The following is a 57,671-nucleotide window of genomic DNA, read 5'->3' on the forward strand; positions in this document are numbered from 1 at the left end:
AACACGTCGAGGCTCCGGCAACTTGGCTTTCCCGATGAGTCCATCTTGGCTTTGCGGGAGTTGTACAAGCTGCTCTACCGGGCGAAGATCGGGGTCCGGCAGGCGGCCGCGGGGCTCCGCGAACGAGGCCGACTCACCCCCGAACTCCTCTACCTGATCGACTTCGTCGAGGCACAGAACGAAGGCCGGAACGGCCGGGCCCGAGACCGGGTGATCGCCGACGGCCCCCGCCCCTTCCGGGTCGCGGGGGCACCCTGGCCGGGGGCCAATAAGGGCGAGCCTGGCCCTTTCGAGGGGACCGAGGCCCAGGTCGGGGTCTGATCGCCCGGGCCTCGATCACGGTCCGGGGTCCTGGCCTTTCGCGGCGAACGACCCGACCCGTCGTCCCGGAAACCCGCCCTCGCCGACCAGGACGGGCTTCGAGCCCCCGCGTCAGTGGCCTTTGGCCAGATAGCCGTGGTAGACCCCGATCCAGTAGGCGAGGGCCCAAGCGGCCCCGTCGTCCTCGGTCCGGCCGTCGTTGCCGCCGTCCGGAGTCCAGGGGTTGCCGTTCCAGCGCGACAGCCTACGCTCCGACGCCGGGAGGACGCGGTCGATCTCGAGCTTGGTGCGGTAGATCCCCGAGCTCGTCCTGATCTGGACGTCGTGCCGATGGCTGTTCTTCACGGCCCACTCGACCATGTCCCAGGGCCAGTCCTGGAGCGTGCGGACGGATTCCTCGACGTCGCACGGTTTGCCCGTCGTCGCGCCGTAGATGAAGTTATACAGCGGGCTGTGCTCGCCCCGGAGCCCTTGCTCGCCCGGCGCGCCTTCCCAGGTCCGGGTGATGCTCTGCACCAGGATGCGCCGCCGGCCCGGATCCTTCTCGAGGAGGAGCAGGGGGTAATAGACGAGGTACAACAGCTCGTCGTCCGAGTGGTTGATCGACATCCAGGTTCCGGACCGCCCGCGCCGTTCGAGGAGGGAATTTAACAAATAGTGATGGTTTGTGATCAGGTCGTTGTAGGCCTTCGTGTATTTCGGATCTCCGGTGATGTGCGCGGCGACCTTGAGGTAGCAAAGGATCTCGATCGAGTTGAGCTCCCTCTGCTCGTAGTAGAAGGGCGAGCGGTTGATCAATTCGGGGGCCCAGATCCCCCAGCGTGTCTTCCGGCCGGTGTGGTCGACCAGGGTGTAGCCGTGGTCGAGGATGTGGTCGGTGACGCGTCGGACGACGGCGGCGACCTTCGCCTTCTCGGCCGTGTCGGCGACGAGGTCGTGGTAGACGTACCAGGCGAAGTAGTGGCCGTCGATCTCGTCGCTGCTGGTGTCACCCTTGCACCAGACCGTCGGGTCGACGGGCGATCGGTACCAGACCTTGGCCGTCTCGCCCGGGGCGTGGACCCGGTCCTCGAAATTCACTCCGGTGGCCCCGTCCTTCAGGTCCTGGTCGGTCACGACGGCGCGGGCGGGGAAGCCGGGGATCCCCGAGAGTCGCTCGAGATCGAGCAGGGCGTCCATCGATTTTTTCGCCTGCGCGCGGGCGGCGGGGTCGCCGGTCGCCCCGTGTCGGAAGGCCATCGCGCCGAGGTAGATCGCCGTCCAGAGCCCGTCGTTGTCGCTGATGTGGAGCTTCGTCGCGCCGGTCGGGTCGCCGGGGATCGTGAGGTTGGTCTCCTGGATGAACCCACGTCGGTCGTGGCGCGACTGCGTCAACTGGTCGAAGTGCTCGGCCTTCGCCGCGAGCGTGATGGGGAGCTCTTCGATCCGCGCGAGCCCTCCATCGGTGTCGATCCAGGCCCGGCCCTTGGCGTCGGTCCAGATCGCTCGGACGACGTTTCCGGGCAGCCAGCGCTTGCCCCAGAAGTAGCGGAACTCGCCGTCGCGGAGTCGCCAGGCCCCTTCCCGAGTCCCTCCCCAGACGTCGCCGTTGGGGGCGAGGTGCAGGCAGGTCATGGCCTCGTAAGGGACGCCGTCCTGCTTCGTGATCCCCTGCCACCATTGGGCGCCGTCGGTCGCGAACAGGCCTCGCGTGGTCGCCGCCCAGATGTGCCCGACCCGGTCCGAGTCGACCTGGACGACCTTCGCGCTCCCCGGGACCTCGGGCTGGCCCGGTTCGGGCTCTCGAGGGCCGACCTCGAGCGGGACGAAGCCCTTTGGTGACGATCGAAAGACGCCACGGTCCGTCACGACCCAGACGTTGCCATTGGCGGCCTTCGCGGCCGAGAGCACCTTCGCGCCCTCGGGCAGCTTCGCCCGTTCGACGAAGTCGTAACTTGGGTTCGGCTTGTCCGCATCCGCGGGAGCTTCCTTCAGACCCTTGGCGCCCGTGGAGACGAGTTGGGGATAAGTCCCGGCGTGGGTCGTCGTGGCGAAGAACAAGGTCGTCGCGAGCAAAATCTCGGCGGGTCGCACTCGACGCATGGCGATTGGCTCCCCTCGGGGGTGGGCCGGCCTTCGTCCTCAGGGATGATGGAAGGCACGGAGGTGGATGCGAGTGGGACGCAAGGCGGCGCGGCAGGGAGGCACCGTCGCCTCGTCCGGTGGGATGTTCCAAGACCTGAACATGGTAGGTGAATCGACGGGCCGCGTCCAGGGCGTCGCCGAGATTCTCGGGTGAATTTATGGTTGAATAGGATAATGGGATTGATTTAAATAATTGGTCGATATGGTTTGATGATTTGAATTTCTAATTTTTTTGATCCCTGCTATCTTTTTCTCTTGGCTTGTGAAAGAACAGTCGCTCGTTTGCGCGGTCCACGTGGGAACGAGGCATGAATCTCCGGCCATGGATGAGGCTCGAGTACGGAGCGATTGTCGCATCCCGTCAGCCTTTGGCCTTCTCCTGCTCGAGCAGGTCTTCGGCCTCGAGCCGGCGGTATCGGGCGTCCATGATCGAGAGCGGTTCGACCTCGTCCACCTTGCTGAGTTGGTCGAGGATGGTCTCGAGCCGCTTCATCTCCTCCACGTGCTCTTCAATGGCCGCGAGGCGGGCGGTCTTCGACGTGCTCAACGCGAGCCTGGCCTCCATCCGGCGCCTTGACCAGATCACGATCGGGTCTCGGCTCGCGGGGTTGATGTTACCCCGGTCGATATTCACGCGGACGGCCTCGATGGCCTTCTGGGCAAGCTTGAGCCGGGCCTCGGCCAGGGCGGTGTTCCGACGGTCCTCGCCGGAGGCCGCCACGGCGACCTGGCCGCTGGCGAGCAGGCCGCCGACGGCCAGGAGTGTGCGGCGCGTCGTCACCGAGGTTGGGCCTGTGGGCATCGCCGACATCTCGGGCGTCGGTCGGGATTCGCGGCCATCACCGGGTTGATCGTTGGGTGTTTCCACGGCGGATCTCGCCTCCGGGCGGAAGAATTGGGACTGGGTCGGATGGTCCTTCGGTGAACGCAAACATCGTCGTGAGGGGACAGCTCTCGACTCATCTGGAGCGTACCGGACCCCGGGCGCGTGGACAAGAGCCGCGGACGACCGGTTCGTGGCTGGGTTGCCTCGGCGGTTTCCTCGGTTGAATGCGGGCGGGGCGCCCTTGCCCCGTTTTTGATTCGGGCTCAGGGGACGATCGACACTCGGGCTCCGCCTGCGCCGGGGCTCGGCGACTGGCCGGGGAATTCGGGGGCGGCTTCGAGGAGGTTGAAGGTCTCGTCGTGGTTGCCGGTCAGGAGGGTGCGACCGTCGGGGGAGAACGCGATGGGGGCGGTCTTTCCCGGGAACGTGGCCCGGACGTGGCCGGTGACGGCGTCCCAGAGCTTAACCTCCCCCACGGCGTTCGGCCCCGAGTTCCCGGTGGTCGAGGCCATCGTCCGGCCGTCGGGGGAAAAGATGATCGACCTGACCCCATAGTTGTGGCCCCAGAGTATGGTTCTCGTCTTCCCCGAGGCCCGATCCCAGAGGCAGATCATCCGATCTTTCCCCCCGCTCGCGAGGGCCTTCCCGTCGGGGTGAAACGCGAGGCTGAAGACCCCCTGTTTGTGCCCCTTGAGCTCCGCAAGCGGTCGGGCCGATGTGGGGTCCCAGAGTCGGACGACCCAATCCTCGCCGCCCGAGGCGAGGATCTTGCCGTCGGGGGAGAACGCGAGAGCGTCGACCCCTCCGGCATGGGCCTTGACGGTCGCGCGGCAGGTCCGGGTGGCGACGTCCCAGAGTCGGGCGGTGGCGTCGACCCCTCCGGAGGCGAGCGTCCCGCCGTCGGGGGAGAACGCGAGGGCGGTGACCTTACCTTCGTGCCCCGGGAGCTCGATCGACTCGTGGCGACCGCCCACGTTCCGGAGGCGGATCCGGCCGTCGGCGCCCCCGGAGGCGAGGACCTGGCCGCCGGGCTCGAGGGCGACGCAGACCTCCGAGCCTTCGCCGGGGAGCGTCTCGCGGACTCGGCATCCGGCCGTGTCCCAGAGCCGGATGGTGTCGTCCCGGCTTGCGGTGATGAGAGTGTCGCCGTCGGGCGTGAACAGGGCGGCGGTGACCTTCGCCGAGTGTCCGCGCAACGGGGGGTGTTGGCGACCGGCGACGAGGTCCCAAACCTTCGCCGTCTGGTCGACGCTGCCGGTGGCGAAGATGTCGTCGGCGGGGGCGAAGGCGAGCGCCGAGACCGGGCCGTCGTGGATATTCAGGGCGGCTTCTTCGTGGCCGTCCTCGGTGCGCCAGAGCCGGACGATGCAATCTTCCCCGCCGGTGATCAGGGTCGCGCCGTCGAGCGAGAAGGCCAGGGTCAGCACCGAGGCCAGGTGGCCTCGGAGGACGACCCGAGGGCGGAGCTCCGCGGGGCCCCAGAGGATCGCGGCCTTGTCCGCCCCCGCGCTGGCGAGGGTCGCGCCGTCGGGGGCGAAGGCGACGGCGTTGACCGGGGCCGTGTGGCCTCTCAGGAGGCGACGCTGGCGGAACGTCGTCACGTCCCAGCAGCGGACCGTGCCGTCCACTCCCCCGGTCGCCAGGGTCCTCCCGTCGGGGGCGAAGGCGAGCCCTCGCACCGTCCCCTGGTGGCCGATCAACTCGCCCCGAGGGACGCCCGAGCGAGGATCCCGAAGCGTGACGACCCCGTCTCCACCCGCCGTGGCCAGGGTCTTGCCGTCGGGCGAGAACACCACACGGTAGATCGCCTCGGGTCCTCCGTCGATCAGGCAGGGATCCGACCCGTCGGCCATGTTCCAGAGTCGCAAGGTGCCGGCCTTCACGCCAGGGCCGACGCTCCGCACGCCGCCGGTTGCGAGGGTCTTGCCGTCGGGGGCGAAGGCCAGCGACTGGATCGGGCCGAGGTGGTCGACGAGGGTCCCGAGCTCAACGATCTCGGACGAGGGGTCGAGCAGCTTGACCTGGCCCGGTGCCCCCTCACGGTCGGGGGGGCCCCCCGATACGGCCATCACCCGGCCATCGGGGGAGAACGCGAGGTCGCTCACCGCGCCGAGATCGTGCTTGCGGTAGTCGCCTCGTTTGCGCTTGCTGATCCGCAGGAAGTAGCCCCAGGTGAAGTCGCGGAGCTCGGGCGGGCAATACTGCGCGTCCTCGAGGAGCATCCGCGCGAGCCCGGGATTGCTATCGATCGACTTCTCGACATGGGTGAGCTGGAGGGCGTAAAGGCTTCGGCGCGAGAACTCGAGCTGGTCATGGAGCAGAATCGACCGCTGCTCGGCCTCGGCCCGATGCCGCTCGGTGCGGAGGGCCAGGACGCGGAGCCTCGCGTTGTACCAGATGCTGCCGACGAGCAGGCAGAGGAGGGCCAGTGCGCAGGCTCCGGCCAGGGCCGCCGTCGCGGGCCTCCGCCTCGCCCATTTCCAGGCCCATTCCCCGGTCCCGACCGCCCGGGCGTTGACCGGCTCGCCCGCGAGGTAGCGGCGGAGGTCGTCGGCCAGCAGGCCGGCGTCGAGGTAGCGCCCGGCCGGGTCGGCGTGCAGGCACTTCATGCAGATCGCGTCGAGGTCGCGCGGCAGGCCGGGGCGGAGCGTCGATGGAGGGGCCGGCTCGGGCCGAACCCCGCGCGCGAGGTCGTCCAGGTGCGACGACTCGACGAACGGTCGACGCCCGGTCAGGAGCTCGTACAGGATCGCGCCCAGCGAATAGACGTCGGCCGGGAGCCCGTCGTGGACGAGCGTCCCCCCGAACTGCTCGGGGGCCATGTAGCCGAACGTCCCCGCGATCGAGGCGAGGGGTTGTGGAGGTCCGCCCGCCGCGTCGACTTCGGCGTTCGGGCGGTCGCGCACGACCTGCCGGGCCAGTCCGAAGTCGACGACCTTGGGGACGCCGTCGGTGGTCAGGAGCACGTTGGCGGGCTTGAGGTCGAGATGGACGACGCCTCGCCCATGGGCGTACGCGATCGCCCTGGCGATGACCTCGAGCAGCCTCGCCGCGTCTCGATCCGGCCTCGGCCCTCCGCGGATCACCTGCTCCAGGCTCCCCCCCTCGATGAACTCGAACGAGATGAACGACCGGCCGTTGTCATCGAAGATCTCGTGGATCTGGACGATGTTCGGATGTTGGAGCCGAGCGACCGCCTCGGCCTCCGCGCGGAAGCGCCCCGGGTCGGCGTCGGCCTTGGCCTCCGGCCGGATCATCTTCAATGCCACGAGGCGCCCGAGATTCAGGTCCCGCGCTTTGTAAACGATCGCCATCCCCCCTCGGCCGACCGCCTCGAGGATCTCGAAGCGGCCCAGTCGTTGCGAAGGACCGCCGCCGATCGCCCCGAACGGATCGGCGTGGAGTTCGCCTTCGGGATCACCTCGTTCCGGGAAACGATCGTCGAGACTCTCCTTCATCAATTCATGGATGCGAAGCAGGTCTCTGAGCTCGTCCCTCCATGCGGGGAATCGTGCACACAAGGCCTCGGGGTCCGTCGGATTTCCCGAGTCGCCGCGTGCGACATACTCGGCATAGATCAATTCGATGGCCGTATCGGAGTCGGCGGCGAGGGCCGGGTCGGCTTTAAAATACCCTTCGGCGCAAGCATCTTCGCCTCGTCCGAGGCGGTCTTCGAGGTCGGCCCGCGCGCGGGCCAACCGGGCCCGGAGGCCGGCGCCGTCACTGTCCGGGGGCATGAAAATCCTCCAATGCGAAAGGAGTCGGGCCCGACCTGGCCCAGGTGTCGCAATTCATTAATATCAGATAGCGAGGCTGCTCAAAAGGATGACCGGTCGGCACGGCGCCCCTCCTCGAAGGATCGCCGGCCCTTCTCGTGCGCGGAAACCGATGATCATCTCAAGCGAGATCGACGGCGAAGGACGGCCGATGTCGGACGCCTCGGATGTCATGGCCGGCCTCCTCGCGCGGGTCCGCGAGGGGGATGAGGACGCGCTGGCGGATTTGCTTCGGCATTATGAGCCGAAGATCCGTCTTACGGCCCACTATTTAATCCGTCCGATCCTCAGGCGATATCTCGATTCGATCGACGTGGCGCAATCGGTGCAGTTCGACCTGATGCGCGGGCTGCGGGTGGGGAGTTTTCACCTTTCCGATTCGGACACGTTCGTGGCCTTGGCCGTGACGGTGGTCCGGCGCAAGGTGGCCCGGCACTGGAGGCACCTCCAGCGAGAGCACCGGCTCAGGTTCGGCGACCCGGACGGGCAGGTGACCCCGGAGAGTCGCCCGGCCCCCGCCGAGGCGTCGAGCGATCCGGCCAGCGCCGTCCAGCAGGACGACCAGCTCGAGGCGTTGTGGCGCAGGCTCGATCCGACGGAGCGCCGATTGATGGAGCTCCGGCTCCAGGGCTATTCGACCGAGGAAGCCGCCGCCGAGATGGGTTGCGCCGCCAACGTGCTCCGCGTCCGGCTGAGCCGATTGCGCAAGCGACTCCGGGAGCAGGGGCAGCCGACGGATTGGGCCTGAATTCGGCGGACATCGGCCCCGATTTCTTGTTGCGAATTCCCGAGGTCGCGCAAGTAAAGGTCTGAGTCCAATCCTCTAGATCGTTCGATCCATCCGCCCTTCTCGAGACAAGGCCAGTCGTTCGGGCCGCGCGGCTCCACGCGCCGCCCTGCTTGACCTCGTCGGTCGAAGGGATGGAGATGTCGACCCGCCGCGCGGGTCGCCGAGGGTTCGTATCTCAGGGTCGTCGGTTGCCATCGACGCACGTTTCTTTATCTCTTCTTCCGCGAAGCCGGCCCTCGCCGCGTTCGCCCATGAAAGGATGGTTTCCCATGCGCAGGAAATCGGAGCTCGGCTTCACGCTGATCGAGCTCTTGGTCGTGATCGCCATCATCGCCGTCCTGATCGCGCTCCTGCTGCCCGCCGTCCAGGCGGCACGCGAGGCGGCCCGCCGGGCCCAGTGCACGAACAACCTGAAGCAGATCGGGCTCGCGATGCACAATTATCTGGATGTGAACAGCGTCTTCCCGATGGGGGCGATCTCGGTGGCCGACTCCCCCTGGACGGGCAACGGGATCAGTTGGCGCGGGGCGATCCTGCCGCAGATCGAGGGCGGCCCGTTGTACAACGCGGTGAACATCTCGCTGCCCACGTATGACAGCCCGGCGATGTACACGGCCTGGATGACGATCCCCACCGCGTTCCTCTGCCCCTCCGACGGGAAGAATGGCGGCGGCAAGCTCCCCGTGGGCACGCCGACCGGTCAGTGGAGCGGCTCGACGTCCAACTCGACGCCCATCAACCCGACGACGGGGACGCCCGCCGGCGTCGTGCCGGTCTCGAACTACAGCGGCAGCTTCGGCGACAACTACTCGAGCCACTACGTCGCCCTCCCCTGGGAGACGCCGTTCTCGGCGAATCCCCCCGCGGGACAAACTCGGATCGGCTGGCCCGGCCCCTGGGGCGTGAACCAGAATTCCCCGGGCTGCACCGCCGCCATCGGGCTCCGCGGGATGTTCGACTACTTCGGCGCCCAGAAGGTCGGCCTCGAGTCGATCACCGACGGCACGAGCAACACCATCCTCGTCGGCGAGGTGCTCCCGTATCAGACCGCCGACAACAACTTCTGGAACTTCAACGGGGCCGTCGCGGGCACGACCATCCCCATCAACTGGAACTCCAACAAGATCAACCCGAGCGATGCCACGTGCTACAACAAGTGGCAGGATTCCCCCATCGGTTGCCGATTTAATTATGACTCGACCGGATTCAAGAGCGAGCATCCCGGGGGCGCCAATTTCCTCTTCGGCGACGGCTCGGTCCACTTCCTGAAGGCGAGCCTCAGCATGCCGACGTACTGTGCCCTGGGCAGCCGCTCCGGCGGCGAGGTCCTCAGCGCGGACAGCTACTAAGTCATCCCGACGTCGCCCGGTTCCGGCCGACGCGCCGCGGGGACTCCCCGCCCGGCGCGTCGGCGCCCACCATGTTCGGGGGGCTTCGGCCCCCGAGGGGACGCATTCGATGATGGGACGTTCTGTGAAAATGAATGGATGGCGCCTCGGCGGCCCGTGCCTCATCCTGACCGCCGGCCTGATCGCCGGTTGCGGCGGAGACGGACTCGCCCCTCGTTACCACGTCTCGGGGACCGTCACCCGGCAAGGCAAGCCCCTCGAGAAGGGGACCATCACCTTCCTGCCCGTCGACGCTTCCAAAGGGAGGAGCGCCTCCGGCGAGATCCAGCCCGACGGTAGTTACACCCTGACTTGCAGCGACCCTGGCGACGGTGCGATGGAGGGCGATTATTGCGTCATCGTCAACGTGGTCAACGTTGATACCTCCAAGCTCGGCCTGATGCCCAGCGGCAAACCGATGCTCAACCAACCCCACAAAGTTAAAGTCAAGAACCTGATCCCCTCCAGCTTCAGCGACCCCAGCAAGTCACAGCTCAGGGCGAAGGTCGAGGCCCATTCCAACTCCATCCCCATCGACCTGAATGGCTGAGCTCGACGGTCGCCGGATCACCGTCCCACCCCGGTCCTCGCCCTCGCCCGTGACGGATCGCGACCGTCGCGACGGGCGGGGTGCCGGCGCCGGCGCCCCGGTCCTTGAGGGACGCCGGCAAACCGCCTCGGGCCCGGCCCGGCCGATGGACCGCACGTCCGTCGTGATGCTCAGAGTCCTCATGCTCACCATGGTGGGCCCTCGATGACGCCGGGCTTCCCCAAATTCGGGGAGCTCCGGCGTTTTCTTGTTGCGACTTCATTCCCTCGCGCAAGTCTATCTCCGAATGGTGGCATGAGGGCGTGGAGTCGAGGCCTGGTCTCCCTATACAGAGGCGAGGAAATCGGTGCTGAGGATCGTGATTTGGTTGCCACGGGTTGGTACTCCACCCCGTGAGCGTCCGCCGAGTCACCTAGCTCACGGGGTGGGGTACCAACCCGTGGCAACCACAACCTCCGTCAGACCATCGATTTCGCGGTTTGAGCCAAGATAATTCTCTCCGCTCCTGACCCGTGCCGGGCCGCCTTACCTTCCGACCGAAGACTTCCGCCTGTCGCCGTCGACGCCGAGAAATCGCTCGGCCGCCTACGGTCCAGGCTGGATTGAACGGGAGATCCTCATGCGTCGAAACCCGGTCGTGTTCGTACTCGGCCTGATCGCGCAAACGACGGCGGCCCTCGCCGGTCCGGAGGCTCTTGGCCCGACGTCCTCGGCGCGTTTGAAGGTCGCACCGGGCGAAGTCCGGCTGGTGGGCCGCGACGCCGAGCAGCGCCTGCTCGTCCTGGGGGCCAGGGGAGACCGGTGGGTCGATGTCGGTCGCGAGGCGCGTTACGAGACGCTCGACCCGAGCGTGGTGGCGGTCTCCTCCGACGGCCTCATCACTCCTCGAGGAGACGGCATTGCGACGGTGCGGGTCGCTTCGGGCGGGGCGACGTTCGATGTTCCGGTGGTGGTCGAAGGTCACGGTATCGAGCTCGAGGTCAGCTTCCGCAACCAAGTCGAACCGATCCTGGCCAGGACGGGGTGTAATGCGGGGGGCTGCCACGGCAAGGCCTCGGGGCAGAATGGGTTCAAGCTCTCGCTCCTGGGTGCGGACGCCCCGTTCGACTTTGATGCGATCGTCAACGAGGCCCGCGGCCGCCGCGTCTTCCCGGCCCAACCTGAGCAGAGCCTCTTGCTCCGGAAAGCCGTCGCCGCCGTGCCGCACGGGGGAGGCCGGCGCATCCAGGAAGGGTCCCGGGAATACGAGATCCTCCGACGTTGGATCGCCCAGGGGATGCCCCAAGGGTCGTCGGCCGACCCGTCGCTCGTCCGGCTCGAGTGCTCGCCTGGGGTGACGACCGTCGACCCTGGTGCCGAGCACCAGGTGATCGTGACGGCCCACTTCAGCGACGGTCTGCGCCGCGACGTGACCCGAGAGGCCCAGTACAAGAGCAACGAGCCCGACCTCGCCCGGGTGGATGACGGGGGGCTTGTCCATGTCGGCACGGGCATCGGCGAGACCGCGATCATGGTCCGCTACCTGGGGCGCGTGGACGTCTGCCGGTTCCGAATCCCTCAGCACATTGCCAACGGAGGAACCTCGCCCTGGCCCGAGCTCCCCCGCGGCAATCTCGTCGACGAACATGCCCGGGCCAAGTGGGCGAGCCTGAACCTCACGCCGAGTCCATTGGCCGACGACGCGACGTTCCTGCGTCGCTCGACCCTCGATGCCGTGGGCACCTTGCCGACCCCGGACGAGGTCCGCAGGTTCCTCGACGACCCATCGCCAAACAAGCGGGCCGCTTGGATCGACGCGCTCCTGGAACGCCGCGAGTACGCGGACTTCTGGGCGGTCAAGTGGGGCGACCTCCTGCGAAATCAGCGCAAGGGGCAGCGAGACCAGCAGCGTGGGACCTATGCGTTTCACGCCTGGATCCGCGACGCCTTCGCGACGAATATGGCTTACGACCGGTTCGTCCGAGGGGTCGTCGCCGCGCAGGGGACGGTCGACCAGCATCCGCCGGTGATCTGGTATCGGACGGTCCGCAACCTCACGCACCAGACGAACGATACCGCCCAACTCTTCCTCGGCACTCGGATCGCGTGCGCCCAGTGCCACAACCATCCTTATGAGAAGTGGACACAGGACGATTACTACAAGCTTCAGGCCTTCTTCGCAAGGGTCGGGCGGAAGTCGGGGGCGACGTCGCAGGAGCCGGCGATCTTCGTGCGAGAGGACGGCGACGTGCGGAACCCCGCGACCGGCCAGGTCATGGCCCCGCACGGGCTCGACGGCCCGGAGTGCCAATCGGGTGAAGGGGAAGACCCTCGCCTCGGGCTGGTCGGCTGGATGGCGGGGCCCGAGAACCCATATTTCGCCCCCGCGATCGTCAACCGGCTCTGGGGCCACTTCCTGGGGCGAGGCCTGGTCGAGCCGGTCGACGACCTCCGAGTGACGAATCCTCCCAGCAACCCCGAGCTACTCGACGCCCTGTCTCGCGACTTCATCGCCCATCGTTTTGATATCAAGCACCTGGCCCGGACGATCATGAATTCGACGGCGTACCAGTTGTCGTCGGAGCCGACCCCGGGAAATCAACAAGACAGTCAGAACTACGCCCGAGCCTACCCTCGCAGGCTCCTCGCCGAGGTGATGCTCGACGCGATCTGTCAGGTGACCGGCGTCCCCGAGACGTTTGCGGGGATGCCCAAGGGGACCCGGACGATCCAGTTGCCCGACGAGTCGATCCCCTCGTACTTCCTCGACGTCTTCGGCAGGCCGATGCGCGAGACGCCCTGCGAGTGCGAGCGTCCCCGCGAGGCCAACCTCGCGCAGGCGCTCCAACTCCTGAACTCGGGCGATCTCCAGGACAAGGTCGGGGCTTCTCGAGGACGCCTCTCGGACCTGCTCGCCGGGCCCAGGCCCGACGCCGAGGTCGTCGACGAACTCTACCTCGCCGCATTCGGCCGCCACCCCAAGGCCACCGAGTCCGGGGCGATCTTGGACTACGTCGCGGCGAGCGGCGACCGGCGCGAGGGTTTCGAAGACGTGGTCTGGGCCTTGTTGAATACGAAGGAATTCTTGTTCAACCACTGACGTTCGCTCGTTTCGCGGTCGCGTGCGATCGGTGGGCGATGCCCACCCTACGAAGAATAGTATGAAATCGTGATGACGATATAACCCGAGGGTCGACGCCCATGCTGGATTTGACGGGAGATGGGGCACGCGGTCGCGTCGAGATCTCCAGGCGTGGCGTGCTTCGGACCGGGATGCTCGGCCTGGCGGGGCTCGCGCTGGGCGACCTCCTGCGTTCCCGAGCCCTGGCCGGCTCGGGGACTGCGACGCGGGACACCTCGGTCATCCTGGTCTGGAAAGGGGGTGGGCCGAGCCACATCGACCTCTGGGACCTGAAGCCGGAGGCCCCCGCCGAGTACCGCGGCGAGTTCAAGCCGATCGCGACCAGCCTCGAGGGGATCTCCATCGGCGAACTCCTGCCCCTCTCGGCGAGGCAGATGGAGCACTTCAGTATTGTCCGATCGGTGACGCACCCCGACTCGGGCCACGAGTCGGCCAGCCACTACCTCCTGACGGGCTATCGTCCCACGAACGACATCCCCGCGCAGGAGATGCCGAGCTATGGATCGATCGCCGCGAGGGTCCGGGGGCCGAGACGGCCGGGATTGCCCGCGTACGTCACCTTGCCGAAGACGCCGAGGAGCGCGGAGGCCGGATACCTCGGCGTTGCGTACAACCCTTTCGACCTCGGCGGCGACCCGAATTCCGGGAAGTTCTCGGTCCGGAACCTGACCTTGCCCCGAGGGGTCGACCTCGGCCGGCTCGGCGACCGCCGACGCCTGCTCGGCGCAATCGACACCTTCCGCCGCGACTCCGACCGCTCGGGGCTGATGGACGGCCTCGACGCCTTCACGCTCAAGGCGTTCGAGATGGTCACCGGCCCCTCGGCCCGCAAGGCCTGCGCGATCGGCGAAGAGGACCCGGCCACTCGCGACCTCTACGGCCGCAACCCGCTCGGCCAGGCGATCCTCCTCGCCCGTCGGCTGGTCGAGGCGGGCGTCACGTTCGTCACCGTCGACGCGGGGGGCTGGGACACGCATGCCAATAACTTCGAACGTCTCAAATCAAAGAACGTCCCCCCCTTCGACCAGGCCTGGGCCGCCTTGATGCAGGACATGCACCGGCGCGGGCTGTTCGAGGACACCCTCGTCCTCGTCTGGGGCGAGTTCGGCCGGACCCCTCGCATCAACCCGGGCGCCGGCCGTGACCACTGGCCCGGTGCCCAGTCGGTCGTTGTTGCCGGCGGAGGGTTCCGGATGGGCCAGGTCATCGGCGCCACCGACGCCAAGGCCGAGGCCCCGAGGGACCGCCCGATCACCCCCGAGGACGTCCTCGCCACGATGTACCATCACCTCGGGATCGACATCGAGCAGGAATTCGACAACGAGGCCAAACGCCCGCTCCGCATCCTCAACGGCGGCGCACCCATCCGAGAATTGCTCACCTAACACGTATCGAAACCCGGCTTTTCCTTAAAGCCCGGGTTTCGGGGCAGACACGAAACCCGACTGGTAAATCCATGCGACCCTTGCCCTGGACCCTGGCGATCGTCGTCCTCGTCCCAGCCTCTCCTCACCCGGCCTTGGCCCAACTCCCCGAGGCCCGTCTCACGAGCCTTTATCCCTGCGGGGCGCGCCAGGGCACAAAGATCTGCTGCACCGTCGCCGGGGCCGACCTCGAAGGCTTGAGCGGCCTCCACTTCAGCCATCGGGGGATCACCGCCCGGCACCTGGACGCCAACCGGTTCGAGGTCACGGTGGCCCCCGACGTCCCCATCGGCCCCTTCGACGTCCGGGCGATCACGTCACGGGGGCTCTCGAACTTCCGCGCGTTCACGGTCGGCGACTGGCCCGAGGCCTCGGAAGCCAACGAGCCCGAGGCTTCGTCGGAAAGGCCCCAACCCCTGACCTTGCCCGTCGTCGTAAACGGTCGCATCGATCGGCCAACGGATGTCGATGCCTACGTCTTTTCGGCGAAGAAAGGCCGGCGCGTCCTGATCGACGCCTGGGCCGAGCGGGTCGACAGCGCCCTCGACGCCACAATCAAGGTCGTCGACCCATCGGGAAAAGAGCTTGCCTATTCGGGCGACTCTTTCGGTAAAGATCCTTTCCTCGACTTCACCGTCCCCGAGGATGGTGACTATACGATCTCCGTCTGGGACTTCGTCTACGACGGCGGGCCCGACTCGGTCTACCGCCTCCAGGTCGGCTCGCTCCCGCACCTTGATGCGGTCGTGCCGCTCGCCGTGCGACCGGGCGAATCGACGAAACTAACGCTCCTCGGGCGGAACATCCCTGGGGGCACGCCGACATCGACTGAGGCTCGTCCGGGGCAGGGGGGGATGCTCGAGTCACTCGACCTCGAAGATACGTTTCCGACCGGCGCTCCAGCGAGCCCGACGCTCCGGGGGGGACAATCCATCCGTCCCCCGCAGTCGACCCTCGACGGCTTTGTCTATCGCCTGAAGACGTCGTCGGGGAGCTCGAACCCGATCTTCCTCGGCGTCACCGAGCTGCCCGTCGCGATCGAGCGGGAACCGAATGGCGACCGGGCGAAGGCCCAGACGCTCGAGGTCCCGAGCGAGGTCTCGGGTACGTTCGCCCCCGTGGGTGATTCCGACTTCTACACCTTCCGCACCATCAAAGGGCAGGAGGTTGTGGTCGAGGTCTTCGGCGAGCGGCAGTCGGGGCTGATCGACCCATTCCTGGCGGGGTACGACCCCTCGGGCCGCCGGATCTTCTCGGCCGACGACGGGGCTTTGCGCGAGATCGGCCAACTCCGCTTCCCGATCACGACCCAAGACGTGCGCTGGGCGTTCCGGGCCTCGACCGAGGGGCTCTATACGGTCCAGGTCCGCGACCTCTACTTCCAGCAGCGGGGCGAGGCGCGGTTCGGTTATCGGCTCCGGGTCGGTCCCCCTCGACTCGACTTTCGCCTGTTCGCGGTGCCGAGCCACGACATCCACCCCGACGCCACCACGGTCGGCCGGGGCGGCCGCACCTGGCTCGACGTGCTCGCCTTGCGGATCGACAACTTCGACGGGCCGATCCGGGTCGAGGTGCACGACCTCCCCGAAGGCGTCTCGTGCGATCCCGTCGTGATCGGCCGGGGCAAGACGTCGGTCCCCCTCGTCTTTCGCGCCGGCGTCGACGCCCCGATCGGCCATGCCTCGGTCCGGATCACGGGGACCGCCACCATCGATGGTAAGGATGTGACGCGAGAGGCCCGGGGCGGAGGCCTGGTCTGGCCGACCGTGAACACTCCCGGCGTCGCCCGGATGGCCGACAGCGTCGCCGTTGCCGTGCGAGACTCACCGCCATTCACGCTCGCGGCGACCCCAGCGTCGGCCGAGGTTCGCGCCGGGGGAACCTTGCCCATCGCCGTGACCCTCGCCCGCGCATCCGACTGGGCCGGCCCCGTGCAAATTTCCGGCCTGGATCTCCCGCCGGGCGCGAGCGTGGCCCTCGTGAGCGTGGCCTCGGGCACCACAGAGGCAAAGGCCGAGCTGGTCCTGCCCTCGAAGCTATCGCCCGGCCCATATTCCTTCGCCATCCAGGGGGCCGGCCAGGTCCCCCGCGATTACATCGTCCAGCGCGACCCCAATAAGACTCGGGGTAATAGCGTCCGCGCCGTCTTCCCTTCTAATCCGATCACGATCACGATCACCGTCGTCGCCGGGGTCCCCTCAGCCGAATCCGGAAGATGAGGAGAGCGTTGACTCTCTTCCGATCTCACGGATCCCTTCCGAGAGTCGAAGAAACCTCCCGGCCGACTTGAGGCCCACGGCCCGAGGCGTTACCGTTGAACACAGCCGCGTCCCCTTCGCGGCTCCGACGTCTTCGGAGAGGACCGGGTCTCCCGCGATTCCGCGAGGCCCGGAAATTGTGGTCACGCCGGGTCCCGAGATCGGTGCCGAGCACCTTCTCGAGAAGCTCTCGGCGATCCCATCGCCATGGCAACGACCTACGCCGGGATCGGCCCGGAGTTGGCTTTCTTTGAGGATGGGCCTCGTGACGCCTTGTCACCCAGGATGCAGGTTTTCCCGACGGGGTCGTTGAGTCGGCCCGGTAAGGAGCGACGTGATGCTCTCGCAGATCGACGAGCGTCCCTCGGCTTCGCTTCACGACGTCTCGGAAGCACTCGCGGAGCTGCGACGTCGGATGCAACGGCCGCAGCGGCATCGCCTGCTGCACGGCTATCCGCTGGCCGCGGCCATGCCGCCGGGGTCTCGAACCGTTGGTGAGCGCCTCGGCCACGACCCTCGCCGAGGGCTCCTCGTTGGCGTCCTGCCCCACCCGTATTGCAACCCGGCCGTCGCGGGATGCGGCTTCTGCACCTTCCCGCACGAGAGCTTCAGCCGAGGCAAGGCGACGGCCGTCATGGGGGCCGTGGAGCGGGAAATCGAGCAACGGATGTGGGCGGAGCCCGAGCTCGTCGGTCGCCCGGTCGCCGGCCTCTATTTCGGCGGCGGCACGGCGAACCTGAGCCCGCCCGAGCCCTTCCGAAAGCTCTGCCGGGCCCTGGCCAAGGCCTTCGACCTCTCCTCCGCCGAGGTGACCCTGGAGGGCATCCCGGACGCCTTCCTCAGCCGAAAGCCCTGGCTCGTGGATATCCTCCGCGAAGAGCTCCCCGCCCGCCACTTCCGCCTCAGTATGGGCATCCAGACCTTCGACGAAGCCTGGCTGCGCCGGATGGGTCGGCTCGGCTTCGGCGACGCCGAGACCTTCCGCGAGGTCGTCCGCCTCGGCCATGCGCGGGGGTTCACCGTCTCTGGCGACTTCCTCTTCAACCTCCCCGGCCAGCCCTTGTCGGCGATGCAAGACGACCTCGACCGGGCGATCGAGATCGGTCTCGACCATCTCGGCCTCTACCACCTCGTGATGTTCCCCGGCCTCGGGACGGAATGGTCCCGGCAACCCGACCTCCTGGCGTCCTTGCCGACGAACGCCGTCGCCTCGGAGAACTGGCAAGAGCTCCGGGGACGGCTCTTCGATCGAGGCTTCTACCAATCGACACTGACGAATTTCGAGAAGAATGAATTCCTCGGACATGAGCGGCGTTTCGTTTACGAAGAGCTGAGCTTCGAGCCCGATCGCTTCGACATGGTCGGCTTCGGGCCTTCGGGGATCTCGTTCGCCGGCGCCGAGCACTCCGCAGTCAAGGTGATGAACCCCGACGGGGCGGACGCCTACGCCGATTCCGTGGCGCGAGGCTCGACTTGGGATCGCGAGTTCGTGTACGGGCCCCGTGAACTCCGGATCCTCCACCTGACCCGTCGCCTCGCCGCCCTGCAAATCCGCAGGGCCGACTACCTCGAGTCGTTCGAGAGCGACCCCATCGACGACTTCCCGACGGAACTCGAGGCCCTCGAACACGAAGGGCTCGTCCGGATGACTGGCGAGACGATCGAGCCTACCCCTCGTGGCATGTTCTATGCGGACTCGATCGCGGCCCTATTGGCCTGGAGGCAGGTCCGGACCCGCGGGAACTGTCGAAGCGAGGCCGGTCGTCCGCCGATTGCGCCGGCCAACCCGAAACCCAAGCCGAAGCCCGACCCCAACGACAGCGGCCGCAGTCATATGGGATGAATCGAATCGTTCGGGGTAGATCGCCGGGCCTCTAACCGTAGAGCGAAAGGATCCGATGATCGGACGACGTTGGCTTATTGCACTCGTGACATTTCCCACGATCCTGGCTCCGGCCGCTCTCGAGGCCGACGGGTTGGCGGAGTGGCAGCTCAACAGGCCCAAACTCCCGGGCATGCTCCGGCTCCAACTCCGCGAGCGCAAGGTCGAGGGGGGCGAGGCCCGAGTGACCGGGCGTACCGTCGACTGGACGGCCTCCGAGACCGCGATCATCATCTGTGACATGTGGGACGACATCTACTGTCGGTCCTCGGCGCAGCGGATCGGCGTCATGGTCCCCAAGATGAACGCGGTCCTCACCGCGGCCCGCGACCACGGCGTCATGATCATCCACGCCCCGAGCGAGACGATGACCATGTACGCCGACACCCCCCACCGACAGCGGATGCAGCGGGCCGAGCCCGTCGAGCCCCCGGTCCCGATCGAGCGCACCTGCACCCTCGACACCGGCCGCGAGCCACCCCTGCCGATCGACACCAGCGTCTCCCCCTGCGACGACCCCATCACCGGCGCGGTCGTCCGGCGCTACTCTCGCCAGCATCCCGGCCTCGACATCACCGGCTTCGACGGCATCAGCGACGACGGCCGCGAGATCTTCAACTACTGCCGCCGCCAGGGCATCAAGAACATCGCCGTCATGGGCGTCCACACAAATATGTGCATCCTCGGCCGCTCCTTCGGCATCCGCCAACTCACCCGCCTCGGCTTCAACGTCGCCCTCGTCCGCGACCTGACCGACGCCATGTACGACCCCCGCCAACCCCCTTTTGTCAGCCACAACCGCGGCACCGAGCTGGTCGTCGAGCACATCGAAGCCTACTGGTGCCCGTCGATCGAGAGTATCGACCTCACGAGGACCGTGTCTGGATCCTCCGGACCGACGCAGAACACCAATCAAGCAGCTCGCCACTGAGGACAACTCAGGGCCGGTCGGGGTGTGCGTGGGAGCGCCCGAAGATAGAATGAGGCAGGGCGCGATTCCCAGGGAGTTTCATGGGGACTGAGCATGGGAACCACCGAACGTACCAAGACCAGTGAACTTGCAATGGCCGCGACGGCATCGGCTCGGATCGAGCGGAATCTCGACATGACGCCCGAGGCGGAACGGTTTCTTTCCTCTCTCTCGCAGCGCATCGGGAAGAGCGAAGGTGACGTGATCCGCCTCGCGCTCGGCATGTTGAAAACCGCCATCGATGCTAAGGACGCAGGTCAGCACGTGGGCGTCGCCGCGTCGTCTGATTCGCTGGATATCGAATTGGTCGGCTTTTGAGGGACATTCATGACGGCTCCCCGGAAGCCGCAGACGGTAGATCTGCTCGCTCAGCTCAGTGAGCAGATGAAAATCGAAGTCAGGTCGGCGGAGACAACCGAGGAGCGTCAATCGAGGCTGAGGCGCGAAGAAGCCGAGGATCTTCACAAGCAACGGATCAGCCTCATCGTTCATGTCTTCGTCATGGTCATGGTGACGATCGGCTTTGCCGTCAGCGCCTATATTGCGATCACTCGCGATCCAAAAACCGGGCTTCCCGACAAGGCGTTGGGGATCATCACCGCGATCGTTGCCGCCGCTTTCGGCTACATGACGGGCAAATCGAGCAAGTGAGTACCTTGTCCAGACTCATCTCGAAACCAAGGCGAGCCTTCCACTCCGGACAACTTCAAGGAGCCTTGGTAGCCGCGTTTGTTGAGGATTTGGGCCGATCCGGGACTTCGGGTGTCTTGTCGAGGAACGCGACGTCGACGTAGCCAATCATCATTTCCTCAAACGTCTGCTCGCCCCAGATGACTTTTTTCGATGGGTCGGGGTTGGCCGGGTTCTTGGACGAGTTGTCGAAGTGCGCCAGGCAATCGATCCGCGTCCCCTTGGGGAGGTGCCGGGGCTTGGTGAGGCGGTAAACGCTCTGCCACGCGAAGTCGTAGCCGGGGACCGACAGGAGGACTTCGCTGTGGCCGTCGGGGAAGGTCGCCGTGTAGCGGAAGCTCTTGCCTCGTAGGTGCATGTGGGGCATGAGACTGTAGAGCTCGCCATCGGTCTCGAAGACGTAGCTCGACCGGACGGCGTGGTTGTCGGCGCCCGGGGGGATCTCGAACCCCGGGTCGAGGATGCCCAAGGTGTGGGCCTCGCGACGCGGAGGCGCCTCGGCGAAGATCAGCGCGATCGACGAGCGATCGGGCCGGACGGTGCCCACCGGCGTGTAGTGCATCTGGATGATGAAGTCGGACCCGGCGGGGATCCGCTTGGCGGTCCCGGCCGGCAGGACCAGCGGCAGGTCGCCGGGCGCGTAGGCGACGAGGTGCGACGCCGGCAGCCGACGATTCTCCGCCTCGCTCCTCGCCTTGTGGTCATCGATCGCCACCAGGACGTGGTGGACGACCGAAGGATCGCCGGGGCGAGCCTCCGCGGCCTGGATCCACTTATCCTCGGTGAATCCGGAAGGGACCCGGAAATACTGATAGGGGACGGCCCCTTGCGCCGGTACGGGATACGACTCGGGCATCTCGATGACGAGGTCGGGCTTGCCGATGGTCCACCCCTCGGGGAACGTCCGAGCGGCCGGGAGGGCCTTCGCGTCGCCGAGCGGGCAACCCTGGTCGACCCAGGCCAGGAGCTCGGCCCGCTGCCGGCCGGTGAGGCTCCGGTCGTTCTCGAAGTTGCCGTGACGCGGGTCGGCGTGCCAAGGGGGCATCCGGCGGTCGTCGACGACTTCGCGGATCATCGCGGCGTGACTTTGTGCGTCGTCATAGGTCAAGAGCGAGAACGGGCCGACCTGACCGTGGCGGTGGCACGACTGACACTTCTGCTGGAGGATCGTCGCGACGGCCGACGCATACGTCACCGCGCCGACCTCGATCGGCTCCCGCGACGCCCGTTCGTCGTGGGCCGCGGCAATCTCCTCGGCGACCGCCCGGACCCTGGGCGTCGACTTCGTGATCACCTCCGGCTTGACCCGATCGAGCGGGCTGCCGACAACCTTCGTGACCGGCATCGCGACCTTACGCCCGGCCAGGACGGCGTCGAGGGCATCAGCCAAATATCGTCGGGCCGGTGCGTCCTTGCTCTCCTCGCGACCGACCTGATCGTCGATCGCCCCCCGGTAGCGAATCTCACGCATCCCCGAGATCACCAGCACCTCGCCCGTCCGCTCGACGAGGTCCAGGTCGGCCAACACATTTCCGGGGTCCTTCAACACCGGGAAAGAGACCCCAAGACGACGGGCATGCTCGGCAACTTGCTCGGCGGTGTCGTGGGCGTTGGAATTGATCGCAAGGACGTTGACGCCCTTGCCCTTGTACGTCTCGGCTAACTGTCCGAGACGTGACAAGGCCTGTTCGTCGGCCGGGTTCGAGACGCCGGTGAACGCCAGGACGACGACATTCTTCGTCGGCTTCTCCGGATTGAAACTATCCGAGAGCTTGACGATGCGACCGGAGCGGACGTCGCGCAGCTCGAAGTCGCCCGCGGTCCGGTAGCTCCCGAAGTCGGGCGGGAACTGCCCCCAGGCCGAGTCTGCACCGCCCGTCACCCCGAGGAACAAACCGCACACCGCGAACCGCCATCGGCGTTGATGAGCCATCAACCCTCTCCCACTTTCGAACGAGAATCCGCGCCGTTCGTGAAAGGACATCCCGCCTTTACTTCGTCGCCCGGGCACCGGATATTGACCCGACAGGATGTCCCTCGATGGGACGCGTCGACTCGCAGTCTTGGCTCGCCCATTCCTGGGAGGAGAAAGCGGTCTGTTTTCACGGCGGTAGGCCGCATCGGTCTCGTTCAGAAGGCCCTCCAGGCATCGGGGTGCGAACATGAACTCTTTTCCTTCCCGCGACTTGGTCCGGCTTCGGCTCGCGGTCTTGCTGGCGGCTTTCTTCGGGACCGCGGCCTGGGCCGAGGAGCTTGCGCCGATCCAATTCCTGGCGGAATGGGGTTCCAAGGGGGCGGGACCAGGCCAGTTTCATTTTCCGATCGGCATCGCCATCAATGCCTCCGACGAGGTCCTCGTCAGCGATTTCTACAACGACCGCGTCCAGAAATTCTCGGTAGAAGGCAAGCTCCTGGGCGTCATGTCCGTTCTGCCCAATCCCGGCGGGATCGCGATCAGTCGTTCGGGCGAAATCTACCTCTCCCATTTCGCCGAGAAGAAGCGGGCGGAACGGACCACGGATCGGATCTCGGTCTATGAGCCGTCGGGCAAGTTGTTGCGGCAGTGGGGCCGGACTGGTAGCGGCGACGGCGAGTTCGACTGCCCGGGCGGGATCGCGCTGGGGAAGGACGGCCGGGTCTACGTCGCCGATCAGACCAACCGTCGCGTTCAGGTCTTCGACCCGGGAGGCAAGGCTCTCTCCAAGTGGGGGGAGTATGGTAGCAAGCCGGGCCAGTTCGGGGGGAAGGTCTCGCGGCTCTCCAGGGTCGGCGGGCCCCAATTCGTGGCGATTGACGCCGAAGGCCATGTCTTCACGACCGAGGGGTCCGAGTGTCGGGTCCAGCAGTTCACCCCGGAAGGAAAGCTCCTCGGGGTCTGGGGCGAAGATTCGGACAAACCGGGCGGCTTCGCCGGCGGCTGGTTGGGCGGCAAGCTGAAAGGGCCCGTGGGCCTCTGTGTGGACGGCGAAACGCTGTGGGTGACCTCCGTCAACGGGCGGGTGCAGCAGTTTACCTTGGGAGGGAAATACCTGAGGGGGCTGACCGAGGAGCCCGGTAGCGAGCCCGGGCAGTTCATGGCCCCGCACGGGGTCGCCCTGGATCGAGAGGGGAATCTCTACGTGGTCGACGCCTTCAACCACCGGGTCCAGAAGTTCGCGACGAGATGATTTGGAATGCGAGGGGACACCATGCCTGGCGGCGTCACGTCGCGGCGTGGTCACTGATTATCAAAGAAATGATTGATTGTGTGTTTCGAGACGAGGTCTTGCCCGCCGGATGACTCAGTCGCCGGATGGATTCTTTCCTTTCCACGCATACATAAACGCCCCCATACCGAACAGGACGAGGATCGCGCCAATCGTGACGGCCAAAGGGCCCTCAATCGGAACCTGACCGGTGCGGCTCATGAGAGTCCGCGTGAACATGACATAGAGGCCAAAACCGAACGGGTAGAGCGAGAGGACCATGAGCATCCGGCGTTCGCCCGGTCCGAGTTTTTTGGGCATGGAGACTCTCGGGTTGCGATGCTCATATCTCTCGAAGGATCGATCCGGCAGGCGGAGTCGGACGTGGGACTCGTCCTAGCTCGTTTCGCAGTTGGCTTGCTCGCGGGCTTGGCGTATTGGGAACGCGCCCTTCTATTTCATTCCGGCGGGGCAAGAGTGCCCCGCATACCAAGCGAATTTCGCAAACCGCCGGTAGGCGGGGCACTCTTGCCCCGCATTTGTGGGCGGTGCATCTGGGAACCGCTCCAGCCGTCGAGCCATCTCATTGGATCAATCGGTGAGTGGCATTTCAACGGTTGCCATCCTGGCACCCTCCCATCCGTTCATTCTACCAGGACATGAGGCTGGGAAGAACGTCAAGCAACGTGTTCGCATAGCGAACGCCCATCATGAAGTGGGCCTCGCCGGCCGATCTCACGATGGCAGGCGAGGCCTTATGGATCACTCTCGTATCAATACAAATTCGGTCGTTGCCGGAAACGATTACACTTCCGAGAGGGGCTTATTCGCGTCGCCGAAGGCGTCGAGGTGGATGTTCATCTTGTCCATCATCGAGAGGTAGAGGCGGCACATCTGGCGGTCGGGCTTGCCGGTGTAGTCGAGGATGCGGCCGGTCTGGATCTTGCCGCCGCCTTTGCCGACCATGACGACGGGGAGCTGGGAGTTGTCGTGGCTGCCGGTCATCATGCTCGAGCAGTACATGAGCATGGAGTTGTCGAGGGCGGTGCGCTCGCCTTCCTGGATGCCGTCGAGCTTGCGGGCGATGTAGGCGAGCTGCTCGACGAAGAACTGGTTCACCTTGAGCCAGTCGGCGGTGTCGGAGTGCGACAACAGGTGGTGGATCATGTAGTCCACCCCGAGGTGCGGGAAGCGGAGCGACGAGTGGTCGTTGTTCAGCTTCAAGGTGGTGATCCGCGTCGTGTCGGTCTGGAATCCGAGCACGAGGATGTCGCACATCAGCCGCATGTGGTCGGCGATGTTCTGGGGGATCCCTTCGGGGGGGCGGGGCATGTTGGGCTTGTCGAGGGTCGGCCGCCACCCCTGGAACTCGCCTTTTTTGCCGGCGTCTTCGATGCGGGTCTCGACGTCGCGGACGGAGTCGAGGTACTCGTCGAGCTTGCGCTGGTCGGTCGTGCTGATCTGCCGGCGGAGGTCCTTGGCGTCGGACAGGACGGCGTCGAGGACGCTCTTGTCGCCGCGCTGGACTTCGTCCTTGAAGAGCCGATCGAAGGCGAGGGCGGGATATTGCTCGAGGGGCGTGGGGGTCGTCGGCGAGCTCCACGAGATGTGGGAGCTATAAAGCATCGAGTAGTTCTTGTGGACCGACGGGTTTGATTTTTCGCATCCGAGGACCAGGCTGGGCACCTTGGTCGAGCGGCCGTAGCGCTGGGCGATGACCTGGTCGACGCTGGTGCCGGAGCGGATCTCGCCGCCGGAGGCGAGCGGGGCGCCGGAGAGGAGGTTGCCGGTCTGCGAGCTGTGGATGTTCCCCTTCTGGGCCTGCTCGTTGTAGAGGCCCTTGATGAAGAGCATCTTGTCGCGGAAGTCGTTGAGCGGGGCCAGGACCTGGCCGAGCTCCATCGACTTGCCCTCGCCCTTGGCCCACCACTCCTTGCCGTGGAAGCCGTTGCCCGAGAAGAGCACCGCCAGGCGGACGGGGGCCTCGCTGGCCTTGGCGTTGCCGAGGGGCTCGTCCCCCCACACGTTGAGCGACTCGAACCAGGGGAGCGCCATCGTGACGCCGATCCCTCGCAGCATGGCGCGTCGGGAGAAACTGTGTGTCGACATAGTCAGCTCCGGTCGGTGGAGGGAGGGCTCAGGACCAATCTTGAAACCGGATCTCTTCTCGAAGAACCAGTTAGTCTGTAGGAGTCTACGACGACACCGCGGGAGGGTTCGGCGAAGTCGAGTGGGCCAGAAACCCGTCTTTTAAGAAAAAAACGGGTTTCGAGACCAGGGCTCATCGTTATTCGTCATCATACGCCGAGTCACGGCCGCGGATCTCGCGGAATTGCCGGCTGCGGAGGATCGTCATGACGGCGGAGACGACGCGGTGGTCGTTCGCCTTGAGGTCGGACTGCATCTCGGCCAGCAGCGGCTCGTCGGACAACTGCACGGCGCGGCCGAGCGAGTAGCCGAGGAGCTTGCGGCAGAACTGCCGGACGAAGGCCTCGCGACGCTCCGAGAGGAGGTAGTTGCGGAGGCCTTCCAGGCCCTCGAACTTGGCGCCGTCCATCGCGACGACGCGGGTGTCGATGGGGCGGTCTCCCAGGTCCTTCTCGCGTCTCCGGCCGATCGCGTCGTAGCGCTCGAGCGAGAACCCGAACGGGTCGATGCGGCGGTGGCAGACGACACACTTGGGGTCGCTGCTGTGCTTCTCGACGAGCTGGCGGACGGTTAGCCCGGCGGTCGCCGACTCGTCGTCGGGGAGGACCGGCACGCCCTTCGGCGGCCTGGGCAGGCGCTCGCCGAGCAGGACTTCGCTGATCCAGTTGCCCCGGAGGATCGGGCTGGTCCGCGACGCCCCCGACTGGGTCGCGAGCGTCGTCGCCTGGCCGAGGATCCCGCCTCGCCCGAACGCTTTCACCCCGTCGACGCGCCGCCATTCGGCGGCCGACTTCGGGGCCTTGTCCAGCGGGATGCCGTAGTGCTTCGCCAAGGGCTCGTTCAGGAACGTGTAGTCCGCGTCCAGGACGTCGAGGACCGACCCGTCGTTCTGGAAGAGGTCGGTGAAGAACCGGATCGACTCCTCGTACATCGAGCCTCGGAGCTCGGCGAACGTGGGGAAGTGCCGCTCGCTCTTCTCATCGAGCCGGTCGAAGTCGACGATGTGGATCCAGCGGCAGGCGAACTCGGTCGCCAGCCGACGCGTCCTGGGGTCGCGGAGCATCCGCTTCGCCTGGGCCTCGAGGGCGTCCGAGTCGTGGAGTCGCCCGGCCGAGGCGGCCTGGTACAGCTCCGCATCGGGCTGCGACGACCAGAGGAAGTAGCTGAGCCGGCTCGCCTGCTCCCAGTCGGAAACCGGCCCTTGCTTCGTGCCCGGGACCGGCTTTTCGGCCCGGTACAGGAATGCGGGCGAGACGAGGATCCGCGCCAGCGTGAGGCGCACCGCCTCGGCGTGCGGGATCTCCTGGCTCCTCATCTTGCGATAGAGAGACTTGAGCTCCTCGGACTCGGCCGTGGTGAGCGGCCGACGGTAGGCCCGCCCGGCGAACTCGAGCAAGGCCTCGAGGTGCTTCGGCTCGGAGGCGGCCAGGGTTCGGCGGAACGCATCCGCCCGGTCGTTGATCGGCTTCCTCATCGGCTCGAAGATCTTCGGGTCGCCGTCCTGAGAGGCGTACTCGAGCAATTGGGCGAAGGCGTCGACCAGCGTCAGCGCGTCCTGGCTCACGTAGTGCAGTTCGTCCCAGAGGCCGTCGAGATAGGCCTTCTGCTTGTCGTCGAGCATCAGGCGGACGAGCTGGTCGTCTTCACGGTAGAAGAGGGTCAGGGTGACGACCTCGTCGACCGGCACGATCTTGGTGTAGCAGAGGACGGCGGGGAAGAGCCGGCGGAAGTCGTCGAAGCCGGAGACGACCCGCTGGCTCGCGCCGCTCCCCTCGTTGGTGAGGACCGGCAAGCCCGGTTGCAGGGCAGGGGGGACCCCGGCCTTGCCGGCGATCGCCTGGACCTGCACGGTCCCTTCGGCGGCGGTGCCGGGTGCGAGGGTGGCGGTCGTGACGAGCTCGCAGCCGGCGGCGAGGTCGGCGGGGAGCCGGATTTCGACGACCGACGGGGCGCGGACGCAAAGACTCGCGGGGTCGACGGCCGAGCCGTCGGGATGCTTGCCGAACGAGGACGGGTCGAGGCACCACCCTTCGGCGTCCTCGTTCGCGGGCATGGGCGTCTCGCCCGGCTGGGCGACCGCCCCGAACGGCTTCACGGGGGCCCCGCTGAAGAGGGGGCCGCCGAGCGAGGTGAGCTGCCGGTAGAGCACGACATCGGGGCCGTCCTTCGCCGGTGCGGAGCCGGCTGAAAGGAGCGATTGGACCTCGAGGGCGAGCTTGTGCCGCTCGTCCTTGTCTTTCGCCGCTTGCCAGCGGGCGAGCGCCGAGCCGGCCGGGATGACGGGTCCGGCCTCGCTGCCTCCCTTGTCGGGCTCGGAGTAGAAGCTCCAGACCTCGCCGTTGCCGAAGCGGTCGGCGTGCGGGTTGCCGGCCAGGACGTCGCCCGAGACATCCGTGGCGAGATCCCAGGTCTTGCCCCCTTCGCCCTCGCCCTTGAGGCGGAGCGAGATCGCGGTGAGGTCGCAGGCGTGGTTGCCGTCGCGAGGGCCGATCAGGAGCGAGACGAGGTCGCCGGCCTGGACGGGGAGATGCTCGATCGGGCCGACCTTGACGGGGGTGGCCCCGTGGGAGACCCCGGCGGCGAGCCGCCTCCGCGTCACTCCACGTCGGAGTTCCAGCGACCAGGTCACTCCGTTACCGCATTCGGGATGGGCATGTGTCACCACGGCGTCGACGCTCAACGCGGTCGTGACCGGGCTCCGCCAGCCGACGGCGGCCTGGAGCGTGGGCGAGGGGTGGACTGCGACGCCATGGGGCGCCATGTTGCCGGGGATGCGGACGTGCTGGTCGGACGCATTAGTCAGCAACTGGGGTAGCTCGTTGGTCCCCCAGCCGTTGATGAACGCATAGCCTCCCACGCCCGCGACCTTGTTCGTGAAGTGTCCCCGGAGCACGACCGTGCCCCCCGACCCGATCCCGAGGTAATCGAGCCAGGCCCGCAAGGCGTCGGCCTCGACCCCGTTGGACTTTGCGAGCGCGTCGACGTCGGCCTGGCCCTGGCCTTCGGCCGCCACCTCGGCGGCTTCGAGGTACTTCGCCGTGAGCGGGAACATGCGCTCCCGGCGTGCGGTTAGCTCGCGGGCGACGCCGCGGACATCGCGCAGGAGGAGGTCGGGCCGGCCGGGCGCGACGAGCCTGGGCCGGTTCCAGACGACGAAGTCGCGGTCATTGCCGTCGCCCGCGTCGGACGCGACGAGCGAGAGGATGACTTCCTTGCCATCCGCCGATGCGGGGACCTTGAGCCGGACTTCTTGCGCCGGGATGACCGGAGTGACCGGCTCCTGCCACGCCTTCGGCCCGCCGACCTTGCCGATGTGGCCGACGGTGGTGAACTTCCAGAGGACCTTCTGCCAGGCGGCGACATCCGCGGCGAGGGATGTCGCGTCGTCGGGCTTCGCCGTCCGCCATCGGGCGCGGAGGCCGTCGAGCAGGAGCGAGGGCTCGGTGCCCGTCAGGCTCGCCCAGAGCGTACCCAGGTACTTGGCATTCAGGCCGTGGGCCCGGGCCACCTCGTCAACGCTCTTGCGGCCCGAGGCGAGGGCTTCGCGGTCGGCCAGGGTCGCGGCGAGGTATTTCTCGAGCGGCAGGCGTCCCCCGCCGTTGGTGTCGAAGACGATCCCCTGGAGGTTCACCTTGTCGCCGCCACCGGACTCGGAGAACTCGGCGTAGAACCCTCGGATCTTCGCGAGGGCCTCTTCGGTCCAGTCCCGGGGCGTGGTGCTCGGCGAGAAGTGGATCCCGTCCGAGAGGAGGACCGCATGGGCCGCGACCTGCTTCGCGGCGTCGAGATACTTGGTGATGAGCGAGGGAGACATCACGAGCGCGTTGCCCGTGTTCGTGAAGCCTTCGCCCGCCGCGCCATCACCGGGGAATTCCCTCGCGGGATCGAGCGAGTCGACCCCCGTCAGGTCGTGGAGCGTATACGTGTACTCGGCGTTGTTGAGCCGGCGGAGCACCACGCGGCCGGGGTCGCCCGCATTGGCCCTGGCCTCGACGGTCAGGTACTCCTTGACCCATTTCTGCAAGCGGACCCGTTCGGCCTCGGTCGGCTGGGGGGCCTTCTTGGGCGGCATCTGGCCGCCGTCGAGCATCTCGCCGACCTTCTGCCAGGTCTTCGCGTGCTTCCGCACCTCGGCCCACGTGGTGAACGCGGTGAGGTCGACGTCGGCCTCCGCCCGGTCCTCGCGGTGGCATTCGTAGCAGTAGCGTTGGACCAACGGCCGGATCTCCGGCCCGTAGGCACCCTCGAGTGCCTTGAGCTCGGTCGCGTCCGCCGCCGGTATCGCCGCCGCGGCTTCCGCCCCGGCACCCGTCGCCCGGCGTGCCGGGAACAGCAGGGACGCGGCGATGGTCGCCGTCAGGAGCATGCCCATGAGGGCTGCCATCCGTATCCGCAAGGACCCGATTCTCATGCCCTCGCCCCCATGCGATCCTCGTGACTCTCGATGTGCCGTCGGAGTTCGTCGCTCGCCTTCGCCACGTCCTGGTCGCGGAGCGCGTCGATGATCCGTTGATGGCCTTCGATCCCGCACTGCCATTCGGCAGTCTTCACGCTATCATGAAACTTCTTGAAGAAGATTTGCAGCAAGTCGTTGAAGGCCACCAGAGGCGCCAGGCCGCTGGCGTCGAGCAAGGCGCGGTGGAAGGCGATGTCCAGCGCGATCCGCTCGTCCAGGTCGTTCGTCGTGGTGAACCGCCCGGCGAGCTGCCGGAGCGACTCGTACACGGCCGGGTTCTCGGCCATCCGCCTCGCGGTGTAGGGCAGGGCGCCGGTCTCGACGACGATCCTCGTGTCGATGAGCTGCCTCGGCGACCCGCTCAAGAGCGCGGGGTGGAACCCGAGGTGCCCCGTGACACGCTCCAGGTTGACCTCGCCGACGGTCAGCCCGACGCCCGTCTTCGACTCGACGATCCCGAACAGCTCGAGCCCCTTCGTCGCCTCGCGGAGCGAGAGCCGGCTGACCCCGAACGTCGCCGCCAGCTCCGACTCGTTCGGCAAACGATCGCCGGGCTTGAGCCCGCCGCTCGTGATATAGCTTTTGAGCCGCTCGACGACGACGTCGCGGATCTTCTGCCGGGGGATCGTGTTCAGCACGTCTTTGCCTCGCCTCCTACGCCGGCCTTGACTCCAGACCGTTAAATTATCAGACAATCTGATCCTGTCAAGCAATTGTTGAGCGTGAGGCGGTCTCTGCGGCCGTCCCATTTAGGACACGCATCCCGAGGCTTTCGTCGAGTCGGGGCGTCCGGTCTCCCTGCTCAATTCTGCCCTGCCTATCTTTCCCCCCGGTACGAGGGGCACTCTTGCCCCGCACTCCAGGCCGAATTGTGACGACCACGCATTTAGAGGATTGCTCCAACGAGGTAACAGCCAGGGCTGTGTCTATGGCCTCGACGTGGCGTCCCGTGACGGACCACCCCGTGATGACTCCCCTATCCGAAAATGGCGCAGTTCTCCTATAATCGGAAAGATGAGGCCGAACAGGAGGACGGATGATCAGCAGTAGTTATAATCTGACCCATTTGAAGATCCTCGAGGCGGAGAGTATCCACATCATCCGCGAGGTCGCCGCCGAGTTCGATCGGCCGGTGATGCTCTACTCGATCGGGAAGGATTCCGCCGTCATGCTGCGCCTGGCGCAGAAGGCATTCCACCCCGGCCGGCTCCCCTTCCCGCTGCTGCACGTCGACACGACCTGGAAGTTCCGGGCGATGATTGACTTCCGCGATGAGTACTGTCGCGAGCAGGGCCTCGACTTGAAGGTCTGGGTCAACCCGGAAGGGAAAGCCCAGAACATCAACCCGTTCGACCACGGGTCGAAGAAGCATACCGACATCATGAAGACGGCGGGGCTGAAGCAGGCGCTGAACCACTACGAGTTCAACGCGGCCTTCGGCGGGGCCCGTCGCGACGAAGAGAAGAGCCGGGCCAAAGAACGCGTCTACAGCTTCCGCGACCGACTGCACCAGTGGGACCCGAAGAACCAGCGGCCCGAGCTCTGGAACCTGTACAACGGCAAGGTCAACAAGGGCGAGAGCATCCGCGTCTTCCCGCTGAGCAACTGGACCGAGCTGGACGTCTGGCAGTACATCCACCTGGAGAAGATCCCGATCGTCCCGCTCTACTTCGCCGACGTCCGGCCCGTCGTCGAGCGCGACGGCACGCTCATCATGGTGGACGACGAGCGGATGCGCTCGCGGTTGTTGCCCGGCGAGGAGCCGATGATGAAGCGGGTGCGGTTCCGCACGCTGGGGTGCTACCCGCTGACGGGGGCGATCGAGAGCAGCGCGACGACGCTGCCGGAGATCATCGAGGAGATGCTGCTCGCGAAGAACTCCGAGCGGCAGGGCCGGGTGATCGACCACGACGAGACCGGTTCGATGGAGCAGAAGAAGCGCGAGGGGTACTTCTGAGATGCAAGCCGTTGACCTGAGTCAGGAAGACATCCACTCGTACCTCGCCCGCCACCAGAAGAAGGAACTGCTGCGCTTGCTCACCTGTGGCAGCGTCGACGACGGCAAGAGCACGCTCATCGGCCGACTGCTGCACGACACGAAGATGATCTACGAGGACCAGCTCGCCGCGGTGAAGCGCGACAGCGAGAAGGTCGGGACCACCGGCGCCGGCGAGATCGACCTCGCCCTGCTGACCGACGGCCTGAAGGCCGAGCGCGAGCAGGGCATCACCATCGACGTCGCCTACCGCTATTTCTCGACCGACCGCCGCAAGTTCATCATCGCCGACACGCCGGGCCACGAGCAGTACACCCGCAACATGGCCACGGGCGCCTCGACGTGCCAGTTGGCCGTCATCCTCATCGACGCCCGCCACGGCGTCATGACCCAGACGCGTCGGCACTCGTTCATCGTCTCGCTCCTCGGCATTCGCCACGTCGTCGTCGCCGTGAACAAGATGGACCTCGTCGAGTATTCGCGTGAGGTCTTCGAGCGGATCAAGGACGAGTACACCGGCTTCGTCGCCAAACTGAATCTGCGCGACATCACCTTCATCCCGATGTCGGCGCTGAGGGGCGACAACGTCGCGTCCAAGAGCGACGCGATGCCCTGGTACAACGGCCCGCCGCTTTTGGATCACCTGGAGACGGTCCACATCGCCAGCGACCGGAACCTGACCGACCTGCGGTTCCCGGTGCAGTACGTCATCCGCCCCAACCTCGACTTCCGCGGCTTCGCCGGTACGGTCGCCTCGGGCATCCTGCACAAGGGCGACGAGGTGATGGTGCTGCCGTCGGGCAAGCGCAGCCGGGTGAAGTCCCTTGTGACATACGACGGCGAGTTGGAAGAGGCGTTCGCGCCCCAGGCGGTGACGGTCACGCTGACGGACGAGGTGGACGTCAGCCGGGGCGACATGCTGGTGCGGCCGGATAGCCTGCCATACGTCGGCAGCGAGATCGAGGCGATGGTCGTGTGGATGGCCGAGCAGCCGCTCGTGCCCGGCCGCTCCTACACCCTGAAGCAGACCACGCGGCAGGTGTCGGCGGAAGTCGCGTCGTTCCGATACGGCGTCGACGTGAATACCCTGGAGCACCGGGCGATCGCCCGGCTGGGTCTGAACGAGGTCGCGCACGTGCAGCTCAGCCTGACGCAGGCGCTGGCGTTCGACCCGTATCCGTCCAACGCCGCGACCGGTGCGTTTATCCTGATCGATCGGCTGTCGAACAATACGGTCGGCGCCGGCATGATCATGGAGGCCGGCAGCGGCCGGGTGCCGGGCGACGTCTGGGCGGCGGAGCCGGCGGAGCGACTCAAGTCGCGCGAGAGCCTCGTCACGCCCGCCGAGCGCGAGCAGCGTTTCGGCCAGGTGCCGGTGACGGTGCTGCTGGTCGGCCTGACCGGCAGCGGCAAGAGTCGGATCGCGTACGGCTTGGAACGTCGCCTGTGGGACGAAGGCCGGGCGGTGACGGTCCTCTACGGCCAGAACATGCGCCAAGGGCTGAACCGCGACCTCGGGTTCACCGCCGACGACCGCTCCGAAAACCTCCGGCGCTCCGCCGAGGTGGCCAAGCTGGTGAACGACGCCGGGGTCATCACCATCGCGGCGTTCGTGGCCCCGCACGAGGCGGTGCGCGAGAAGGCCAAGCAGTTGATCGGCAAGGATCACGTCCTCGAGGTCTACTGCACCGCGCCGATGGAGATCCTCCGGGCCCGCGACCAGAGCGGTGCCTATCGGCTCGCCGACGAAGGCAAGATCGCCCAGATGCCGGGCGTGACCGCCGCGTTCGAAGAGCCGACCTCCCCCGACCTCATCCTCCAGACCGACCAGGTCGGCGTCGAGGAGAGCGTCGAGAGGATCATCGCCCTGATGAAGTCCAAGGGCTTCCTTCGCTAAGCATCCGTCCCGGAACCCGGTTTTTTCTTGAAAACCGGGTTGGCTCATGGGACGAAATCGGATCTGATGATCTGTATATGGGTGCCACGGGTTCCGTCTTCGGGCCCCGTGCGGACCAGGCCCGGCCCAACGCCTCGATCCTCGGAGGGGGCTCCGATGGCCGGCCGTATCAAAGCCGACGGCGACTAGGAGAAGAAGGCCCTGACGGGCTTGATGACTTGCCCATCATGCCATCGCCCGGCTCACGGAATCTCCGTCCGATGACCTTGGTTGACGGTCGGAAGCCCCGAATCGACGAGCCGTGCGTGCCTGCCCGATGTCGCCGGCCGGGCCTGGCCCGCACGGGGTCCGAAGACGGATCCCGAGGCACCCTTGACCTCCGTTCCTCCACCGATTTCGCTACACGAGCCAACCGGGTTTCTGAGGCAGTAGGCGGCGAGATCCCAGGAGGGAACGCTGGCGAGATCCCGAGAGGGGCGTCGGCGTTGACGGTGTCAGAAACCCGGTTTTGAAGAAAATACCGGGTTTCGGAGAACCGGGCTGAGGTCGTGGGCGACGAGGCCCTGGCGGCCGACGAGGTAAGCGCCCCCGGTCTTCAGGCGGAGATTCCAGACCGGGGACGCCGGGCCTGGGGTGATCACCTCGATGCGGGCCTGGCCGTGCTGAGTGAGGACGACGCTGCCCGGTCTCAGGTCCCCCGCGCAGGTCCAGCCGAGGGCGGGGTCATAGAAGGGGTGGCCGGCGGTGGTCACGATGGATTCATCCACCAGGGTGAGCCGGAGCGTCGCCACGGAGGGATTCTCGGAGACGGCCTCGACGATGTCGGTGGAGCTGGGGCCGTCGAGTTCGGCCCTGCTGAGCAACGCATCGCCGGGGCGGAGCGTCTCGATAGGGCGAGGCCCTCGGGGCGTCAGGACGATCGTGCCGGCGGCGAAGCATTGTCCCGTATTCGGTTTCTTGTCCTTCTGCTTCTCGTAGACCAGGCACCACTTGAAACCACCACCGCCACCCCCGGCGTCTGGGACGAACTGCCTCGGCCCGCCCTGCGGTACGTAAGGGAGCGGGACCTGCACGTCGACGACTTTCTTGGGCTCCTTCTGGGGAGGGACGTATTCGTAACCTCGGCGTTCCGTCCACCACTTCAGCCAGTCCTCGCGATCGGGCCCGAATTTCTTGCCGGAAATGCGCCGGAGGGCGGTGACGAGGCGATCGTTCCGCTCCCGGATCGTCGTGTTCGTGTTCTCGATCGTGGCGATGTCGTGCTCGAGCTGGGCCTGGGCCCCGGCGGCCATCTTCTCCGCTTCCTCGAGCTCGAAGTTGAGGTTCTCCTGCGTCTGGAGCTGCCTCATCTCGGCGACCTGGTAGAGGGGTGAAGGATCCGGCCCCTGCTTGGGAGGGGAAGGGAGGGCCCAGTGATAGTCGTAGATGTAAAGGGCGGTTCCATCCATTGCGCCGATGCAACGCGAACCGGGCGGAGGTCCTGGGGGGGTGGAGTCGAGCTGGATGCCGATCACGAACTTCGCCTCGGGCAGGTCGACCCATCCCCCCTGAATCTGATCCACGGACGGGGGAGAATAGAGCCTCCGGACGTTGACGCGCTCGCCTTCGACGAACAGGACCCCCGGCGACCCTGGGCCGCCGACGCGCCGGACTTCGTAACCGAGCGGCTTTTCGAGCTCGCCGATCCAGAGCATGAAGGGGTCGTCGGCCTTGCGATGGGTCAGGGTTTCGACCGCGGCGCGGCGGACCTGGGGGCTCCTGCCGTAGATGGCCAGGCCGGCCAGGGCGCGTGAGGATCGTTCGCCGTCGATATGGCCGAGGATGTCGATGGCCCGTTCCTGGTCCTCCGCGTTCCCCTGGACGAAGACCCGCCAGAGGCTCGGCACCGCGAGCGGGTCGGTGACTTCGGCCAGGGCTTTCTCGGCCTCGTCTCGCTTGGCCTTTTGCGACAGCCACCCTTTCCACCTTTGCAGGCGAGGCCGCCAGGTGCTCTCGGCCTTGCGAAGGGCCTGGATCTCGGCGCGCTCGGCGGCCAACAGCTGGGCGGACATCCATCGCCCGTTCGATTTCTCATATCCAAGTTTCTTCCAGGCCGCATCGCGCCTGGGGTCGAGCTCGACGACGGCGAGGAACTCGATCGTCGCTTCCCCCTTCAGCCCGTTCTGCTCGCACCAGAGCCCCAGCTTCCAGTGGGCCTCCGCCGTTTTCGGTGTCTTGTCGCGCCTCGCGTTGTACTCCGCGAGGTTCGCAGGTTCGGCGTCGGTCGCGGGAGTCGGGGGCGCCGCGGCCAGGAGTGCCGTGCCGACGATCATGTGGATCAGCATGCGTCACTACCTCACTCGGGGGTCCGGGCCTTTTCGCGTCGAGGCGTCGGCCGGCGCGTCGAAGGGGGCCGGCACGGGGTACACGTTCCCCTCGTCGTGGCAGACGAGCCCCGGCTTGCCGACGAAGATCCCCAGGCCGTCCCGGACCTGGACTTGATACACCGGCTGCTCTTCGGCGGGCCCGCAGAGGGCGAGGTGCGTCGTGCCCCTGAGGAGCCGGAGTTGGTCGCCGCGCTTCAGGTCGCGGACACGCACCCAACCCTGTGCGGGACGCCAGAACGACTGGAGGTCGGTGGCGACGATCGTCTCGCGATCCTCCAACGTGAGCGTCCGGGTCGGGGCGGAGACGCCGTGCCGGATCGTCAGGACGGTCGTGTACCCCAGGACGCCTGAGACGGGATCCTGCGAGAGGACGTGGTCACCCGCCCTGAGCGTTTCGATCGCGCAAGGGCCGGTGCGGGTCCACACCGTCGTCCCCGCTCCAAGGCCGGCGACGTACGCGGAGCGGTCGGTCCGGTCCCCGTCGACGTCGGTCGTCCCCTGGGCAGCCAGGTGGCGGAGGGCGGGGGCGGCCGACGTGGACTCTCCGCGCGACGACCACCACGTCACCCACGCCGCTCGAGTCGAGCCGAGGTCCTGACCCGCCAAGGTCCGGATCGCCAGCATCGCGCGATCGTTCGATTGGATGACCTTGCGGTTATAGTCCTCGAGCCAGACGACGTCGGCCTCGAGCTGTCTCCGCGAATTTGCGGCATGTTGCTCGGCCTGGGCCATCATCCGCCCGATCGGGATCGGAGCGACGAGCGGACGCATGTAGGTCCCGCCGGTCTGGCTGGAAATGGAGCCGGCGATGCCGCTGGTCTGGTTCTGCTGATTCACCGCCTGCTGTCCGATCCGTGCGCCGAGCTGCCCCAACCCGGCACGACCGGCGAGGAACTGCGGCAGGCCGGTGAGGTCCGGCGCCCCATTGGCGAGCGGGTCCAGCGCCGTGTAGACGCTCTCCGTCGTGTATCCGACGACCCGATTCGCGATCGGCAGGCCGTCGTCGTCGAAGCCGATGACCGCCGAGGCGTCGAAGGGGATGGTCGGCGCGGGGGCGGAGTAGAACCGCCGGTCATTGGCGTTCTCGCCCTTGATGTACAGCTCCCCCGGCGACCCGGGACCGCCGACCGGGCGGACCTCGTAGGCGATCTCGTCCTGGATCTGGTCGATCAGGGGGTCGACGAAGTCCCGAGGGTCGCGCGAGACCAGGGTCTCGACCGCCAGCCGACGGACCTCGGCCGAAGGACTCTGAACCGCCAAGCCCGCGAGGACGCTCGAGGCCGGCGGCCCCTCGATCTGAGCCAGGAGGCGGACGGCCCGTTGCTGATCGACCGGATTGCTCGCCGCGAAGACTGCGGTGATGGCGGGGACGGCCGCGGGATCGACGACATCGCCGAGGTTGGCCTCGGCCACTCGGCGTTTGGTGCGTTGGGTCAGCCAGGTCTTCCATTTCGAGAGCCGGGGCCGCCAGTAGGCGTCGGCCTTGCGCCTGGCGTCGACCTCGGCACGAACGGCGGCTTCCCGCGCATCGCTCGTCCATCGCCCGTTCTGCTTTCGCAGGCCGAGCGCTTTCCAGGCGTCCTCACGCGTGGGGGCGAGTTTGACGACCGCCGCGAAATGGACCTGGGCTTCCTCCGTCAGCCCGTTCTCCACGCACCAACGCGCGATCTGCCAGTGCCCGTTCGCCGTGTCGGCAAGGGTCGTCCGGCGGGTGCGGTAGCGTTCGAGGATGGCCATCAACTCGGCGTCCTGCCGGACGTGTTCGGCGACCGCTTCGGGCGATTGCCAGGCCCCGTTCTCGAGGACATGACCGAGAAGGCGATGGGCGACCGGATGGCGAGGGGCGATCGAGAGGGCGCGATTGAGATGCGCGTCTCGCTCCTCCACTCGCCCGCCCGCCTCACACTGAAGGGCGAGCTGCACTTCGGCGTCCGCACCCGCGTCGGTCTTTGCCCTCTCGGGAGGAGCGACGGTGAGGATCAGCCCGACCAGGCCAAGCGTGAGCATCCACTTGCCTTCCTTTCAGGCCGCTCGAGGTGGGGAAGAGTCACCACAAAGGTATAAAGAAAACAAAGGAAATTTAAAAATTGATAGTTTCTTGTTTGTGTTCTTCGTGTCCTTCGCGCCTTTGTGGCGAATCCTCCCCGCCTCGATTTCTCCAATCCGAATGCGAACTGCTGTCACCTCGTTTATAACCGAGTGTGTCCCCGCGGAGTGTGAGTATCATTCACAATCGCAAGGTGTGGTGAGGACGGTCCCGCCGCAAAATCGTCCGGGGCGATGGGCTCGAACAGGAAATGGTGGTCCGAGTTTTCGTCCCGGGCCGGGAAAATGGTTGGGGATTTCGACGGTGGCTTGAGGGTAGACTGGAGCCGTCAGGTGAGGTCCTTCCGTCCCTGGGTTCGTGACGCTTCCGCCGCCGACACCGACGTCGTCGAAGTCGTTCCCCGCCGTTGAGGTGACAAGAGTGATGATCTCGCTGCTGATCCTCGTCGCCACGACCGTCGCCGAGCTGCCGCCCCCCGCGCCTCGGCTCGTCGACTTCGAGAAGGATGTCCGGCCGATCCTGGCGGCGTCCTGCCTCAAGTGCCACGGTCCGGACAAGCAACGCGGGGGTTTGCGGCTCGACGTCAAGGCTTCGGCGTTCAAGGGGGGCGACGATGAAATCCCCGCGATCGTGGCGGGGAAGGGGGCCGACAGCCCACTGATCCAGCTCGTCGCGGGCCTGGACCCCGACCAGAAGATGCCGCCGGAAGGCCCTTCACTGACCCCAGAGCAGGTCGGGATCCTCCGCGCGTGGATCGACCAGGGGGCAACCTGGCCGGAGAGCGCAAGCGTCAGGCCTGAAGACGCGGCCAAGTCCCACTGGGCCTTCCAGCCGATCCGACGCCCGGCGTCGCCCGAGGTCTCCACGGAGACGGAGTCCCACGCCCGCAACCCGATCGATACATTCATCGGCGCGAAGCTCGACGCGGTGGGGCTGGCGATGTCGCCCGAGGCGGACCGGCGGACCTTGATCCGGCGGCTTGCCTTCGTCCTCCACGGGATCCCGCCCACGCCCGAGGAGATCGCCGCGTTCGTCGTCGACGAGCGGCCCGACGCCTTCGAGCGGCTTGTGGACCGCTACCTCGCCTCGCCCCGATACGGCGAGCGCTGGGGGAGGCACTGGCTCGACATCATCGCGTTCGGCGAGACGCACGGGTTCGAGGTGAACACCCCGCGCGAGAACGCCTGGCCCTATCGCGACTACGTGATCGAGGCCTTCAACAAGGACACACCCTACCCGCGGTTCATCCTCGAGCAGCTCGCCGGCGACCAGGTCGGCGAGGACCGCGCCACGGGGTTCTTGGTCGCCAGCGCCGCGCTCCTGCCGGGGCAGATCGGCCGGGACGAGGAGTCTCGGCTCAGGGCGAGGCAGGACGAGCTCAGCGACATGGTCGCCGGGGCGGGGAGCGCCTTCCTCGGCTTGACACTCCACTGCGCCCGATGCCACGACCACAAGTTCGACCCGATTTTGCAGTCGGACTTCTACGCCATGCAGGCGGTCTTCGCCGGGACGCGGCACGGCGACCGGGAGCTCCACCCGGCGGATTGGGCCGAGCGGCAGAAGCGGGTTCCCGAGCTCCGCGGGCGCGTCCTCGACGTCCTGCGCCGGTTGCTCGACTTCGAGCCGGTGGCGGGCCTCGAGCCGAGTTCCCAGGGAGTCCCGAAGCGCCCGTCGATCGATCCTCGGATGAACGTCGAGCGATTCTCGCCCGTCCTCGCCGCCAAGGTCCGCTTCACGGTGCATCGCACGACCTACAAGAATCGCTTCGAGCCCTGCGTGGACGAGCTCGAGGTCTACACCGCCGGCCCCGACCGCCGCAATGTCGCCCTCGCCGCGTCGGGGGCGAAGGCGACCGCCTCGGGGACGATCCCCGACTCGTCGATCCACCGACTTGAACACATCAACGACGGGCGATTCGGCAACGAGCGGAGTTGGATCAGCTCGGAGGTCGGCAAGGGGTGGGTGACGATCGAGCTGGCTCGGCCGGAAGTCATCGACGTCGTCGTCTGGGGACGCGACCGAAACCAGAAATACAGCGACCGCCTCGCCGAAGGCTACACGCTCGAGGTCGCCGACCCTGCGGGGCACTGGAAGGTCGTGGCGACGTCGGGCGACCGTGAGGCGATCTCCTACGAGGGGATGCCGAATCAAGACTCGGCGACGAAGCAGGGGACTTCCTCGGCCGCCTTGCGGTCCGAACTGGCGGACCTTGAGGCGGAGTTGCGTGCGACCTCGACGCTGCCTCGGGTCTATGGGGGCCGGTTCGTCGAGGCCGCTCCGACGTATCGGCTCCATCGCGGCGAGGCGACGCAGCCTCGCGAACAGGTTTCCCCCGCCGCGGTGGCCTCGCTCCAGCCTCGGCTCGAGCTCCCGGCCGACACGCCCGAGCACGAGCGTCGCCTGGCGCTTGCCCGATGGCTCGGCGACCCGTCCAACCCGCTCCCGGCTCGCGTGATCGCGAACCGAATCTGGCAGCATCACTTCGCCGAGGGGCTCGTCCGCACCCCGAGCGACTTCGGCCGCAACGGCGTCCCCCCGTCCCACCCGGAGCTCCTCGACTGGCTCGCGAGCGAGCTCATCGCGCAAGGGTGGAGCCTCAAGTCGCTCCATCGGGCCATCCTCACGAGCGCGACCTGGCGGCAATCGAGCCGGCCTCGCCCCGAAGCCCTCGCGAAGGACGCCGGTAGCCGCCTGCTGTGGCGGTTCCCGCCCCGCCGGCTCGAGGCCGAGGCGATCCGCGACTCGATGGTCGCCGTCGCCGGGGCGCTCGACTCGAGGATGGGGGGGCCGGGCTTCCTCGGATTCGCGCCGAACGACAATTACGTCCGCGTCTACGACCCCAAGCTCGAGTACGGCCCGGCCGACTGGCGGCGGATGATCTACCAGACCAAGGTGCGCATGGCGCAGGACTCGACCTTCGGGGCCTTCGACTGCCCCGACGCCGGCCAGAAGCAGCCCCAGCGTGCCCGCTCGACGACGCCCCTCCAGGCGCTCAACCTGTTCAACAGCCACTTCGTCTTGCAGCAGGCCGGCGTCCTCGCCGAGCGACTTCGCGCCGAGGCCGGCGAGGACTCCCGGGCGCAGGTCCGCCTCGCCTACCAACTGGCCTTCGGCCGCAATCCGACCGATGACGAGGCCCGGCTCTGCGTCGGGCTGGTCCACGAGGCCGGCTTGGCGGGCCTCGGTCGTGTGCTGTTCAACGCGAATGAGTTCCTGTTCATCCCCTGATAGCCTTCCAGTCGCGATCGGTCATCGCGGCCCGGACCGAGGCGGGAGTTCCCCCAAGATGAGCGAGCCCACCCTCTCCCACGCCGGCCGGCGGATGCTGAGCCGTCGGCAGTTCCTCGAGCACGCGGGCAACGGGCTCGGGGGGATCGCCCTCGCGAGCCTGTTGGCGAACCAGGGAGCACTCGGTGCGGTGGACGATCGGGGGCCGATCCGCCCCGCGATCCGCCCGGAGAACCCGCTCGGTGCTCGCCCTCCGCACTTCCCGGCGAGGGCCAAACGGGTCCTGCTGATTTTCTGCTCGGGTGCGTGCAGCCAGCTCGAGTCGTGGGATTACAAGCCGGGCCTGATCAAGATGGACGGCAAGCCCTTGCCCGGCTCCAAGGAGAACTTCCTGACCTTCCAGGGCGAGAACGGCAACCTCGTCCGGCCGCTCTACGACTTCAAGCCGCGCGGGGAGACCGGCAAGATGGTCTCGGACCTCTTCCCGCACCTCGCCGAGCTCACCGACGATTTCTGCTTCATCCACTCGATGACCGCGAAGAGCAACACGCACGGCCCGGCCGAGAACCAGATGAGCACGGGCTTCACGCTCGACGGGTTCCCGAGCATGGGCTCCTGGGTCTCTTATGCGCTCGGCTCCGAGGCCGACGACCTGCCGGCCTATGTTGCGATCCCCGACCCCCGAGGCGTCCCGCAGGCCGGCGTGAACAACTGGGCCAACGGGTTCCTGCCCGCGGTCTTCCAGGGGACGGCGTTCAACGCCCAGAAGCCGATCTACAACCTCGCGACCCCTTCGGGCGTCGCCCCGTCGAACGACCGCGCGGCCCGCGACCTGCTCAAGGTGCTCAACGAGAAGCACCTCGAAGAGTTCCCCGGCGACTTCGAGCTCTCGGCGCGGATCGCCAGCTACGAGCTGGCCGCCAAGATGCAGCTCTCCGTCCCCGAGGTCGGCAACCTCGCGAACGAGTCCCCCTCAACCCTCCGCGCCTACGGCACCGACGACCCCGACCCGGTCCGCAGCGGCTTCGCCCGGAACTGCCTGCTCGCGAGGCGGCTCCTCGAGCGCGGAGTCCGGTTCGTCCAGCTCTTCAACGGCTCCTACGCCATGGGCGAGGGTGTCGGCAACTGGGACGGCCACCGCAAGCTCAAGGAACAGTACGACATCCACGCCCCGATCTTCGACCGCCCCGCCGCCGCACTCCTCCGCGACCTCAAGCAACGCGGCCTGCTCGAAGACACCCTCGTCGTCTGGACCACCGAGTTCGGCCGGATGCCCACCTTCCAGAAAGGGGCGAGCGGCCGCGACCACAACCCGAATGGGTTCACCGTCTGGCTCGCCGGCGCGGGCGTCAAACGCGCCTTCAGCTTCGGCGCCACCGACGAGCTCGGCCACAAGGCCGTCGAGGGGGTTACCACCATCTACGACCTCCACGCCACGATCCTCCACCTCCTCGGCCTCGATCACGAGCGCCTCAGCTTCTATCACAACGGCATCGAGCGCCGCCTGACGGACGTCCACGGCCGGGTTGTGCGGGAAATCTTGGCTTGAACGGTTTGAGCAAGATATTGAAAAGCCTGATTGGTGTTTGAAATGGGTAGCCCCGGTTGGAACAACCGGGGTCGCGCAGCGACGAGAGGTTCACCGCATGGGAATGCCCGAGACCGGCTCCTGTGTCAACGGGAACACACGCGGTGATCCCTCCCTCATCTCATCGCTCGATCCTTCTGCGAGTACGACGCGCTGACCTCAGCCTCTTTTCGCTGCGCGACCCCAGTTTTCCGATCAGATCTATCTATTGTTAAATGAAAGTATATCGTAAAGTTTGCGTACTTTGATTTGAATGTCGTGAAGGGAGCCTCGATCCTTCGGATTCTTGGACAGACACTGTCGGCAGACGGCGTCGAGGGCGAGCGGCAAGTCGGGCCGAAAAGTGAGGGCAGGGGGGACAGGAACGCCGCTGACGACATCGGCGATGACATCCGGAAGTCGTCGGCCGATCCAGGGAGGCCGTCCGGTCAAGAGGGTATAAAGCACGGCTCCGATGCCGTAGAGGTCGGTCCAGGGGCCGATGGGACCCCAGGCCCGGGACGCTTGCTCTGGGGCCATGAAGGGCGCGGTCCCCTCGATGTCGGCCGTCAGGCTCGAGCGGCCGAGCGTTCGGGCCAGGCCGAAATCGGTGACGCGGATGTCTCCGGATGGGGCGAGGAGGATGTTGGCGGGCTTGAGGTCGCAGTGGATGACCCCGTTGGCGTGCGCATGGGCGACGGCGTCGCAGAGCTGGATCGCCCATCGGATCGCCTCGGCCACCGTGATCTCTCTCGACGCACCGAGCCGGGCCAGGTTCGGTCCGTCGACCAGGTCCACGACGAGGAAGTAGGCCCCGCCGATGGTCCGACCAAGGCCGTGGATCCCGACGATGTGGGGATGGCCTAGCCGGGCGATCGTCCTCGCCTCGTCCAGGAACCGACGGATCGCGGAGGGCTGTGTGAGGTACATCTTCCGAAGGAATTTGACCGCGACCTCGCGCCCCTCGCTGTGGTGCCGGGCCTGGTAGACCTTCCCCATCCTCCCCGCGCCGATCATGCGTCGGAGTTGGAGGTCCTTATCGGAGACGATCGGGACGCCGATCGCCAGGTCCGGGACGTCGTCGGTCGGAGGCGTCGGCCCGCGAGGTGAAGCGGTGAGGTCGAGTCGCGCCGGCGTCTCTTCCGCCTCAAGCTCGCGGTCGATGCACTCGAGCTCCGCGGCGACTTCGGCGCGTCCCGCCGAGAATCGTTCGAGGAACGTGGTGTGGGACGGCCGATCACCCCAACGCCGGCGGACCCGATACTCCTCGCCGATGAGCTCGACGGGCCACCGTTCGGGAGGCCCGAGCTCGGGGTATCGTGCGGCGTAGTCTTCGAGAAGACAGGACCTGTCATTCCGCCAGCGGAATTCCAGGTCGACGCAGATGAGCTCGAGCAGCAACCGACGCCGGCGTTCGGGGGTCTGAAGGGACGTTTTTTCCAGGAGTTCCGCGATGTCGGGCGGAGCGTCGTCTCGCCAGGCCCGCTCGAAGCGGAGGATCCGCGACTCGAAGTCAGGATCGTTCATCGTCGAACCGCCCGGCCATGAGGGCCCGGATCCGGGCGAGGGTGCGTCGGACGGTCCGCTCGGATCGGCCGGTGTCCGCGCCGATCTCCGAGAGCTGGGCCCCTTGCAGACGGAGCTCGAGCACGCGGCGGCCGAAGGCATCCAAACGCGAGGCGACCCACTCGAGCTCGTCGGCCAGTCCCACCGCCTCTTCGGGCGTTGGATCCCGGCTCGGTACGACGATCTCGGCCCCGCCGACTGAGGTCGGCGACCTCTCAGACGCCACAGACCTTCGGTCCGCCGTATGGTGCCGGACCTGCCTGAAGAGTTTGTGCCGGGTCATGGCCGCCAGGAGCCGCCAGAGGTCTCCGCCTCGGGCCAGTGCAAATCGCCCGGCGCGGGCCTCGAGGAAGAAGCTCCGATAGGCCGACATCACGATATCCTCGGGGTCCGTCCGGCTCGCCAGGCGCGCCGAGAGTCGGCTCCGGGCCAGCAGGGTCAGCCGCTCGAAGTATCGCGCGAAGATCTCGTCTGCGGCCCCGTCCTCCCCGCCTTGATATCGCTGGAGCAAGGCGAGTGACGACCAGTCGGCCGGCGTCGGATTGATCTCCATCGGGCCGAGTCCCTCTTGTTCCGGAGTCATTGCCAATCCCTCGACCTCTCTCGGCTGGGTCTCCGGCCCCATTCTAAAGGATCCGACTCGGCGAGGAGCCTTCTGGGTTCACAATCGCTCGCCCAAATCATTTTCGGTCAAGGCGTGGCCGGTCCGGACCGCGAAAGGGCATCACCAGGGGCGAAGCTTGGTGACATGCCACAAACGCTTGGGGGAGAGTCATGGCCTTCGTTGTCACGGAACCGTGCGTCGGTTGCAAATACACCGACTGCGTCGTCGTCTGCCCCGCCGACTGCTTTCGAGAAGGAGATCGGATGTTGTACATCCATCCTGATGAGTGCGTCGACTGCGAGGCGTGCGTCCCCGAATGCCCCGTCGATGCCATCTTCTACGAAGACAATGTCCCGGATGCCTGGGTTGGCTACGTGGCACTCAACCGAGAAATGGCCGCGACTTGCCCGCCGATCTTCGAGCGTAAGCCTCCGCTGTTGGATCGCTGATTCTTTGGCCACGGATTGATTGAACGAGGATAAAAACATTGTAAATAACGTTATATTGAAAATTATTTGATTGGGATTCCTGTCGAATCCGTGTTCAATCCGTGGCTAAAAATCCAATCCGTCCGTGGCTCGATAGATAGCCTCATCGCTTCCCGATCAAAGTCGTGAGTCCGGATTTCCGGAGCACGTCCGTGAGGGATCCGTGGCCGGCGATGCGTGCTTTTTCGTCCACGACGATGTAGTAGGGGAAGAGGCCGGCCGGGTAGCCGCCGACGAGCGTGTTGCGGTCGCTGGCGGCTTCGAGGAATGTCGGGTGGCCGAAGCCGTCGTTGCGAATGGCCGCCTCGACTTCGTCGCGAGGAGTGCCCGCCGGGTGCATGCCGACGATGACGACCCCTTGCTTGGCCAGAGCTTTGAGCCGAGGGAGGTCGTTCTTGCAGGGGCCGCACCAGGTCGCCCAGAAGTGCAACACGTAAGGCTTGCCCGCGAGGTCGGCCGGCCGTTCGCCGATCCAGCCCGTCGGGGGCAGGGCGGGGGCCGGTTGGCCGACCATGGCGGCGATCGGCTCGACCAGGCCGTCGATGAACAACTGGCCTTTCAGTCGTTTGGCGTACTCGACCTCCGAGAGCTTGCGGATCTCGTCGTCGGGTCGATCGGCCTTGTAGCGGAGGTCGAGTGCGACCTGGAACCGTTGATCTTGGACAGGGTCGCCGTCTTTGGGCATCAACTCGGCGAATCGCGCCGAGAGATCGAGGTCCGTCCGGACCGACTCCACGACGAGCTCGGAGCGGATGAGCTTGTGCTTGTCCGGCTTCGCCTCCGACGCGTGGGGGAAGACCCGGACTTCGCGGAACGGGAGCCGCAGGCCCGGCGCGACCTCGCGGTAGTCGTCGAAGATGGCGAGCTCGTTTGGCCGTATCGTCGAAGGCTTGAAATGACGTGAGAATGCTTCCCAGGCGATACTGGCCTGGATCACTTGGTCTTCCGAGGCTTCGCCATGGAGCCAATTGATGTAGTCGTAGGATGTGGAGAACACCTTGCCGGCGATCTTCCGGAGCGGCTCGGATTGGTAGAATTCCTGGACCTTGGAGAGGTTGACGTCGCCATAAGAGGAGAGCACCCCTCGGAGCAGCCGCGACTCACGCCCGATCCAGAGGCGTTCGAACCGCTCGGGTGAGTCCACGACGTCGCAGATCTCGCCAACGAAACTCTCCGTCCCCAGGGGCTTCCACGTCGAGTCCTCCGGCGGGATCAGGTTCATGGCTTGGGCGTTGGGCCTCGTCGTCCGTCCCCACCAGAAGCGACGCGGGGTGAGCCTGAGGTAACTGTAGTTGAAAAGGACCAGGGATTTCCAGAACGTCGCTGGGGACTGCGCACGCGTGTAGTTCGTCGAGGATCCATCCTTTGCCGCGTAACGTGCCCATGCGTCGGTCCTCGTCCAGAACTGGGTCTCGGAGGGCAAATCGGCCTCGCGAGGGACGATCTCCCAGAGGAACCGTTCTTGGTCCCAGGAGAAGCTCATCCCGTACCAACCGAACCAATCCCTGTCGAGGACGGGCGCCGTCAGAGCTTCCTTGAACCGGTCGAGAGATAGGTCGACGGCACGCATCGAGTCGACATCGCCGTTGCGGTATTTGACTACATAGCTGAACTTCGGCTGCCGGTCGATCATTGACGATTGGGCATGGATACCGCGTGCGAGTTGTGTGGCCCTGGCGTCGTCGGCATCCGTGCTCGGGACTCGGGGCTCGGGCCCGGGAGGCTTCGGGGCGACCGCTTGGGCCAGCGGTCGGGCGGATGATGCCGGGCCGCGGTTCCGAGCGGTGCTAGTATCCCGCCGATTGGGATGAACCTGGACGGCTCGAGAGGCCCGTGCCTCTTGGGTAGGCTGCGGCAGGGCGAGCACGACCGTCCCGCAGGTCGCCGCGAGGACCGTCAGCGAGGCCGCGACGACGGAAGCCCAGCGCATCAGGGACATGGCCCTGATGACCTCACCGGCCAGGTGTGCGACCGAGGCGCTCCCGGTGGTGGCTCGTCCCTCGGCGACGAGGATGGCCGTGCGGACCGTCGCCGCGAGCAGGGGCGTCGGGGCCGCAGGGACCGACCCCGGGATCAGGAGGCCCGCGAGCGCTCCCGCCCTCGGGGCCAGGCCTCGGCGGGCCAGGCTGGCTCGCAAGCGTTCCTTCGCCCTCGAGGCCCGGCTGCCGACTGTCCCGATGGCACAGCCGAGCTGCCGGGCCGCCTCCTCGTGGGAGAGGCCGCCGAGCTCGCAGAGGACGACCACGTCTCGATATCGCTCAGGCAACCGGGCAATCTCCTCATCCAGCACCGAGAGCCATTCGGCCTGGTCGGGGTCGGGCGACGGGGCGGCGAGCTCCTCGAGCCCTTCCTCGCTCCTCGAGGAGTGGCGTGTGGCCATCGTCCTCGCACGGGCGGCGACCTTCCGGCTCACGCCGTAGAGCCAGCGGCCCACTTCGCCGTCTCCCCGAACGGTGCCCGCGCGGTGCGCCAGGACCAGGAACGTGGCCTGGAACGCATCCGCCGCGTCGTTCGGGTCGCGGAGTTGGCGGCGGCAGACCCCCCAGACCATCGGCCCGTGCCGTCGGACGAGGGCCGCGAACGCATCCTCGGCCGATTCGTCGCGACGACCGAGGAATCGGTCGAGCAACTCCCGATCGGTCAGCCCGACCGTCGTCCCCGGGCCGAAGAGCGTGCGGACGTCGCGGAGCACGGCGGAAGGTTCGTTCCCGGTCATGGTCGACATCCCCTTCGGTGATGGTCCCCTATCATCACCTTGCACGAGGCCGGGGAATCTTTCCAAACTTTCCGGGGAATCCCGTGGGCTGACCGGGGAGTTCGCACGGGTTTCTTCCCTGGTCCATCGGACGGCGCGGGTCATTCCATCTTGGGAATGTCCCAGACCAAGATCGACGTGTCGTCCAGTCCTGCCGCGATCCGTTTGCCGTCGGGTAGGAAGGTTAGACTTTGGATCCAGGGGCTGGGGACCTCGAAGGTGTAGAGCTCTTTGTTGTCGCGCAGTCGGATAATTCGGAGGAATTCTCCCTTTCTTCGAGAATCTGTAGATAAGGCGAGCGCCTTGCCATCCGGCGAGAACGCGAGACGCTTCGCTCCGGGCTTGGGGACCAGGATTTCTCCTCGGATGTCGCCCGTCCTGGCGTCGAGCCGGAGGACTTTGCTTAGGGCGGTCGAAGCGGAGGAGCGAGATCCGTCTACCGCCGGCCCGGTCGTCGATGAGGGATCATGTTTGGTAACCACCAGGCTCCGGCCATCGGGAGCAAATGCGAACGAACCCGTCGACGTCGCCGTGAATCGCAGGAGACCGCTGGCGACATCTACGACTTTGAGTTCTCCAAGACTTGAGAACGCGACCAATTGGCCGTTGTCCGAGAAGCCGGCATCCGTGAAAAAGGGATAAATGCCGTTTTGTGATCTAGGTTCTTCCGGAATCATCGTCTTGGTCGCAAGTTCCTTACCGGTCGAGACATCCCAGGTATGGAGGATTCTATCTTCGGTCAGGGCGACTACGGATTCGCCGTTCTCGTTGAGATGAATGGCTCCAATATTCTCATGCCCGAGCAAGAGGCTGCGGATAAACTCACCGGTCTTGAGAGACCATACCTGGATTTCGGTTTTCGGGTAGGATACATCTGCGGCGATCCTCGAGCCGTCGGCGGAGACCGAGAGCGACTGGACCCACCCTCCAAGAGCCAGCGTCTTCGTCGGTTGGCCCGTTGCGAGGTCCCAGAACCGGACAGTCCGGTCGTCACTCCCAGAGACCAGAGTTTTGCCGCCGTCGATGGAGGCTAGGGCTCTGACATCGCCCACGTGGGCTTCAGGGGTGGCCAGTCGGTCTTTGCCCGTGCGCAGATCCCAGAGGTGGAGCGATTGATGCTGCCATGTCGTCGCGACGGTCTTGCTGTCGGGAGAAAATGCGAGTGAGTGACTCGCTGGGATCGAACTCGCGAGTTCTTCACTCTCCTTCCCGGTGGCAGTGTCCAGGAGCACGACCGAGTCCTTGTCTTCCACCATCCCCTTCACAGCAATCACGGCCCCGTTGGGAGAGAATGTCAATCTAACCTCCGTGGCGTGCTCGCTCCTGGAGAATCGCCAGACGGCCGAACCGTCGTCAACCTTCCAGAGCGTGATCGTTGGCCAACCCCCCGAGCACGCCGACGCGAGGGTCCTTCCATCCGGCGAGAAGGCGAGGCTGGTTGGTTGAAGCTCCCCGTCGAGGGGGATCGTGCGGATATCCTCTCTCCTCGCAGGGTCACGGAGGTGGATGGCGCGACTGTCGGCGAATGCGAGTCGATAACCCGCGGGTTGGGGTGAGAAGGCAACCGACGAACTCGTCCATTCCGCCATGCGTTCCTCGTAAAGAAGCCTCGCGGCGGCGAGGTCCCATAGCCGCATGGGCCCGTCTTCACGCATGGTTGCGATGTATTTCCCGTCAGGCGCATAAACGATCGTCTGGGGGCCTTGTTGATCGTCGAACTCGAATTGCCCCGTCCGCAGCCCAGTCGTGAGGTTGGTGAGGGTCAGTCTGAATTTGGTGAGGTCCATTCCGGATGAGGATTGGAATCCAATCGCGGCGATCGTCTGTCCGTCGGGCGAGAGTGCGAAGTTGCTGATATAATCGATACCCAGTTCGACTTTCCGAAGCCTCCTGCCGTCCCGTGAGTCCCAGACTTGGATACGTCCCCCGAACTCGTCCGTCAGCACGAATCGACCATCTCGGGAGAATAAGGGGTTCTGCATGAAGGGCTGTCGGAATTGCACGGTGCCCAGTCGCATCGCGGCCCCGACAGGCAGGGGATCGCCGTACCGGTCGGTGCGCGGCTCAGGGGGTGTAACGGCGACCCGAGGAGCGGGCGCGGCCTCCGGCCCGACAGGGCTGGAAGCCGTTTTGGCGGGACGGGCGCTGAAAAACGCCGGGGCGGCCCAGCCGAAGGCTCCGAGCGCCACCAGGCCGACGCTTACGGCTCGGACTCTGGCAGCGAGGGTCATCCTCATGGCCCCCTTTGCCAGTCGCACGATCGACGGCGAGATGCCGCCCGAGGTGTTGGCCAGTCCCAGTGCGGTCTCGAGGGCCCGGCGGGCGAGCCGGGGTGGGACCATCTCGGCCGGCCCGGTTCGAGGGAGCGCGGGGGTCAAAATCGCGGTCCATTGCGAGGGGGCGAGGCCGCGTCGGGTCAGCCGGCGTTGCAGGGTCTGTCGGGCTGAGGCGATCCGGCTCTTGACGGTCCCGAGGGGCCAGCCGAGGCGGGCCGCGGCCGCTTCGTGGGTATAGCCTTCCTTCACGCAGAGGGCGACGGCGACTTGCTGGACGTCCGGAAGTCGCCGGATCTCCTGATCAACAATGGGGAGGATCTCGTCACCGTCCCAATCGCGAAGGGCTGGCCGGCGGTCGGAGGGGTCTTCGGCGATCGGGCGTTCGCGGCCCAGGCGCCGTCGGGCGTCGGCCCGGGCCCGCCGCGTGATGCGAAGGGCGACGCCGTAGAGCCAGCTCGACACGGTCTCGCGATCCCGCAGCGAGGCGGCTTTCCGGACGAGGAGGAGGAACGTAGCCTGGAACGCATCCTCGACGTCCCTCGGGTCGTCGAGCGATCGCCGACAGATCCCAAGGATGACAGGACCGTGCCGGGCCACCAACTCCTCGAACGCAAGCTCGTCACGCCCGGCGATGAATCGCTCGAGGAGCTGGCCGTCGCCAAGGTCCCTCATGGTCCCCGACTCGAACAGGGGGACGATCTCTCGGACCAGGGTTGCCGTCTTGACTCTCGCCATTCGCGTCGCCCCGTGGGGTGGTCTGTCCTTGCCCACGGAGGATACTGCAACGAGTCGGGCCCTGGATCGATCTTTCTCGGCGAACTCGCGAAGTCGGGCGGACGAGAGCCGAGGTGGATCAATGTTTCGCTGCGGGAGGGGTGACGAAACCCGGCATCCGGACGCAGATGAAGCTCTTCGGCTCCACCCGTATCGACCCGTTGTTGAACGGGGTGTCGCCGAAATTCACGATGACGTCGCCCCCGTTGTCCCAGCGCGTCCGCTGCACGCTCCCCTCCTTGTTCAAGAACATGTGGTCCACCATCGCGTGGCCCGCCACGAGGCTCGTGACCGAGGAGACGTTGCGGTAGCTCGCCACGATCGCCTCCTTCTGCCGGGCCCAGGCCTCGTCCTTGAAGAGATACATCGGTTGGGTGCCGTAGAGGATGTATTGGAGGTCCTTCTGCTGCCAGATGGCCGGAGAGAAGCGGCTGGCGTAGTCGGTCCAGTGGGGGTAGACGACGACGGCGTCGTGATAGACCAACTCCCAGAGCGGGATCCGATAGGCGTGGCCCTGGTAATAAGGCATGTTGAAGCGATGGAAGTCGGTCGAGATCTCGGAGTCGAGCACGGGCTCGGACTTGGCGTCCGCGTGGTCGCCGATGATGTTGAGCGATGCGTTACTGATCATCCCCTCGACGTAGTCGAGCAGGGGGACCGCCGAGTCGATGCCGTCCTCCGAGCCGATCACGAGCTTCAGGTTCTCGCCGGAGTACCGGATCAGGCGGAGCCGGAGGTCCTTCGACTCGGTGCGGGAGAGCCGAGGTTGGGAATGGAGCTTCATCGCCTGGTGCGCCGTGTTGAAGCATTCCGGCCACGCACTGGCCGTGGTGGTGTCGAGGAACAGGGCCTTGTAAGGATGGGTACGCTGGCGGCCCGACAGGATCACCTCGGCGCGGGCGAGCGCGTGGGCCGGGCAGTCGACGTGCGCCGTGATCGAGGGGCCTCGCTTCGGCTTGATCGTCCAGCCCTCCGAGGGGGTGCCGTCCTCCTGCCAGACGATGGCCTGCGAGTTCTCCTGGGGGAGGCCCACCCCCATGCCCGGCGGGTAGACGTCCTGGTACTGGTCATAGAGGCCGGTGAGGAAGCCCAATTCATTGATCCGGACAATGTCGCTGGGATGGACGGCATTGGACCAGAGCACCCGATCCATGCCAAGTTGCTTCATCTCCTGGGCGACATGGACCGGATCCTTCACATAGGCCCAGACGTTCGCCGCGCCCAGCAGCGTCTTCACGCCCTCCTTGCGCTTCGCCTTGTCGGCGAGACTTTCCCACAGGCCGTTGGCCTTCGCATACTCCCGGAACCAGCGGGCCTGCGCGACGTAGCCCCCCCGATCGAACAGGACGTAGCGCAAGGTCCTCGTATATCGCAGCGAGTTGAGCGAGGGCATCCAGACCGGGGCGGCGGCGAGCAAGCCGGGCTCCCCCTCGGCGTGGGCCCGCCGGCGCTCGGTGCGGACCGCCGCGTCGTCGGAGGTCTCCAACAGGGTCAGGATCCCGGCCCCCTTGGCCGACCTCACGAGACCCATCCATCGCATCGAAAGGTCGAAACCCTTGCAGAATCGCAGGTAAACCGGTGGCTCCACGCTGATGTCGTCGACGGGGTACAGCATGCCTTCATTGAAGGGCAGGACGAGCTGTTCGCCTGTCGCCGTGAGGATCGGCGGGGGATAGTAGAGGCTCTTCGCCATCGCGGCATCCGGGCCCCCGCTCCCGGGGAGGATCGTGAGGACGACCTCGGGGCGTTCGGGATTCTTTTCGTCGAATGCGTAGCGCGCGGTGAACGAGAAGCCCGTCTCCTTATGCATTAACTTCAGCTCAAGGCTCCTGGCCCTGGCGACCGGCCTCGCGGTCAGGCGGAACCCCGCCGAGGATGACGCTTCGCTCCATTCGAGGCCCGAGCGACGATCCTTGATCTTGACGGTCCCGTCCTTCTCGACGAACTGGAGCGTCAGGCGGCTATTCGCGATCTGGTAGGTCCTGCCCGCGACCTCTCGCCTCCCCTGCGCGTGGGCCCGGGGCAGGCTCGCGGCGAAGACGACCGCGGGAATCAGCCCGATCGCGAACCGTCGCATTCTCGAGAAGATCACGGGATGCTCCTGACAGGCCCCGATCAGTCGCGCCTCGCCACCAAATCGGGTTGAATCCAAAAGGCCTTGAATGCTTCTTCGGCCAAAACGACGCACGACGCCATCCCGAAATGCCTGCAAGAATAAAGCCGCGCGAAATCGACAGGGCATCTCGGGCCCGGGTCGGCGGCCTCCGAAGGGCGACGAGACTTGCCGGAGGACGTCGAGCTCAAGAGAAGAGAGGGGATTAGCGGCTTGGGGGGGAGGGCCTGTCGTTGAACGTGGGATCGCTCGGTCTCGATGTCTCACCGCTCGAGGGAATGGCCTACCGCTTCATTCAGATCCCGGTAGAGTGGATGGTTGCGTCGCAGAGACACCGCTGAAACCAGGGATCTCTCTGCGACGCAACCATCCACTCTACCGGGGGGAGGTCTGTTCGGAGACAACCAAGGCTGCCACGACACCTCGAATCAAGGCGTGCCGGGGTACGAGGATTCGATGTCCGGCCTGGACCCCCGAGAGTTCTTCAAAAATCCGGGGAACGGGACAGGAGCTCAGCCCAGCAGGCGATCGACTTCGGGGAGCATCGCCGCGAAGTTGATCTTGTGGTGACAGGCTTCGCGGGCGGCTTCGAGGTCGGCACCCTTCCAGTCGCGAGCCTCTTCGGCGAGCCCGGCATACTCCTCGCGGGCGACGCTCCGCATCCCGTGCGAGTCGTAGTAGGTGTAGAACCGGGCGAGGTCGCCGAGGCGGGCCTTGGTGCCGGCGGCGGTGGAGCATCGGCCGTCGCAGCCGGGGCACATGGTCGGGTTCGAGGCGAGCACGGCGTCGCGGAGCTCGTCGATCTCCGCCTGCTTCAGCGGCTCGAACCGCCGGGCCGCGTCGGCGTTCTCGCGGATCTGGTCGGTGTTCCGCAAGGTCACGCAGGAGGCCGAGAACCGCTCGTCGGTCCAGATCGCCTGGAGCAGCCCCTGGGCGGGGGTCAACTTCTTCGCCTTGATCGAGGGGACGTGCTTCTCGGTGAACTCCATCTGCCCGCCGAGTTGCTTCATCGAGACCAGGCCGATGTTCTTGGAGTGGCAGGCGTCGAGGGCCTTGTTCAGCGGGGCGTTCTTGTCGAGCCAGGGCGTGTACTTGAGCATGATCACATCAATGAACCCGCCTTCGGCGGCATTCTTGATCTGCTCGGCGATCATCGTGTCGTGCGTGGAGAAGCCGACGAACTTGACCTTGCCCGTCTTCTTGAGCGCCTCGGCCGCTTCCTTCAGCTCCTTGCTCTTGGGCCAGTCGGTCTGTCCGGTGTCGAGGCCGTGGAAGAAGAGGAGGTCGATGTAGTCGGTCTTGAGGTTGGCGAGGCGCTGGTCGAGCTTCTTGAGCATGTCCGCCGGCGTCCGCACGTGGCTCTTGGTCGCCAGGAAGATCGTCTTGCGGACCTCGGGCACGGCCGCGAGCCAGTCGCCGATGACCTTCTCGGAGTTCTTGTACCCCTCGGCCGTGTCGAAGTAGCGGACCCCTTCCGCATACGCCGTGCGGAGCAGGCGGCTGAGCCCCGCGGGCTCGCCGACCGTCCCGTGGTTGAGCAGGGTGACGTCGACGCCCGTCTTCCCCAGCTTGCGGGTCGGCAATACCGGCTTGCCCGGGCTCGCCTTCGGTTCCTGCGCCGACACGTCGCCGGCGGCCAGCCCGGCGGTTGCCGCCGTCGCCGCCATGCCCGCCTGGAGGAACAACCGACGATCCACGGGATTCGCTTGCGGTTCGTTCATCTCTTGTTTTCCTCGTGCCCGGATACGGAAGCCGACAAGAAACCGTCATGATTTCGAAGGAGAGGGAATCGCAATCCTAATCGATCCGGCCTCAGGTTTCATCGTCTTCCCGCCGGCCTCGGGCCGTTTCTTACCTGCGTTCGGGAATCGCCCTCCGCTCCCCCAGGCGGCGTAGGACGTGTGCGTCTCGCTTTGGACGACGCGAAACGCGACTTGAGCGGAGTCTGGAGAGGCTTGAAAGCGGTGAGTCACTTCGCGGCGAGGGCCTTGTCGAGTTGCACGGGGATCTCCAGGCACCCTGCGGTCAGGATGTGTTTGAGTTCCGCAACATATTTGAAGTTGAACTGATGGCCTTTCGACGCGTGCCAGAGGATGAACCGTTCCTCGTGCTGGAAGTCGAGGTAAACGATCATCGCGCTCCCGTCCTGGTAGAGCCATATGGCGATGGCGTTCCGCGAGGCCTGACGGGGGAGAAGTGAAGGAGTAATAATTTCGATCTGCTTTCCCAGACTCAATCCTTGCAAGACCGAACGAACGCTCCTCCGGCTCTGGCCGATGGGAGCGACGGCGAGTTGGTAAGGTCCGACCGGGACGGGGCGGTGGGGTGCGGCGGAGGGGCGAGAGGCATTTGCCTGTGCCTGGATCGCGGCGTCCCAGAGATTCTGGAGGGAGTTCTGGCTTAAGAGGAACGGTTCCGGCGGGGAGAGGTGGATCGCCACCTTGACGAACTCGTCGTCCTCGGCCGGCTGTTCTTCCCGAGGGATCTCGCCTCCCACGTAAATCGGCTTCGGCCCCGGAGGCGGGCGATGGGCCGCGGGGCCCTCCCCGTCGTCCTCGTCGAGCCAGGGGGTGTCGACGACCGTGAAGACGTCCTCGTCGAACTGCTTCACCACGTCGATCGGGACCGCGATCACCATCATCCGATCGAGACGGACGCCGCGCAAGGGGATGTGGAGCACCTTGCCGATCACATAGTCCCAAAGCGCCTCGTAGCGCGGTCGGAACTTGCGCTGCCAGTGGGCTCGCTCGATGAGTGGGTAGATGACTTCGGGCCAAAGGTCGGCGCTCTTCGCGTCGAGTTCCGTTGTCCCCGTGGCGTAGTGGAGGACCGCCTTTCGGAAGTCGTCATCCTTGCGCCAGACCTCGGCCAGGCGGTTCCAGAGCGATGCTCGATGGGCGTCCAACTGTTCGCGAGACGGGGCAATACTTTCCAGATCCTCGATGGTGCGAGGCATCAAGCCGGGGTTGAGCACGCCTCGGTGGTCGAGCATGTGCTCGCGAGCATAGGGGCAGGCTTCCTGGAGTTGCTTGCGAACTTGGCGGAATCGCTTAAGCCTCGCGCGGTTGCGTCGGCTCGCCAGATACTTCATGACCACGACCGGGCTGAGCGCCGCGCGGACGTCAGGGCGCTCTTCGAGGAGCAGGCTGGCGCGCTTGATGGCTTCCTCGTTCGGTTCGACGACCGACAGCCAGGTCATCGCCAGGAGTAGCCGCGCGCGGTCCGCGTTCCTGGTGTCGAGCCGGCGCCGGCTGAACATCCCTCGTCGCCGCGAGCCGCCCAACAGGAATCCAAGATAGTGCCCGCAAAGGTATCGCTCCTCCGGCGTGACGACGACCGGAGTCGCGAGCATCGCGGCGAACATCTCACGCGCAATCGGGTGGCTCGATCCCTCGCTCGCCCTCTCGGGTCCGCCCTTGGAGGGCCTGGAAGGATCCTCGGGGTGCTGTCGCGTATCGCCCGCGACGACGGGCGTGCTGGTCTCTGACGACTCGAATCGTGGTTCAACCCGCGCCGCGCCATTCGTGGATGTTAATTCAGGCGTCCCGTCACCGACGACGTACTCACGCGAAGGCGGCGAGTGGCCAGTGAACCGGGGACCCGTTCGTCCGACCCTGCGAACTCGCTCGCGTTCGGCTTCGTCGGCGATGGCAATCGCCGTGATTCTTCCCGAGGCCGGCCGTTTCCCGGGGTTCTTCTCGAGGAGCGAGAGGATCAAGCCTTCCAGCGTCGGCGAAATCTCGGGATTTTTGAGCCGAGGGTCGGGAGGGATGGCGTGGATGTGCTGGTCGATCACAGACATGACGCGGCCCATGAAGGGCACGGCACCGGTCGCGCACTCGTAGAGCATCACACCGACGGAGTACAGGTCGGTGCGATGGTCGAGGGATTTGCCCTGGGCCTGCTCCGGGCTCATATAGCTCGGGGTGCCGCGGATCGTCCCGCTCACGTCCCCGACCTCGCTCAAGACGACGGAGAGACCGAAGTCGGAAAGCTTTGCCGCGTCGCTCGGGGTCAGCAAGACGTTCCCTGGTTTGACGTCGCGATGGATCACACCCTGACGGTGCGCGTAGTCGAGCGCTTCG

At 66.3% G+C, this 57,671-nt stretch carries 36 protein-coding genes (2 of these 36 cut by a window edge); 19 read left to right on the top strand and 17 right to left on the bottom strand.

Annotated elements, in window-relative coordinates:
• Positions 1–321, top strand: the end of a protein-coding gene (gene lpxA / locus ACYOEI_RS14045; protein ID WP_462850129.1) for an acyl-ACP--UDP-N-acetylglucosamine O-acyltransferase. Its footprint begins 582 nt before the window's first position; the window shows 321 of its 903 coding nt (coding positions 583–903); its start codon lies off the left edge, out of view; its stop codon occupies positions 319–321.
• A 111-nt stretch (positions 322–432) separates the two neighbouring features.
• Here lpxA and ACYOEI_RS14050 read toward each other — a convergent pair whose 3' ends face one another.
• Entirely contained in the window at positions 433–2,403 is a 1,971-nt protein-coding gene (locus ACYOEI_RS14050) for a hypothetical protein (protein ID WP_462850130.1), read from the bottom strand.
• Between the two features lie 67 nt (positions 2,404–2,470).
• Here ACYOEI_RS14050 and ACYOEI_RS14055 point away from each other — a divergent pair, with 67 nt between their 5' ends.
• Positions 2,471–2,599 (top strand): hypothetical protein, encoded by a 129-nt coding sequence (locus ACYOEI_RS14055; RefSeq protein WP_462850131.1) that lies wholly within the window; start codon positions 2,471–2,473, stop codon positions 2,597–2,599.
• A gap of 207 nt (positions 2,600–2,806) precedes the next feature.
• Here ACYOEI_RS14055 and ACYOEI_RS14060 read toward each other — a convergent pair whose 3' ends face one another.
• Positions 2,807–3,313 (bottom strand): hypothetical protein, encoded by a 507-nt coding sequence (locus ACYOEI_RS14060; protein WP_462850132.1) that lies wholly within the window; start codon positions 3,311–3,313, stop codon positions 2,807–2,809.
• 221 nt (positions 3,314–3,534) lie between these two features.
• On the bottom strand, positions 3,535–7,008 hold the full coding sequence (locus ACYOEI_RS14065) for a WD40 repeat domain-containing serine/threonine protein kinase (protein WP_462850133.1): 3,474 nt from the start codon (positions 7,006–7,008) through the stop codon (positions 3,535–3,537).
• 151 nt (positions 7,009–7,159) lie between these two features.
• Between ACYOEI_RS14065 and ACYOEI_RS14070 the strand changes: the two genes are divergently transcribed.
• From ACYOEI_RS14070 to ACYOEI_RS14120, 11 genes are all read left to right on the top strand, one after another.
• Positions 7,160–7,795 carry an RNA polymerase sigma factor gene (locus ACYOEI_RS14070; RefSeq protein ID WP_462850134.1) on the top strand — a complete coding sequence of 212 codons (636 nt, stop codon included), beginning with the start codon at positions 7,160–7,162 and terminating at the stop codon, positions 7,793–7,795.
• Between the two features lie 311 nt (positions 7,796–8,106).
• Positions 8,107–9,186 carry a DUF1559 domain-containing protein gene (locus tag ACYOEI_RS14075; protein ID WP_462850135.1) on the top strand — a complete coding sequence of 360 codons (1,080 nt, stop codon included), beginning with the start codon at positions 8,107–8,109 and terminating at the stop codon, positions 9,184–9,186.
• A gap of 130 nt (positions 9,187–9,316) precedes the next feature.
• Positions 9,317–9,775: a hypothetical protein gene (locus tag ACYOEI_RS14080; protein WP_462850136.1), complete on the top strand. Its 459-nt coding sequence runs from the start codon at positions 9,317–9,319 to the stop codon at positions 9,773–9,775.
• Positions 9,768–9,983 (top strand): hypothetical protein, encoded by a 216-nt coding sequence (locus ACYOEI_RS14085; RefSeq protein ID WP_462850137.1) that lies wholly within the window; start codon positions 9,768–9,770, stop codon positions 9,981–9,983. Before ACYOEI_RS14080 ends, ACYOEI_RS14085 begins: the two co-directional genes overlap by 8 nt.
• Before the next feature lie 411 nt (positions 9,984–10,394).
• Positions 10,395–12,854 carry a DUF1549 and DUF1553 domain-containing protein gene (locus ACYOEI_RS14090; protein ID WP_462850138.1) on the top strand — a complete coding sequence of 820 codons (2,460 nt, stop codon included), beginning with the start codon at positions 10,395–10,397 and terminating at the stop codon, positions 12,852–12,854.
• Between the two features lie 101 nt (positions 12,855–12,955).
• Entirely contained in the window at positions 12,956–14,281 is a 1,326-nt protein-coding gene (locus ACYOEI_RS14095; RefSeq protein WP_462850139.1) for a DUF1501 domain-containing protein, read from the top strand.
• Positions 14,282–14,352: 71 nt separating this feature from the next.
• Positions 14,353–16,539: a PPC domain-containing protein gene (locus ACYOEI_RS14100; protein WP_462850140.1), complete on the top strand. Its 2,187-nt coding sequence runs from the start codon at positions 14,353–14,355 to the stop codon at positions 16,537–16,539.
• A 376-nt stretch (positions 16,540–16,915) separates the two neighbouring features.
• The gene (locus tag ACYOEI_RS14105) at positions 16,916–18,421 is read left to right on the top strand and encodes a radical SAM protein (protein ID WP_462850141.1); all 1,506 of its coding nucleotides are present in this window, start codon (positions 16,916–16,918) and stop codon (positions 18,419–18,421) included.
• A gap of 55 nt (positions 18,422–18,476) precedes the next feature.
• Entirely contained in the window at positions 18,477–19,391 is a 915-nt protein-coding gene (locus tag ACYOEI_RS14110) for a cysteine hydrolase family protein (RefSeq protein WP_462850142.1), read from the top strand.
• A 93-nt stretch (positions 19,392–19,484) separates the two neighbouring features.
• Positions 19,485–19,748 carry a hypothetical protein gene (locus ACYOEI_RS14115; RefSeq protein WP_462850143.1) on the top strand — a complete coding sequence of 88 codons (264 nt, stop codon included), beginning with the start codon at positions 19,485–19,487 and terminating at the stop codon, positions 19,746–19,748.
• Between the two features lie 9 nt (positions 19,749–19,757).
• Positions 19,758–20,081 (top strand): hypothetical protein, encoded by a 324-nt coding sequence (locus tag ACYOEI_RS14120; protein ID WP_462850144.1) that lies wholly within the window; start codon positions 19,758–19,760, stop codon positions 20,079–20,081.
• A 55-nt stretch (positions 20,082–20,136) separates the two neighbouring features.
• On the opposite strand, the gene ACYOEI_RS14125 is transcribed toward ACYOEI_RS14120, so the two are convergent.
• Complete coding sequence (locus ACYOEI_RS14125; RefSeq protein ID WP_462850145.1) at positions 20,137–22,053, bottom strand: redoxin domain-containing protein; 1,917 nt, start codon at positions 22,051–22,053, stop codon at positions 20,137–20,139.
• Between the two features lie 229 nt (positions 22,054–22,282).
• Between ACYOEI_RS14125 and ACYOEI_RS14130 the strand changes: the two genes are divergently transcribed.
• A complete protein-coding gene (locus ACYOEI_RS14130; RefSeq protein WP_462850146.1) occupies positions 22,283–23,287 on the top strand; it encodes an NHL repeat-containing protein in 1,005 nt (334 codons plus the stop codon).
• A gap of 114 nt (positions 23,288–23,401) precedes the next feature.
• Here ACYOEI_RS14130 and ACYOEI_RS14135 read toward each other — a convergent pair whose 3' ends face one another.
• The 4 genes from ACYOEI_RS14135 to ACYOEI_RS14150 form a co-directional block, all read right to left on the bottom strand.
• Positions 23,402–23,626, bottom strand: coding sequence for a hypothetical protein (locus ACYOEI_RS14135; RefSeq protein WP_462850147.1), 225 nt, complete (start codon positions 23,624–23,626; stop codon positions 23,402–23,404).
• 483 nt (positions 23,627–24,109) lie between these two features.
• On the bottom strand, positions 24,110–25,414 hold the full coding sequence (locus ACYOEI_RS14140; protein ID WP_462850148.1) for a DUF1552 domain-containing protein: 1,305 nt from the start codon (positions 25,412–25,414) through the stop codon (positions 24,110–24,112).
• A gap of 178 nt (positions 25,415–25,592) precedes the next feature.
• Positions 25,593–29,837: a DUF1592 domain-containing protein gene (locus ACYOEI_RS14145; RefSeq protein ID WP_462850149.1), complete on the bottom strand. Its 4,245-nt coding sequence runs from the start codon at positions 29,835–29,837 to the stop codon at positions 25,593–25,595.
• A 23-nt stretch (positions 29,838–29,860) separates the two neighbouring features.
• Entirely contained in the window at positions 29,861–30,547 is a 687-nt protein-coding gene (locus ACYOEI_RS14150; RefSeq protein WP_462850150.1) for a FadR/GntR family transcriptional regulator, read from the bottom strand.
• A gap of 398 nt (positions 30,548–30,945) precedes the next feature.
• Between ACYOEI_RS14150 and cysD the strand changes: the two genes are divergently transcribed.
• Positions 30,946–31,866, top strand: a complete 921-nt coding sequence (gene cysD / locus ACYOEI_RS14155) for a sulfate adenylyltransferase subunit CysD (protein ID WP_462850151.1) — start codon at positions 30,946–30,948, stop codon at positions 31,864–31,866.
• A gap of 1 nt (position 31,867) precedes the next feature.
• Positions 31,868–33,802, top strand: coding sequence for a sulfate adenylyltransferase subunit CysN (cysN, locus tag ACYOEI_RS14160; protein WP_462850152.1), 1,935 nt, complete (start codon positions 31,868–31,870; stop codon positions 33,800–33,802).
• Between the two features lie 494 nt (positions 33,803–34,296).
• Here the strand turns inward: cysN and ACYOEI_RS14165 are convergent, their stop codons facing one another.
• A complete protein-coding gene (locus ACYOEI_RS14165; RefSeq protein ID WP_462850153.1) occupies positions 34,297–36,126 on the bottom strand; it encodes a Hint domain-containing protein in 1,830 nt (609 codons plus the stop codon).
• Between the two features lie 6 nt (positions 36,127–36,132).
• Positions 36,133–38,175, bottom strand: a complete 2,043-nt coding sequence (locus ACYOEI_RS14170) for a HEAT repeat domain-containing protein (RefSeq protein ID WP_462850154.1) — start codon at positions 38,173–38,175, stop codon at positions 36,133–36,135.
• A gap of 463 nt (positions 38,176–38,638) precedes the next feature.
• Here ACYOEI_RS14170 and ACYOEI_RS14175 point away from each other — a divergent pair, with 463 nt between their 5' ends.
• Entirely contained in the window at positions 38,639–41,443 is a 2,805-nt protein-coding gene (locus tag ACYOEI_RS14175) for a PSD1 and planctomycete cytochrome C domain-containing protein (RefSeq protein WP_462850155.1), read from the top strand.
• Positions 41,444–41,501: 58 nt separating this feature from the next.
• Positions 41,502–42,992 (top strand): DUF1501 domain-containing protein, encoded by a 1,491-nt coding sequence (locus ACYOEI_RS14180; protein ID WP_462850156.1) that lies wholly within the window; start codon positions 41,502–41,504, stop codon positions 42,990–42,992.
• Between the two features lie 240 nt (positions 42,993–43,232).
• Here the strand turns inward: ACYOEI_RS14180 and ACYOEI_RS14185 are convergent, their stop codons facing one another.
• Together ACYOEI_RS14185 and ACYOEI_RS14190 are read right to left on the bottom strand one after the other, a co-directional pair.
• Complete coding sequence (locus ACYOEI_RS14185) at positions 43,233–44,537, bottom strand: serine/threonine-protein kinase (protein WP_462850157.1); 1,305 nt, start codon at positions 44,535–44,537, stop codon at positions 43,233–43,235.
• Complete coding sequence (locus ACYOEI_RS14190) at positions 44,524–45,159, bottom strand: ECF-type sigma factor (RefSeq protein WP_462850158.1); 636 nt, start codon at positions 45,157–45,159, stop codon at positions 44,524–44,526. The genes ACYOEI_RS14185 and ACYOEI_RS14190 overlap by 14 nt, the downstream gene beginning before the upstream one ends.
• Before the next feature lie 191 nt (positions 45,160–45,350).
• Here ACYOEI_RS14190 and ACYOEI_RS14195 point away from each other — a divergent pair, with 191 nt between their 5' ends.
• Positions 45,351–45,629, top strand: a complete 279-nt coding sequence (locus tag ACYOEI_RS14195) for a ferredoxin family protein (protein WP_462850159.1) — start codon at positions 45,351–45,353, stop codon at positions 45,627–45,629.
• A 142-nt stretch (positions 45,630–45,771) separates the two neighbouring features.
• Here the strand turns inward: ACYOEI_RS14195 and ACYOEI_RS14200 are convergent, their stop codons facing one another.
• The 5 genes from ACYOEI_RS14200 to ACYOEI_RS14220 form a co-directional block, all read right to left on the bottom strand.
• Positions 45,772–48,384 carry a sigma-70 family RNA polymerase sigma factor gene (locus ACYOEI_RS14200; protein WP_462850160.1) on the bottom strand — a complete coding sequence of 871 codons (2,613 nt, stop codon included), beginning with the start codon at positions 48,382–48,384 and terminating at the stop codon, positions 45,772–45,774.
• A gap of 140 nt (positions 48,385–48,524) precedes the next feature.
• Positions 48,525–51,434 carry a sigma-70 family RNA polymerase sigma factor gene (locus ACYOEI_RS14205; RefSeq protein WP_462850161.1) on the bottom strand — a complete coding sequence of 970 codons (2,910 nt, stop codon included), beginning with the start codon at positions 51,432–51,434 and terminating at the stop codon, positions 48,525–48,527.
• Positions 51,435–51,552: 118 nt separating this feature from the next.
• Positions 51,553–53,565, bottom strand: coding sequence for a glycoside hydrolase (locus ACYOEI_RS14210; protein ID WP_462850162.1), 2,013 nt, complete (start codon positions 53,563–53,565; stop codon positions 51,553–51,555).
• A gap of 533 nt (positions 53,566–54,098) precedes the next feature.
• Positions 54,099–55,307, bottom strand: coding sequence for an aldo/keto reductase (locus ACYOEI_RS14215; RefSeq protein ID WP_462850163.1), 1,209 nt, complete (start codon positions 55,305–55,307; stop codon positions 54,099–54,101).
• 248 nt (positions 55,308–55,555) lie between these two features.
• Positions 55,556–57,671, bottom strand: partial view of a serine/threonine-protein kinase gene (locus ACYOEI_RS14220; protein ID WP_462850164.1) — the 3' portion only. It continues 344 nt past the right edge of the window; the window shows 2,116 of its 2,460 coding nt (coding positions 345–2,460); its start codon lies beyond the right edge, outside the window; it ends in the stop codon at positions 55,556–55,558.

Source organism: Singulisphaera rosea (assembly GCF_054877945.1).

Bases quoted from the DNA above. Each gene is read 5' to 3' on its own strand.
- ACYOEI_RS14050 (WP_462850130.1), bottom strand. From the start codon at position 2,403: ATGCGTCGAGTGCGACCCGCCGAGATTTTGCTCGCGACGACCTTGTTC.
- ACYOEI_RS14055 (WP_462850131.1), top strand. From the start codon at position 2,471: ATGCGAGTGGGACGCAAGGCGGCGCGGCAGGGAGGCACCGTCGCCTCG.
- ACYOEI_RS14065 (WP_462850133.1), bottom strand. From the start codon at position 7,008: ATGCCCCCGGACAGTGACGGCGCCGGCCTCCGGGCCCGGTTGGCCCGC.
- ACYOEI_RS14070 (WP_462850134.1), top strand. From the start codon at position 7,160: ATGATCATCTCAAGCGAGATCGACGGCGAAGGACGGCCGATGTCGGAC.
- ACYOEI_RS14075 (WP_462850135.1), top strand. From the start codon at position 8,107: ATGCGCAGGAAATCGGAGCTCGGCTTCACGCTGATCGAGCTCTTGGTC.
- ACYOEI_RS14080 (WP_462850136.1), top strand. From the start codon at position 9,317: ATGAATGGATGGCGCCTCGGCGGCCCGTGCCTCATCCTGACCGCCGGC.
- ACYOEI_RS14085 (WP_462850137.1), top strand. From the start codon at position 9,768: ATGGCTGAGCTCGACGGTCGCCGGATCACCGTCCCACCCCGGTCCTCG.
- ACYOEI_RS14090 (WP_462850138.1), top strand. From the start codon at position 10,395: ATGCGTCGAAACCCGGTCGTGTTCGTACTCGGCCTGATCGCGCAAACG.
- ACYOEI_RS14095 (WP_462850139.1), top strand. From the start codon at position 12,956: ATGCTGGATTTGACGGGAGATGGGGCACGCGGTCGCGTCGAGATCTCC.
- ACYOEI_RS14100 (WP_462850140.1), top strand. From the start codon at position 14,353: ATGCGACCCTTGCCCTGGACCCTGGCGATCGTCGTCCTCGTCCCAGCC.
- ACYOEI_RS14105 (WP_462850141.1), top strand. From the start codon at position 16,916: ATGCTCTCGCAGATCGACGAGCGTCCCTCGGCTTCGCTTCACGACGTC.
- ACYOEI_RS14110 (WP_462850142.1), top strand. From the start codon at position 18,477: ATGATCGGACGACGTTGGCTTATTGCACTCGTGACATTTCCCACGATC.
- ACYOEI_RS14115 (WP_462850143.1), top strand. From the start codon at position 19,485: ATGGGAACCACCGAACGTACCAAGACCAGTGAACTTGCAATGGCCGCG.
- ACYOEI_RS14120 (WP_462850144.1), top strand. From the start codon at position 19,758: ATGACGGCTCCCCGGAAGCCGCAGACGGTAGATCTGCTCGCTCAGCTC.
- ACYOEI_RS14125 (WP_462850145.1), bottom strand. From the start codon at position 22,053: ATGGCTCATCAACGCCGATGGCGGTTCGCGGTGTGCGGTTTGTTCCTC.
- ACYOEI_RS14130 (WP_462850146.1), top strand. From the start codon at position 22,283: ATGAACTCTTTTCCTTCCCGCGACTTGGTCCGGCTTCGGCTCGCGGTC.
- ACYOEI_RS14135 (WP_462850147.1), bottom strand. From the start codon at position 23,626: ATGCCCAAAAAACTCGGACCGGGCGAACGCCGGATGCTCATGGTCCTC.
- ACYOEI_RS14140 (WP_462850148.1), bottom strand. From the start codon at position 25,414: ATGTCGACACACAGTTTCTCCCGACGCGCCATGCTGCGAGGGATCGGC.
- ACYOEI_RS14145 (WP_462850149.1), bottom strand. From the start codon at position 29,837: ATGGCAGCCCTCATGGGCATGCTCCTGACGGCGACCATCGCCGCGTCC.
- cysD (WP_462850151.1), top strand. From the start codon at position 30,946: ATGATCAGCAGTAGTTATAATCTGACCCATTTGAAGATCCTCGAGGCG.
- cysN (WP_462850152.1), top strand. From the start codon at position 31,868: ATGCAAGCCGTTGACCTGAGTCAGGAAGACATCCACTCGTACCTCGCC.
- ACYOEI_RS14165 (WP_462850153.1), bottom strand. From the start codon at position 36,126: ATGCTGATCCACATGATCGTCGGCACGGCACTCCTGGCCGCGGCGCCC.
- ACYOEI_RS14170 (WP_462850154.1), bottom strand. From the start codon at position 38,175: ATGCTCACGCTTGGCCTGGTCGGGCTGATCCTCACCGTCGCTCCTCCC.
- ACYOEI_RS14175 (WP_462850155.1), top strand. From the start codon at position 38,639: ATGATCTCGCTGCTGATCCTCGTCGCCACGACCGTCGCCGAGCTGCCG.
- ACYOEI_RS14180 (WP_462850156.1), top strand. From the start codon at position 41,502: ATGAGCGAGCCCACCCTCTCCCACGCCGGCCGGCGGATGCTGAGCCGT.
- ACYOEI_RS14185 (WP_462850157.1), bottom strand. From the start codon at position 44,537: ATGAACGATCCTGACTTCGAGTCGCGGATCCTCCGCTTCGAGCGGGCC.
- ACYOEI_RS14190 (WP_462850158.1), bottom strand. From the start codon at position 45,159: ATGACTCCGGAACAAGAGGGACTCGGCCCGATGGAGATCAATCCGACG.
- ACYOEI_RS14195 (WP_462850159.1), top strand. From the start codon at position 45,351: ATGGCCTTCGTTGTCACGGAACCGTGCGTCGGTTGCAAATACACCGAC.
- ACYOEI_RS14200 (WP_462850160.1), bottom strand. From the start codon at position 48,384: ATGACCGGGAACGAACCTTCCGCCGTGCTCCGCGACGTCCGCACGCTC.
- ACYOEI_RS14205 (WP_462850161.1), bottom strand. From the start codon at position 51,434: ATGGCGAGAGTCAAGACGGCAACCCTGGTCCGAGAGATCGTCCCCCTG.
- ACYOEI_RS14215 (WP_462850163.1), bottom strand. From the start codon at position 55,307: ATGAACGAACCGCAAGCGAATCCCGTGGATCGTCGGTTGTTCCTCCAG.